Annotated in this window: 49 protein-coding genes (2 of these 49 cut by a window edge); 32 read left to right on the forward strand and 17 right to left on the reverse strand. The window is 71.8% G+C overall.

The window, feature by feature from the left end:
* The 7 genes in view from ABZ342_RS17945 to ABZ342_RS17975 are tightly spaced (at most 57 nt apart) and all read left to right on the forward strand, a layout consistent with a single transcriptional unit that may run on beyond the window.
* On the forward strand, positions 1-719 hold the 3' portion of the coding sequence (locus ABZ342_RS17945) for a helix-turn-helix domain-containing protein (RefSeq protein ID WP_360474074.1). 220 nt of this gene lie to the left of the window's left edge; only the last 719 of its 939 coding nucleotides appear in the window; its start codon lies beyond the left edge, outside the window; the stop codon is at positions 717-719.
* A 57-nt stretch (positions 720-776) separates the two neighbouring features.
* Complete coding sequence (locus ABZ342_RS17950; protein WP_360474076.1) at positions 777-1,544, forward strand: MoaF C-terminal domain-containing protein; 768 nt, start codon at positions 777-779, stop codon at positions 1,542-1,544.
* 11 nt (positions 1,545-1,555) lie between these two features.
* A complete protein-coding gene (locus ABZ342_RS17955) occupies positions 1,556-1,951 on the forward strand; it encodes a nuclear transport factor 2 family protein (protein ID WP_360474078.1) in 396 nt (131 codons plus the stop codon).
* Positions 1,948-3,117, forward strand: coding sequence for an ABC transporter substrate-binding protein (locus ABZ342_RS17960; protein WP_360474080.1), 1,170 nt, complete (start codon positions 1,948-1,950; stop codon positions 3,115-3,117). The genes ABZ342_RS17955 and ABZ342_RS17960 overlap by 4 nt, the downstream gene beginning before the upstream one ends.
* A gap of 10 nt (positions 3,118-3,127) precedes the next feature.
* A complete protein-coding gene (locus ABZ342_RS17965) occupies positions 3,128-3,988 on the forward strand; it encodes a branched-chain amino acid ABC transporter permease (protein ID WP_360474082.1) in 861 nt (286 codons plus the stop codon).
* Positions 3,975-5,669: an ATP-binding cassette domain-containing protein gene (locus ABZ342_RS17970; RefSeq protein WP_360474084.1), complete on the forward strand. Its 1,695-nt coding sequence runs from the start codon at positions 3,975-3,977 to the stop codon at positions 5,667-5,669. Before ABZ342_RS17965 ends, ABZ342_RS17970 begins: the two co-directional genes overlap by 14 nt.
* Positions 5,666-6,358, forward strand: coding sequence for an ATP-binding cassette domain-containing protein (locus ABZ342_RS17975; protein WP_360474086.1), 693 nt, complete (start codon positions 5,666-5,668; stop codon positions 6,356-6,358). Before ABZ342_RS17970 ends, ABZ342_RS17975 begins: the two co-directional genes overlap by 4 nt.
* A 21-nt stretch (positions 6,359-6,379) precedes the next feature.
* Here ABZ342_RS17975 and ABZ342_RS17980 read toward each other — a convergent pair whose 3' ends face one another.
* A complete protein-coding gene (locus ABZ342_RS17980; RefSeq protein WP_360474088.1) occupies positions 6,380-7,180 on the reverse strand; it encodes an SDR family oxidoreductase in 801 nt (266 codons plus the stop codon).
* A gap of 220 nt (positions 7,181-7,400) precedes the next feature.
* Here ABZ342_RS17980 and ABZ342_RS17985 point away from each other — a divergent pair, with 220 nt between their 5' ends.
* Complete coding sequence (locus tag ABZ342_RS17985) at positions 7,401-8,147, forward strand: MoaF C-terminal domain-containing protein (RefSeq protein ID WP_360474090.1); 747 nt, start codon at positions 7,401-7,403, stop codon at positions 8,145-8,147.
* A gap of 2 nt (positions 8,148-8,149) precedes the next feature.
* Positions 8,150-9,754, forward strand: a complete 1,605-nt coding sequence (locus ABZ342_RS17990; protein ID WP_360474092.1) for an amidohydrolase — start codon at positions 8,150-8,152, stop codon at positions 9,752-9,754.
* Positions 9,755-9,790: 36 nt separating this feature from the next.
* Here the strand turns inward: ABZ342_RS17990 and ABZ342_RS17995 are convergent, their stop codons facing one another.
* Positions 9,791-11,203, reverse strand: coding sequence for a GMC family oxidoreductase (locus tag ABZ342_RS17995; RefSeq protein WP_360474094.1), 1,413 nt, complete (start codon positions 11,201-11,203; stop codon positions 9,791-9,793).
* A 138-nt stretch (positions 11,204-11,341) separates the two neighbouring features.
* Here ABZ342_RS17995 and ABZ342_RS18000 point away from each other — a divergent pair, with 138 nt between their 5' ends.
* The 6 genes from ABZ342_RS18000 to hpaD all read left to right on the forward strand — a co-directional run bounded on the left by ABZ342_RS18000 (position 11,342) and on the right by hpaD (position 18,440).
* Positions 11,342-12,775: an aldehyde dehydrogenase family protein gene (locus tag ABZ342_RS18000; protein WP_360474096.1), complete on the forward strand. Its 1,434-nt coding sequence runs from the start codon at positions 11,342-11,344 to the stop codon at positions 12,773-12,775.
* 90 nt (positions 12,776-12,865) lie between these two features.
* Positions 12,866-14,284, forward strand: a complete 1,419-nt coding sequence (locus tag ABZ342_RS18005; RefSeq protein WP_360474098.1) for a fumarylacetoacetate hydrolase family protein — start codon at positions 12,866-12,868, stop codon at positions 14,282-14,284.
* Positions 14,266-14,934, forward strand: coding sequence for a GntR family transcriptional regulator (locus ABZ342_RS18010; protein ID WP_360474100.1), 669 nt, complete (start codon positions 14,266-14,268; stop codon positions 14,932-14,934). The genes ABZ342_RS18005 and ABZ342_RS18010 overlap by 19 nt, the downstream gene beginning before the upstream one ends.
* A 16-nt stretch (positions 14,935-14,950) precedes the next feature.
* On the forward strand, positions 14,951-15,898 hold the full coding sequence (dapA, locus tag ABZ342_RS18015; RefSeq protein ID WP_360474102.1) for a 4-hydroxy-tetrahydrodipicolinate synthase: 948 nt from the start codon (positions 14,951-14,953) through the stop codon (positions 15,896-15,898).
* On the forward strand, positions 15,895-17,400 hold the full coding sequence (gene hpaE, locus ABZ342_RS18020; protein ID WP_360474104.1) for a 5-carboxymethyl-2-hydroxymuconate semialdehyde dehydrogenase: 1,506 nt from the start codon (positions 15,895-15,897) through the stop codon (positions 17,398-17,400). The genes dapA and hpaE overlap by 4 nt, the downstream gene beginning before the upstream one ends.
* Positions 17,397-18,440 carry a 3,4-dihydroxyphenylacetate 2,3-dioxygenase gene (gene hpaD / locus ABZ342_RS18025; protein WP_360474106.1) on the forward strand — a complete coding sequence of 348 codons (1,044 nt, stop codon included), beginning with the start codon at positions 17,397-17,399 and terminating at the stop codon, positions 18,438-18,440. Before hpaE ends, hpaD begins: the two co-directional genes overlap by 4 nt.
* Here the strand turns inward: hpaD and ABZ342_RS18030 are convergent.
* Complete coding sequence (locus tag ABZ342_RS18030; protein ID WP_360474108.1) at positions 18,423-20,330, reverse strand: prolyl oligopeptidase family serine peptidase; 1,908 nt, start codon at positions 20,328-20,330, stop codon at positions 18,423-18,425. The two genes, hpaD and ABZ342_RS18030, sit on opposite strands and share 18 nt — an antisense overlap.
* Before the next feature lie 15 nt (positions 20,331-20,345).
* Complete coding sequence (locus ABZ342_RS18035) at positions 20,346-20,759, reverse strand: DUF6292 family protein (protein ID WP_360474110.1); 414 nt, start codon at positions 20,757-20,759, stop codon at positions 20,346-20,348.
* 145 nt (positions 20,760-20,904) lie between these two features.
* Between ABZ342_RS18035 and ABZ342_RS18040 the strand changes: the two genes are divergently transcribed.
* The 5 genes from ABZ342_RS18040 (at position 20,905) to ABZ342_RS18060 (ending at position 25,702) form a co-directional block, all read left to right on the forward strand.
* Positions 20,905-22,296 (forward strand): FAD-binding oxidoreductase, encoded by a 1,392-nt coding sequence (locus tag ABZ342_RS18040; RefSeq protein WP_360474112.1) that lies wholly within the window; start codon positions 20,905-20,907, stop codon positions 22,294-22,296.
* Positions 22,278-23,573, forward strand: coding sequence for a cyclopropane-fatty-acyl-phospholipid synthase family protein (locus tag ABZ342_RS18045; protein ID WP_196425374.1), 1,296 nt, complete (start codon positions 22,278-22,280; stop codon positions 23,571-23,573). Before ABZ342_RS18040 ends, ABZ342_RS18045 begins: the two co-directional genes overlap by 19 nt.
* A 101-nt stretch (positions 23,574-23,674) precedes the next feature.
* A complete protein-coding gene (locus ABZ342_RS18050; RefSeq protein ID WP_004558414.1) occupies positions 23,675-23,878 on the forward strand; it encodes a cold-shock protein in 204 nt (67 codons plus the stop codon).
* A 292-nt stretch (positions 23,879-24,170) separates the two neighbouring features.
* Entirely contained in the window at positions 24,171-25,103 is a 933-nt protein-coding gene (locus tag ABZ342_RS18055; protein WP_360474114.1) for an acyl-CoA desaturase, read from the forward strand.
* Between the two features lie 56 nt (positions 25,104-25,159).
* Positions 25,160-25,702: a polysaccharide deacetylase family protein gene (locus ABZ342_RS18060; RefSeq protein ID WP_360474116.1), complete on the forward strand. Its 543-nt coding sequence runs from the start codon at positions 25,160-25,162 to the stop codon at positions 25,700-25,702.
* On the opposite strand, the gene ABZ342_RS18065 is transcribed toward ABZ342_RS18060, so the two are convergent.
* Positions 25,692-26,708: an endo-1,4-beta-xylanase gene (locus tag ABZ342_RS18065; protein ID WP_360474118.1), complete on the reverse strand. Its 1,017-nt coding sequence runs from the start codon at positions 26,706-26,708 to the stop codon at positions 25,692-25,694. The genes ABZ342_RS18060 and ABZ342_RS18065 overlap by 11 nt on opposite strands.
* Positions 26,709-26,777: 69 nt before the next feature.
* Between ABZ342_RS18065 and ABZ342_RS18070 the strand changes: the two genes are divergently transcribed.
* On the forward strand, positions 26,778-27,848 hold the full coding sequence (locus ABZ342_RS18070) for a LacI family DNA-binding transcriptional regulator (protein WP_155543832.1): 1,071 nt from the start codon (positions 26,778-26,780) through the stop codon (positions 27,846-27,848).
* A gap of 15 nt (positions 27,849-27,863) precedes the next feature.
* Here the strand turns inward: ABZ342_RS18070 and ABZ342_RS18075 are convergent, their stop codons facing one another.
* The 4 genes from ABZ342_RS18075 to ABZ342_RS18090 are packed head-to-tail and all read right to left on the reverse strand — an operon-like array spanning position 27,864 to position 33,978.
* Positions 27,864-30,878: a glycosyl hydrolase 115 family protein gene (locus ABZ342_RS18075; protein ID WP_360474120.1), complete on the reverse strand. Its 3,015-nt coding sequence runs from the start codon at positions 30,876-30,878 to the stop codon at positions 27,864-27,866.
* Between the two features lie 15 nt (positions 30,879-30,893).
* Complete coding sequence (locus ABZ342_RS18080) at positions 30,894-31,718, reverse strand: carbohydrate ABC transporter permease (RefSeq protein WP_360474122.1); 825 nt, start codon at positions 31,716-31,718, stop codon at positions 30,894-30,896.
* Positions 31,718-32,686 (reverse strand): sugar ABC transporter permease, encoded by a 969-nt coding sequence (locus tag ABZ342_RS18085; RefSeq protein WP_155543829.1) that lies wholly within the window; start codon positions 32,684-32,686, stop codon positions 31,718-31,720. The genes ABZ342_RS18080 and ABZ342_RS18085 overlap by 1 nt, the downstream gene beginning before the upstream one ends.
* On the reverse strand, positions 32,683-33,978 hold the full coding sequence (locus tag ABZ342_RS18090; RefSeq protein WP_360474124.1) for an extracellular solute-binding protein: 1,296 nt from the start codon (positions 33,976-33,978) through the stop codon (positions 32,683-32,685). Before ABZ342_RS18090 ends, ABZ342_RS18085 begins: the two co-directional genes overlap by 4 nt.
* Before the next feature lie 134 nt (positions 33,979-34,112).
* On the opposite strand from ABZ342_RS18090, the gene ABZ342_RS18095 reads away from it, so the two are divergent.
* The 4 genes from ABZ342_RS18095 (at position 34,113) to ABZ342_RS18110 (ending at position 39,693) form a co-directional block, all read left to right on the forward strand.
* Positions 34,113-35,123: a LacI family DNA-binding transcriptional regulator gene (locus ABZ342_RS18095; protein ID WP_360474126.1), complete on the forward strand. Its 1,011-nt coding sequence runs from the start codon at positions 34,113-34,115 to the stop codon at positions 35,121-35,123.
* Positions 35,124-35,185: 62 nt separating this feature from the next.
* Complete coding sequence (locus tag ABZ342_RS18100) at positions 35,186-37,483, forward strand: glycoside hydrolase family 3 N-terminal domain-containing protein (RefSeq protein ID WP_155543827.1); 2,298 nt, start codon at positions 35,186-35,188, stop codon at positions 37,481-37,483.
* Positions 37,480-38,697 (forward strand): SGNH/GDSL hydrolase family protein, encoded by a 1,218-nt coding sequence (locus tag ABZ342_RS18105; protein WP_360474128.1) that lies wholly within the window; start codon positions 37,480-37,482, stop codon positions 38,695-38,697. Before ABZ342_RS18100 ends, ABZ342_RS18105 begins: the two co-directional genes overlap by 4 nt.
* Before the next feature lie 261 nt (positions 38,698-38,958).
* Positions 38,959-39,693: an Asp23/Gls24 family envelope stress response protein gene (locus ABZ342_RS18110; RefSeq protein WP_360474130.1), complete on the forward strand. Its 735-nt coding sequence runs from the start codon at positions 38,959-38,961 to the stop codon at positions 39,691-39,693.
* Between the two features lie 45 nt (positions 39,694-39,738).
* On the opposite strand, the gene ABZ342_RS18115 is transcribed toward ABZ342_RS18110, so the two are convergent.
* Positions 39,739-40,302: a dihydrofolate reductase family protein gene (locus ABZ342_RS18115; RefSeq protein ID WP_360474132.1), complete on the reverse strand. Its 564-nt coding sequence runs from the start codon at positions 40,300-40,302 to the stop codon at positions 39,739-39,741.
* 387 nt (positions 40,303-40,689) lie between these two features.
* Between ABZ342_RS18115 and ABZ342_RS18120 the strand changes: the two genes are divergently transcribed.
* Both ABZ342_RS18120 and ABZ342_RS18125 read left to right on the forward strand, forming a co-directional pair.
* A complete protein-coding gene (locus ABZ342_RS18120; protein ID WP_360474134.1) occupies positions 40,690-42,501 on the forward strand; it encodes a ThiF family adenylyltransferase in 1,812 nt (603 codons plus the stop codon).
* Entirely contained in the window at positions 42,498-43,451 is a 954-nt protein-coding gene (locus ABZ342_RS18125; RefSeq protein ID WP_360474136.1) for a ketoacyl-ACP synthase III, read from the forward strand. Before ABZ342_RS18120 ends, ABZ342_RS18125 begins: the two co-directional genes overlap by 4 nt.
* Positions 43,452-43,488: 37 nt before the next feature.
* Here ABZ342_RS18125 and ABZ342_RS18130 read toward each other — a convergent pair whose 3' ends face one another.
* From ABZ342_RS18130 to ABZ342_RS18145, 4 genes are read right to left on the reverse strand one after another with little or no spacing between them, the layout of a single operon-like run.
* A complete protein-coding gene (locus ABZ342_RS18130; protein ID WP_360474138.1) occupies positions 43,489-46,605 on the reverse strand; it encodes a DUF87 domain-containing protein in 3,117 nt (1,038 codons plus the stop codon).
* A complete protein-coding gene (locus ABZ342_RS18135; protein WP_360474140.1) occupies positions 46,605-47,270 on the reverse strand; it encodes a hypothetical protein in 666 nt (221 codons plus the stop codon). The genes ABZ342_RS18130 and ABZ342_RS18135 overlap by 1 nt, the downstream gene beginning before the upstream one ends.
* On the reverse strand, positions 47,267-48,904 hold the full coding sequence (locus ABZ342_RS18140) for a hypothetical protein (RefSeq protein WP_360474142.1): 1,638 nt from the start codon (positions 48,902-48,904) through the stop codon (positions 47,267-47,269). Before ABZ342_RS18140 ends, ABZ342_RS18135 begins: the two co-directional genes overlap by 4 nt.
* Positions 48,905-48,908: 4 nt before the next feature.
* The gene (locus ABZ342_RS18145; RefSeq protein ID WP_360474144.1) at positions 48,909-49,499 is read right to left on the reverse strand and encodes a TIR domain-containing protein; all 591 of its coding nucleotides are present in this window, start codon (positions 49,497-49,499) and stop codon (positions 48,909-48,911) included.
* Between the two features lie 250 nt (positions 49,500-49,749).
* Between ABZ342_RS18145 and ABZ342_RS18150 the strand changes: the two genes are divergently transcribed.
* Positions 49,750-50,727 (forward strand): SEFIR domain-containing protein, encoded by a 978-nt coding sequence (locus ABZ342_RS18150; protein WP_360474146.1) that lies wholly within the window; start codon positions 49,750-49,752, stop codon positions 50,725-50,727.
* Here ABZ342_RS18150 and ABZ342_RS18155 read toward each other — a convergent pair.
* From ABZ342_RS18155 to ptsP, 3 genes are all read right to left on the reverse strand, one after another.
* Positions 50,724-51,767 carry an alcohol dehydrogenase catalytic domain-containing protein gene (locus tag ABZ342_RS18155; protein WP_360474148.1) on the reverse strand — a complete coding sequence of 348 codons (1,044 nt, stop codon included), beginning with the start codon at positions 51,765-51,767 and terminating at the stop codon, positions 50,724-50,726. The two genes, ABZ342_RS18150 and ABZ342_RS18155, sit on opposite strands and share 4 nt — an antisense overlap.
* Positions 51,768-51,861: 94 nt before the next feature.
* Entirely contained in the window at positions 51,862-52,272 is a 411-nt protein-coding gene (locus ABZ342_RS18160; RefSeq protein WP_360474150.1) for a cupin domain-containing protein, read from the reverse strand.
* Between the two features lie 4 nt (positions 52,273-52,276).
* Entirely contained in the window at positions 52,277-53,839 is a 1,563-nt protein-coding gene (ptsP, locus tag ABZ342_RS18165; protein ID WP_360474152.1) for a phosphoenolpyruvate--protein phosphotransferase, read from the reverse strand.
* A 102-nt stretch (positions 53,840-53,941) separates the two neighbouring features.
* Between ptsP and ABZ342_RS18170 the strand changes: the two genes are divergently transcribed.
* The 4 genes in view from ABZ342_RS18170 to ABZ342_RS18185 are tightly spaced (at most 2 nt apart) and all read left to right on the forward strand, a layout consistent with a single transcriptional unit that may run on beyond the window.
* Positions 53,942-54,703 (forward strand): DeoR/GlpR family DNA-binding transcription regulator, encoded by a 762-nt coding sequence (locus tag ABZ342_RS18170; protein WP_360474154.1) that lies wholly within the window; start codon positions 53,942-53,944, stop codon positions 54,701-54,703.
* Positions 54,700-55,644, forward strand: a complete 945-nt coding sequence (gene pfkB, locus ABZ342_RS18175) for a 1-phosphofructokinase (RefSeq protein ID WP_360474156.1) — start codon at positions 54,700-54,702, stop codon at positions 55,642-55,644. The genes ABZ342_RS18170 and pfkB overlap by 4 nt, the downstream gene beginning before the upstream one ends.
* The gene (locus ABZ342_RS18180; protein WP_360474158.1) at positions 55,641-56,093 is read left to right on the forward strand and encodes a fructose PTS transporter subunit IIA; all 453 of its coding nucleotides are present in this window, start codon (positions 55,641-55,643) and stop codon (positions 56,091-56,093) included. The genes pfkB and ABZ342_RS18180 overlap by 4 nt, the downstream gene beginning before the upstream one ends.
* A 2-nt stretch (positions 56,094-56,095) precedes the next feature.
* Positions 56,096-56,972, forward strand: the 5' portion of a protein-coding gene (locus tag ABZ342_RS18185) for a fructose-specific PTS transporter subunit EIIC (RefSeq protein ID WP_360474160.1). It continues 572 nt past the right edge of the window; the window shows 877 of its 1,449 coding nt (coding positions 1-877); the start codon lies at positions 56,096-56,098; its stop codon lies off the right edge, out of view.

Genomic DNA, 56,972 nt, shown 5'->3' on the forward strand with positions numbered 1-56,972 from the left:
ACAAGCTGAGCCTCGTCCTCGCCGGCACCAGCCTCCTCGTGCAGGACGGCCGCCAAGCCGTCCTGCGCCCCGGGGACGTCGCCCTCTACGACACCCACCGGCCCTACTCGCTGGTGTTCGAAGAGGACTTCCGGACCCTCGTCGTGATGTTCCCGCAGCGCCTGATCGACCTGCCCGCCGAGCTCGTCGGCCGGCTCACCGCGGTGCGCATGTCGGGCAAGGAAGGCGTCGGCAACGTCGTCGTCCCCTTCCTCGCCCAGCTCGGCGGCAACCTCGAGCAGCTGGCCGGCCCGGCTGGCGCGCGGCTCGCGCACAGCGCCGTCGACCTGCTGTCCACGCTCGTCGCCACCGAGCTGGACCTGGCGAACGAAGACCCGCACCACGAGCTGATGCGCCGGATCCGCGCCCACATCGACGCGAACCTGCCCTCGGCCGACCTCGGCCCGGCGCGGATCGCCGCCGAGCACTTCATCTCGACGCGGCACCTGCACGGGCTCTTCCAGGAGCAGGGCACCACCGTCGCCGGCTGGATCCGCACGCGCCGGCTCGAGCACTGCCGCCGCGACCTGCTCGACCCCGTGCACGCCGGCCGCCCGGTCGCGGCGATCGCCGCGCGCTGGGGGTTCGTCGACGCCGCGCACTTCAGCCGGGTGTTCAAGAGCGCGTTCGGCCGGGCGCCGAGCGAGCTGCGCCGCGAGTTGACCGTCAGCGACCGGTAGTTGCCCCGCAGCGCGTGACCGCTCGCCCGGACGGGGTGCCCGCCCGACGATGAGGCCATGCCCGAAGCCCCCACCGACGGCTGGCGCACCTACGACGAGTTCGCCGCCGGGATCGCCACCTACCGCCTGCCCGACGCCGACCTCACCGGCCGGGACGTCACGATCACCCTCGACGACGGCGAAGTCCTCAACCTGAGCTTCAAGGACGCCGAGCACGTCGTGTGCAACGGCGTCGAGGACCCGTACGACGCGGTCGCCGTGCGCGACGACGTCCTCTTCGTGAACCTGCCGCTCACCAGCGTCGACGGCGAAGCGCTGACCGTCGTGTACTCGACGACGTCCCATCGCGCGCTCGCCGTCCGCTCGGTGATCGGCGCGGAAGACGTCGAAGGAGTTCCCCGGGTCTCCCAGAGCTTCCAGTCCGGGGTCACCGACGGTGGCCCGCCCACCGGCGCCGCGCCCGGCCCGTCGCGCGACCTCATCGGCAAGCGCAACCTGTACCGCTACAGCCCCGAGCACCTCTACGAGCACGTCTACGTCTCGTCGGAGCGCTACGCGTGGCAGTGCCTGGAAGGCGTCCAGCGCGGCCACGGCGACATGGACCTCTCGACGGTGTGGAAGTTCGCCGACGGCCTCTACCTGTTCTGCTTCCGGGAGTTCCGGATCGCCGTGGCCAGCGTGTGGCTGCACGACCTCGGCTACGCGCTGCGCACCACCGGCGTCTTCCTCGGCCTCACCGGCGACGGCCGGTCCGAGCACTCCCGCGCCGGCGGGCACATCTACCCGCTGGGCTCGGTCGGCTACCCCGACGCCCAGCCCGTCTGAAGGAGCCACCTGTGTCCACTGTGGACGTGATCCGCGCGCACTACGCCGCCGGCGACCGGGGCGACCTGCCCGGCATGCTCGCCCCGCTCGGCCCGGAGACGACTTGGACGGAGGCCGCGGGCTTCCCCTACGCCGGCACGTACACCGGCCCGGACGAAGTCCGCGAGCGCGTCTTCGAAGCGATCGGACGGGACTGGGACGGCTACCGCTTCACCCTCGCCGACCTCCTCGACGCCGGGGACACCGTCGTCGGCGTCGGCACCTACACCGGCACCCACCGCCGGACCGGCCGATCCTTCATCGCCCGCGTCGCGCACCTGTGGCGGTTCGACGGCGGCGCGGTCACCTCCTTCGAGCAGATCGTCGACTCCGCGCCCGTCGTGGCCGCGGCCCGGGAGCAGTCATGAGAAAGATCTTCCCCGCCCTCGCGGCCGCCGTCCTCCTCACCGCGGGCTGCGCCGGGTCCGGAACCGGCGCGGACGGCCCGATCGTCGTCGGCTCGGTCAACGCGCTCAGCGGCGCGGCCACCTTCCCGGAGGCCTCGCAGGCGGCCAAGGCCGTGTTCGACGCGGCCAACGCGGCCGGCGGCGTCAACGGGCGCAAGATCGAGTACAAGGCGATCGACGACAAGGGCGACCCGGCGGCGGCCGCGGCGGCCGCGCGTGAAGTGGTCGGCGGCGACGACGCCGTCGCGCTCGTCGGGTCGTCGAGCCTGATCGAGTGCGAGATCAACGCGAAGTACTACGAGCAGCAGAAGATCCTGTCCGTGCAGGGCATCGGCGTCGACCCGGCGTGCTTCTCGAGCCCGAACATCGCGCCGGTCAACGTCGGGCCGTTCCACGACATGACGCTCACCCTGCTGTACGGCTCGGAGACGTTGAAGCTCGACAACATCTGCGCGCTGCTGGAGATCGCGGGCAACACGCTCCCGGCGTACCGGGCCGCGATCGACGAGTGGACGAAGATCACCGGCAAGAAGCTGAAGTACGTCGACTCCACCGTCCCCTACGGCAGCTCCGACTACACCTCCTACATCGTCAAGGCGCGAGCCGCGGGCTGCAAGGCGATCACCGTCAACCCGGTCGAGCCCGACTCGATCGGCCAGCTCAAGGCCGCGCAGGCGCAGGGCTGGAACGACGTCACCTGGCTGCTGCTGACCAGCGTCTACAGCGAGAACTACGCGAAGGCGATCTCGAACGCCGGCGCCGGGGTGTACGTGCCGGCCGAGTTCTACCCCTTCACCGACGCCGGCAGCCCGCAGACCAAGGAGTGGCGCGACCTGATGACGAAGAACAAGATCCCGCTGACGTCGTTCAGCCAAGGCGGCTACCTGGCGGCCAAGTACTTCTTGGACGTGGTGAAGGGGATCAAGGGTGACGTCACGCGCGAGACCGTGACCCAGGCGCTGCGCGAGATGCGGCCGGTCAGCGACCCGATGGTCGGGACGCCGTACGTGTTCGGGCCGGCGCAGGCGCACCACGACAACACCGCCGGCTGGCCGATCAAGCTGGCCTCCGGCACGAACAAGTGGGAGCTGGCCGGGCAGGACTGGCTCCGGATCCCGAAGCCGTAGGAGGACGTCGATGCTGCAGGGCGCTCTGGCCGGTCTCGCCGCCGGCGGCCTCTACGCGGTGCTCGCGGTGTGCCTGACGCTGATGTCGCGACTGGTCCGCGTGGTCAACTTCGCGCAGTCCGCCACCGGGATGTTCGGCTGTTACGTCGCGGTGTTCCTCGCCGTCCACTCAGGACTGCCCGAGTGGACGGCGACGGTGGCGGGGATCGTGCTCGGCGGTGCGCTGAGCGCGGTCCTCGGCTGGATCGTGTCGACGTGGCTCGCCGAGGCGGACACCGGGACGCGCTCGGCGGTGACCGTCGCGGTGCTCCTGCTGCTGATCTCGCTGGCGTTCATCCTGTTCGGGAACAAGCCGCAGCCGTTCCACCCGCTGCTGGCCGGGCCCGCGTTCACCGTCGGCGGCGTCGTGATCAGCCAGGTCACGGTGGTCACCGTCGCGCTGGCCGTGCTGGTGGCGCTCGGCTGCCGGGTGGTGCTGGCCCGCACGACGCTCGGTGTCCGGCTGCGCGCGCTGTCCGAGCGCCCGACCACGGCGGAGCTGCTGGGCATCCCGGCCCGGCCGCTGTCGGTCGGCGTCTGGACGGCGACCGGGGTGATCGCCACGCTGGCCGTCTCGATCGTCGCGCCGTCGCAGTCGAACGACCCGACGTCGCTGGCGATGCTCGTGGTCCCGGCGGCCGCGGCCGCTCTGCTCGGCGGCTTCCGGCGGCTCGACCTGGCCGTGGCCGGCGGGCTGGTGCTCGGCATGGCGCAGGGCGCGGTCGCCCAGTCCGACCGGCTGTCGGTGCTGCGGTACTTCCTCCCGTTCCTGGTCATCGTCGCGGTGCTGCTCTGGACGCAGCGCAAGGAGGTGTGGGATGCGGCTCGCTGAGCGGTTCCTGCCGCCGCTCGTCGCGGCCGCGGCGGTCGGCATCGGCTACGCGCTGAGTACCGGGCTCGCCGGGTACTTCGTCTACCTCGGCGTCAGCGCCGTCGTCGCGGCGATCGCCCTGCTCGGGCTCGGCGTCGTCACCGGCACCGCCGGGATGGTTTCCCTGTGCCAGCTCACCTTCGGCGCGGTGGGCGCGTTCGTCGTCTCGGCGTGCAACGTCGCGGGCGTGCCCGGCGGGTTCGTCGTCTGGCTGGTCCTGGGCGGGCTGGCCGCCGCCGCGGCCGGGGTGCTCGTCGGGCTGCCGGCGTTGCGGCTGCGCGGGATCACCCTGGCCGTCGTCACGCTCGGGCTCGCCGCGGCCGCCGACCTGACACTGGTGCAGATCCAGTTCCCCGGCGCCACGGAAGGGCTCTCGGTCGAGCGTCCGGAAGCGTTCTCCGACGACCGGTCGTACTTCCTCTTCGCGGTGCTGGTCCTGGTCGCCTGCGGGCTGCTCGTGCACTACCTGCGCCGCGGCCGCTGGGGCAGCAGCTGGCACTTCGTCGCGTTCTCCGAGCGCGGTACCGCCGCGGTCGGCGCCGGCGTGCGGACGTCGAAGCTGACGGCGTTCGCGGTCAGCGCCGCGCTCGGCGGGATCAGCGGCGGCCTGCTCACCGGCCAGGTCGGCCTCGCCTTCCCGGCCAGCTTCACCGCGATCCAGTCCCTCGCGCTGTACGTGCTGGCCGTCATGTCCGGCGCACACCTCATCGACATGGCGGTGTTCGGCGCGCTGCTCTGGGTCGCCGTGCCGGAGCTGCTGAAGCGCTGGGGCGTGCCGCAGGACTGGGGGTTCGTGATCTTCGGTGTCCTGGGCATCCAGGCGCTCGCCGGGCGCGGCAACCTCGGCACCGCCGTCCGCGCCCTGCGGCACCGGTCTCGCGGGCCGGCCGGGCTCGGCCTCACCGACGTCGACGAGGTCGCGCCGCTGCCGCCGGGCGACCCGGTGCTGGAGGTCCGCGGCCTGACCGTCTCCTTCGGACACGTCAAGGCACTGTCCGATGTGGACATTTTGGTGCCGGAGCACGGGATCCTCGGCGTGATCGGGCCCAACGGCGCCGGGAAGTCCACCTTGGTCGACGTGATCAGTGGGTTCCTGCCGCGCGCGGCCGGCACGGTCACGCTCGACGGCCACCCGCTCACAGGTTCGCCGACCCGGCGGGCCCGCGCCGGGCTGCGGCGGACGTTCCAGCAGGACCGCGTCCCCCCTGGCCTCGCTGTGGGGGCGTACGTGCGGTTCGTCGCCCGCCGGCGGCTCTCCGACGCCGAGGTCGCCGACGCGCTGGAGTTCTTCGGCTGCCCGGCGGCGCGGACGCCGCTGTCCCGGGTGGACGCCGGCGCGCGGCGCCTCGTCGAGGTCGTCGGCCACCTCCTGGCCCGGCCGCGGGTGCTGCTGCTCGACGAGCCGGCGGCCGGGCTGCCGCACGAGGAGCACGTGGCGTTCGGGCGGCGGCTGCGGCAGGTGCCGGCCCGGTTCGGGGTGTCGGTGCTGCTCATCGAACACGACCTCGACCTCGTCCGGTCGGTGTGCGACCGGCTGACGGTGCTCGACTTCGGCGAAGTGCTGGCGAGCGGGCCGCAGGCCGACGTGCTGGCCGACCCGGCGGTCCTGAAGGCGTACATGGGCGAAACGGAGCTGCTGTGAACGCGTTGCGCGTCGACGGGCTGACGGTGAAGCGCGGCGCGGGCCCGGTGATCCGCGACGTCGGGTTCACGCTGGAGCCCGGCCGGATCACGGCACTGGTCGGGCCCAACGGGGCCGGGAAGACCAGTCTTCTGGAGGCGGTGTCGGGGGTCGTGGCGCCGTCGGCGGGCCGCGTCCACCTCGGCGACGCCGACATCACCCGGCATTCGCGGGTGGCGCGGGCGCGGCTCGGGCTCGCGCACATCGAGCAGGGCCGGGCGGTGTTCCCCGGGCTCACGGTGCTGGAGAACCTCCGCCTGACCGCCCGCACGGCGTCCCGGCTCGACGCCGTGCTCGAGCTGTTCCCCGAGCTGGCCAAGCGCCGCGACTCGCCCGCGGCCCTGCTGTCGGGTGGCGAACAGCAGATGCTGGTGCTGGCGCGGGCGTTCGCGGCGCGTCCGGCGTTCCTGCTCATCGACGAGATGTCGCTGGGCCTGGCGCCGGTGGTGTTCACGCGCCTGCTGCCGGTGGTGACGCGGTTCGCCGCCGAGGGGGCGGCGATCCTGCTGGTGGAGCAGTTCACGCACCTGGCACTGGGCGTCGCGCAAGAGGCGCTGGTGGTGTCGTCGGGCCGGGTGACGTACGCGGGCGACGCGCAGGCGTTGCTGGACTCCCCCGCGACCTTGCACGCGGCCTACCTGGGGGCGTGACCCGCACGCCCCCAGGCGTCGTCACATGCCGGCGCGCTCGAAGGCCAGGGTGGGGAGGTCCACCGCGTGGGCGCCGCCGTCGGCGACCAGGACCGCGCCCGTGATGTATGACGACTCCGGCGAGCCCAGGAACCGGACCACCGCCGCGATCTCTTCGGGCTCGGCCGGGCGGCGCAACGGGACCTCCGCCGTCACGCGCCGGTAGCCCTCGTCGTGGCCACCTTCGAAACCGGCCGCCGCCGCGAACTGGTCCATCTCGCCGTCGGCCATCGGGGTGCGGACCCAGCCCGGGCAGACGGCGTTCGCGCGGACGCCCTTCGGTCCGAAGTCGCGGGCGATCGAGCGGGTCAGGCCGATCAGCGCGTGCTTGGCCACCGTGTACCCGGCGACGTTCGGCCCGGCGAACAACCCGGCCAGCGACGACACGACGACGATCTGCCCGCCGGTCCCGACCAGCGACGGCAGCGCGGCCCGGCAGAGGACGAACGCGCTCGACAGGTTCGAGCGCAGCGCCAGTTCCCACTCGTCGTCACCGGTGTCGGCGACCGACCGGAACCCGTGGCCACCCGCGTTGGCGACGACGACGTCCAGCCGCCCGTACCGGCCGTCGATCTCGGCGACCGCGTTCTCCGCGTCCTCACGCACACTCGCGTCGCAAGCGATCACGTGCGCGCCGGTCTCGGCGGCGACCTTCTCCAGTGGCTCGCGACGCCGTCCCAGCACGACGACCCGCGCGCCCTCGGCCGAGTAGCGCCGCGCGACCGCCGCGCCGATGCCGGTGCCGCCGCCGGTGATGGCGACGACCCTCTCCTTGGTGTCCACTGTGGATCCTTTCCGGGCGGGGGAACGCCGAGCGGGCCGGCATCCCGAAGTCGGGGCACACGCAGGTGACGCGGATGCCCGGCACCTCTTCCAGGTGCGGTGGCGCGTGCGCTCATCCTCACCGCGGGCGCCGCCGCGCGGTTGGCGTCGAGCGCACCGTTGTTGTCCACGCCCGCACGGGCGGTTCCGCGGGGGCGGGCACCGGCCGAGACTGACCAGGGTGACGACGCTTTCCGACACCTCGACCTGGCTGCCGCTCGACGGACTGGCCCCCGGCTTCGACGCGAACAAGGCCCCGGCGACCGGCGACCTCGACGGCCGCGAGTTCGTCCTGCGCGACGCCGGCGGGCCGGTCTTCACCCGGACCGGGGCGGACCCCGGCGAAACCTTCCTCGTCGACGACGGCCTTCACTACGTCCAGCCCGACCCGGGCGACGCGCGCGAAGCGGTGTCGCTGTTCCTGGACCTGCGCGACGGCCGGGCGCTCGTCGTCACCACGACGATCGGCGACGCCGGCACCCCACGCGTCTCGCAGGAGTTCCGGCCCGCCACGATCGACGGCATCGAGGTCCGCGGGGAGGCGATGGCGCCGAGCACGGCGCTGATCGGCCGGCGCGTGCTCTGGGTCTACAGCGAGCAGCACGCCTACGAGCACGTCTACCTCAGCCCGCACTGGTACACGTGGCAGTGCCTGGCCGGGCCCGAGCGCGGGCTCGCCGACACCGACGAGAACACCGTCTACACGGTCCGGCCCGGCATCCACGTCTTCACCTGGCGGGAGAAGGTCATCCCGTGCGCGTCGGTGACGATCGCCGACCACCGCGACGCCCGCCGCCTGCGTTCGCACGGTGTCCTCTTCGGACTGGACGCCACCGGCGAGCGGCCGACGCACTTCACCTTCGGCGCGCACGGCCGCCTGCTGAGCACCACCGTCCACCCCGGACACCTCGACCCGGCGGAGAGCTGACCGTGGCCGCCGACCTCGTCCTCACCAACGCCGTGGTGTACACCGTGGACGCCGCCCGGCCGTGGGCGTCTTCGCTGGCCGTCACCGACGGGAAGATCGTCGCGCACGAAGAAGTCGGGCCGGACACCGAGGTCCTCGACCTCGCCGGCGCGTTCGTCATGCCGGGCCTGGTCGACGTCCACAACCACCACGCGATGGCCGGCCGCGCCGACCTGTTCGAGCTGACTTTCGGCTCGGACGCGGGCCTCGGCGACATCCTCGACGCGGTCCGCGCGCGGACCGCCGGGCTCGGCCCGGACGAGTGGCTGACCGGCGGGGCGTGGGCGTCCACCCTGGTCGAGACCCTGTCGTCCACGTCCGCCCGGCACGCGCTGGACGAGGCCGCGGGCGGGCGCCCGGTGTCGCTCACCGACGACAGCCGGCACAACCGCTGGGTGAGCAGCCGCGCCCTGGAACTGGCCGGCATCACCGCGGCCACGCCGGACCCGGCCGGCGGCGTGATCGTCCGCGACGGCGGTTCGCCCAGCGGGCTCCTCCTGGAGGCCGCCGGCGTGCTGGTCGAGCGGGTGACCGGCGAACTGACACCCGACCGGCATCGCCGCGCGTCCCGGCGGGCGATCGAGATCCTGCACAGCTTCGGCGTCACGGCGTTCCAGGACGCCGGGGTCTCGACCGACATCCTCGGCGCGCTCCGCTCGCTGGACCTCGCGGGCGAGCTGGACGCGTGGGTGGTGTCGTCGCTGCTGGTCAACGACCCGATCTTCGGCTTCGACCCGATCGGCGCGCCGCTGCTGGCGGTCGCCGATCGCTACCGCACGGAACACCACCGCCCGGACTTCGTGAAGATCTTCCTCGACGGCGTCCCGCCGACGCGCACGGCCGCGTTCCTCGAGCCGTACCTGCCCGACGACACCCACGGCGGCTGCTTCCACGGCTCGACGACGATGCCGCCCGAGGAGCTGACGGACTGGCTGCGCACGGCGGCTTCGGCCGGATTCTCGGCGAAGGTGCACTGCACCGGGGACGCGTCGGTGCGGCAGTTCCTGGACGCGGTTTCGCGGCTGCGCGCCGAGGGGTTCGCCGAGACGCGGTTCCAGGTGGCGCACGGCCAGTTCGTGCACCCGGACGACCTCCCGCGGTTCGCGGCGCTGGGCGTGGCGGCCGACATCTCGCCGTTCCTCTGGGTGCCCGGCGTGATCCCGGACGCGATCGCGGAGGTGCTGCCCGCCTCCCGCGCGGCCCGCATGCAGCCGAACCGCACGCTCCTGGACACCGGCGCCCTCGTCGCCGGCGGGTCGGACTGGCCGGTCAGCGAGTCGCCGAACGCGTGGGAGGGCATCGCGGGGCTCGTGACGCGGGAGGATCCGCACGGCAGGCGGCCGGGCGCGCTGTGGCCGGAGCAGGCGATCACCCTGGCCGAGGCGATCGAGGTGTTCACCCTCGGCGGGGCGCGGGCCGCCGGCCTCGACGACGTCACGGGTTCGCTGACGCCGGGCCGGTCCGCGGACTTCGTGGTGCTGGACCGGGATCCGTTCACGACGGCCGAGGTGGCCGAGACGCGGGTGACCGAGACGTGGTTCGCGGGACGGCGCGTGTTCCGGCGCTGACCCCGCGCGGAGCGGTCCTCCTCGCTCCGCGCGGGGTCAGCGCCCAAGGACGAACGTCGCCGCCCGCTCTCCCACCAACACCGTCGGTGCGTTCGTGTTGCCCGTCGTCACGCGCGGCAGTACCGACGCGTCCGCCACGACCAGCCCCTCGAGTCCGTGCACCGTCAGCTCCGGGCTCACCACCGACGAGACGTCCGTGCCCATCCGGCACGTGCCGACCTGGTGGTGGTAGGTGATCGCCGTCCGCCGCACGTACTCCCGGACTTCATCCTCCGGGGCCGGGTACAACTGCCGGGCGCCCCATTCCGTCGCCAACGCCGGCGCGCGGCCGACCGTCATGCACTGCTCCACCGACGCCACCAGGCTCTCGAAGTCGGACCGCTCCGCGAGCGCCGCCAGGTCGATCCGTACCGCGCCGTCCGGGCCCAGCCGCAAGCTCCCCCGGCTCTTCGGCGTCACCATGCCCGCCATCAGCGAAAATCCCGTCGGCGGCCCGGACATCCACGGCTCGTACATCGGGACGCTGAAACAGATCGGCTGCGTGTCCGGCACCTCGAGACCCGGGCGGCTGCGCCAGAACCAGTGCACCTGCGTCACCGGCCGGCCCGGCCACGGCGAGACCTCCCGGTCCGTCGCGAAGATCACCGGCGCCAGCAGGTGATCGTGCAGGTTGCGCCCCACCCCGGGCAGGTCCGCGACAACGTCGGTGCCGAGCGCGGTCAGCTCGTCCGCCGGGCCGACGCCGCTGCGGAGCAGGATCTCCGGCGATCCCAGCGCGCCCGCCGCGAGGACCACCAGATCGGCCGGCAGCTCGCGCACTGAACCTCCGAGAGAAGCGACCACCCCGGTGACGCGCGAGCCGGAGAACCGGAGCCGGTGCACCGAAGCTCCCGTGTGGACAGTCATCCGCGAAGCCACCGGCGAACCGTAAGCGTGCCAAGTGTCGAAGCGCCGGCCGTCCCGGAGGGTGATCTGCTGCACGGACACCCCCTCCGAGGCGTTCGGAGGCAGGCCAACGGAAAGACAAGCGTCCATGACGGACTGCTGGATCGGGTGCACCGGGACGTTCGGGACGACCTCGAGGAGGTCCTTCTCGATCCGCTCGAACACCGGCGCGACGTCGGACCAAGTCCAGCCGGGCAGGCCCCAGCCGTCGTAGTCGGCGGGCGCGCCGCGGACCCAGATCATCGCGTTGAGCGCGTGCGACCCGCCGAGCACCTTGCCCCGCGGCAGGTGCAGCCGCCGGCCCGCCGCGTGGGGTTGCGGAACCGTGTGGTGGTCCCAGTCCTCCGGCCCGTGCCACAGCTCCCCCGCCCGCGCCGGGTCGTGGATGGCGGGGTTGACGTCCGGGCCGCCCGCCTCCAGGAGCGTCACCGCCGCGCCCGCGTCCACCAGCCGCCGCGCCACCACCGAGCCGGCCGAGCCGGCGCCCACCACGATCACGTCCATGCGTTTCAGCCTGCCGCGCGTGCCATCGGACGGAACGCATCCCTTCGCCGTCGGTCAACGGGCATGCGTGAGCGGACAAGACCCGCCGCGCCCCGGCGCCCGATACTCGGCTCATCCGAGGCCGAGGAGGAATCCGGGATGGCGACACGCCTGTGCATCGACGGACGGTGGACCGAGGCCGGCGGCGGGACGATCCCGACGCTCGACCCGGCCACCGGCCGCGTGCTCGAAGAGGTCGGCACGGCGTCGAAGGCCGACGTCGACGCCGCCGTCGCGGCTGCCCGGCGCGCGTTGACCGCAGCGGAGTGGGCCGGGCTGCTCCCGGTACAGCGGGCCGCGCCGCTGTTCCGCCTCGCCGATCTCGTCGAGCGGCACCACGAAGAGCTGGCCCGGCTGGAAACGCTCGACCAGGGCCAGCCGATCGGCGTCTCCCGGCAGGTGAGCGTCACCGGCGCGGCCGAGCACTTCCGCTACTTCGCGGGCTGGGTGACGAAGCTGCAGGGCACGACGAACCCGGTCTCCTTCCCGGACACCCTGCACTACACCCGCCGCGAGCCGGTCGGGGTGAACGCGCTGATCACGCCGTGGAACTTCCCGCTGATGATCCTCGCGTGGAAGCTCGCGCCGGCGCTGGCGACCGGCAACACCGTGGTGATCAAGCCCAGCGAGGTGACGCCGCTGACCAGCATCCGCCTGGTCGAGCTGGCCCACGAAGCCGGTTTCCCGGCGGGCGTGGTCAACCTCGTCACCGGTGACGGCGCGGTCGGCGCCCTGCTGACCGGGCACGCGGACGTCGACCACGTCTCCTACACCGGCTCCACGGCCGTCGGGAAGCTGATCACCGCGGCCAGCGCGGCAACCAACCTCAAGCGGCTCACCCTGGAGCTCGGCGGGAAGGCCCCGAGCATCATCGCCGCCGACGCCGACCTCGACGCCGCCGTGGCGGGCAACCTCGCCGGGGCGACGCTCAACACCGGCCAGGTCTGCGCCGCGTACACCCGCTTCTACGTCGACCGCAAGCGCGAGCAGGAGTTCGTCGAGAAGCTGGCCCGCGGCCTCGACGGCCTGCGGATCGGGCCGGGCGCGGACGAGACCACCCAGCTCGGCCCGCTGGTGTCGGCGAAACACCTCGAGCACGTCGACTTCCTGGTCGGCACCGGCCGCGAGCAGGGCGCCGACCTGGTCACCGGCGGGAACCCGGTCGAGCGCGACGGCTACTTCTACGCCCCGACGCTGTTCGCCGGCGTCCGCGACGACATGGCGATCATGCGCGAGGAGATCTTCGGCCCGGTCCTCGCCGTGACCGCCTACGACGACGCCGACGAGCTCCTCGGCCGCGCCAACGACACCGAGTACGGCCTCGCCGCGACGGTGTGGACCCGCGACCTCCGTACCGCCCAGCGCTTCGCCGACGGCATCCGGGCGGGCGCGGTGTTCGTCAACATGCCGCCGGTCCCGGACATGGCCGCGCCGTGGGGCGGCTACAAGGCGTCCGGCTGGGGCCGCGAAATGGGCCCGTGGGCCCTGGACGCCTACACGGAGACGAAGGCGGTGTGGCTCCACTACGGCTGAGCGGAACGGGAACCCGATCGGGGGTTCCCGCACGCCACAGATCGTATATTATTTGGAATATCTTTTCGTACCGGCAGGCAGGAACCCCGGATGACCAGCATCGCCCGGCCCGGCAAGATCATCGCGCTGCACCTCAACCACCGGTCGCGCGCCGTCCAGCGCGGCCGGGTTCCGCAGCAGCCGTCGTACTTCCTCAAGCCGCCGACGTCGGTGGCGGCGAGCGGTGCCGCGCTCGAACGCCCGGCCGGCACCGAGCTGCTGGGCTTCGAAGGCGAGATCGCGCTGGTCATCGGCCGCACCGCCCGCCGCGTCAGCCCCGAAGACGGCTGGTCCTATGTCAGTGGCGTCACCGCGGCCAACGACTTCGGCGTCTACGACCTCCGCTACGCCGACAAGGGCAGCAACCTGCGGTCGAAGGGCGGCGATGGCTTCACCCCGCTCGGCCCCGCGGTGCTGCCCGCCGCGGACGTCGACCCGGCCGCACTGCGGCTGCGCACCTGGCTCAACGGCGAGCTGGTCCAGGAGGACACCACCGGCGACCTGCTGTTCGGCTTCGGCCGGCTGGTCGCCGACCTCTCCCAGCTGATCACCCTCGACCCCGGCGACGTCGTCCTCACCGGCACGCCCGCGGGCGCGTCGGTCGCCATCCCCGGCGACGTCGTCGAGGTCGAGGTCGACACCGCCGGGCACACCACCGGCCGGCTGGTCACGCCGATCACCGAAGGGACCGTCCCGTTCGGACCGTACGGTGCCCTCCCCCGCGCCGACGACCAGCAGCGCGCGGACGCGTACGGAACGTCCACCGGGGACTTCCAGCTGACCGCCGGGCTGAAGGAACGCATCGAGTCCGTCGGCACCGCGACGTTGTCGGTCCAGCTCCGCAAGCGCGGGCTCGACGACGTCTTCATCGAAGGGCTGACGTCGACGCGGCCCGGCGCCCGGCTGACCGGCCGCGCCCGGACGCTGCGCTACCTGCCCTACCGCGAAGACCTGTTCAAGAAGCGCGGCGGCGGCTACAACGCCCAGAAGCGGGCGATCGACGCCCTCGGCCCCGGTGACGTCCTGGTGATGGAGGCCCGCGGGGAACGCGGCACGGGCACGGTCGGCGACATCCTCGCGCTGCGGGCGCAGGTCCGCGGCGCCGCCGGGATCGTCACCGACGGCGGGGTCCGCGACCTCGCCGCGGTGTCCGCTTTGGACGTTCCCACCTACCACGCCGGGCCGCACCCGGCGGTGCTCGGCCGCCGGCACGTGCCGTGGGACGTCGACGTCGCGATCGCCTGCGGCGGCGCGGCCGTGTGCCCCGGCGATGTCATCGTGGGCGACGGCGACGGCGTCCTGGTCATCCCGCCGGACCTCGTCGAGGAGGTGGTCGACGCGGCGATCGAGCAGGAGCTGCAGGAGACGTTCATCGCCGAGCAGGTCGCCGCGGGCGAGCGCGTCGAAGGCCTCTACCCGATGGACGAGCACTGGCGCGGGAGGTACGCCGCATGGCTCGCGAAACGGTGAACGGCACCGCGATGAGCAAGTCGCGGATCGCGTACGAGTGGATCAAGGCCCGGATCGCCGACGGCACCTTCTCCCCCGGCTACCGCCTCGTCCTCGGCCAGCTCGCCCAGGAACAGGGCGTCAGCGTGGTCCCCGTCCGCGAAGCGATCCGGCTGCTGGAAGCCGAAGGCCTGGTGACGTTCGAACGCCACGTCGGCGCGCAGGTCGCCATGGTCGACGAAAGCGAGTACCAGCACACGATGCAGACCCTCGCGCTGGTCGAGGGCTACGCCGCCGCGCTGGCCGCGCCCCACCTGGCGCCCGGGTCGCTCGACCGGGCGCGCGCCCTCAACGCCGACCTGGCCGGCTGCCTCGGCCACTTCGAGCCGGCCCGGTTCACCGCGCTCAACCGGGATTTCCACGCCGTGCTGTTCGACGCCTGCCCGAACCCGCAGGTCCTCGACCTGGTCCGGCGCGGCTGGGACCGGCTCGGCGGGCTGCGCACCTCGACGTTCAGCTTCGTGCCCGGCCGGGCGCGACAGTCCGTGGCCGAGCACGAGCAGATCCTCGGCCTGCTCGACGCGGGCGCCCCCGCTTCCGACGTCGAACGAGCCGTCCGTGCCCACCGGCTGGCGACGCTCGACGCGTTCCTCGCCCACCGCCATCCCTGACGCAGAAAGGGAACCCATGCGCTTCCGCTCCGATCCCCAGGCCATCCGCGGGTCGATCGCGCCGCTCATGACGCCGTTCACCGCCGAGGGCGCCGTGGACCACGACGGCCTGAAGAACCTGGTGCGCTGGCAGCTCGCCTCGGGCACCCACGGCATCTCGATCGGCGGCTCCACCGGCGAACCGGGGTCGCAGACGATCGCCGAGCGCGCCGAAGCGATCCGCACGGTGGCCGCGGAGGTCGGCGACCGCGTCCCGTTCGTCCCGGGCACCGGATCGGCGAAGCTCGACGAGACCCTCGAACTCACCGCCGCCGCGCGCGACGCCGGGATCGACGCGGCCCTAGTCATCACGCCGTACTACGCGCGCCCGACGCAGGACGCGCTGTTCGTCTGGTACCGCACGGCCTGCCGCGAGTTCCCCGACCTGCCGATCGTCGCCTACAACGTGCCGAGCCGGACGGCGGTCGACCTCGCGCCGCAGACGGTCGCGCGCCTGTTCCGCTCGTGCGACAACTTCGTCGGCATCAAGGAGACGACGAAGGACTTCGAGCACTTCTCCCGGGTGCTGCACCTGTGCGGACGGGAGCTGCTGGTGTGGTCCGGGATCGAGCTGCTCTGCCTGCCGCTGCTGGCCCTCGGCGGCGCGGGGTTCGTCAGCGCGACGGCCAACATCGCCCCGGCGGCCTGCGCGGAGATGTACACCGCCTGGCAGTCCGGCGACCACGAGCGCGCCCGGGAAATCCACTACGGCCTGCACCCGCTGGTGGACCTGCTGTTCGTCGAGACCAACCCGGCGCCGGGCAAGTGGGTCCTCGAACAGCGCGGGCTGATCGCGTCCGGGCACGTACGGCCGCCGCTGATCACGCCGAGCGAAGCCGGTCTCGCCCGGATCAAGGACCTCATGGGGGAAGGCGAGAAGTACCTCTCGCCGGTCGAAGGTTTCACCGTGAAGGGGAAAGCATGACTCACCACGTCCCGGAAGGACTGCCGGGCGAGCTGAAGCACTACATCGGCGGGGAGCTCGTCGACAGCGTCTCGGGCAAGACGTTCGACGTGCTCGACCCCGTGTCGAACACGCCGTACGCGACCGCGGCGGCGGGCCGGGCCGAGGACGTCGACCGGGCGGTCGCCGCGGCGCGCCGGGCCTTCGCCGACGGACCGTGGCCGCGCATGCTGCCGCGCGCCCGCGCGCGGGTGCTGAACAAGATCGCCGACGCCGTCGAGGCGCAGGACGCCCGGCTGGCCGAGCTGGAGACGTTCGACACCGGCCTGCCGATCACCCAGGCGCTCGGCCAGGCCCAGCGCGCGGCCGAGAACTTCCGGTTCTTCGCCGACCTCGTCGTCGCGCAGGCCGACGACACCTACCAGGTGCCCGGGCGGCAGGTGAACTACGTGCACCGCAAGCCGGTCGGTGTCGCCGGGCTGATCACGCCGTGGAACACGCCGTTCATGCTGGAGAGCTGGAAGCTCGCGCCGGCGCTGGCTTCGGGCTGCACGGTGGTGCTGAAGCCGGCCGAGTTCACGCCGCTGTCGGCGAGCCTGTGGGCCGGGATCTTCGCCGGCGCGGGACTGCCCGACGGCGTGTTCAACCTGGTCAACGGCTTCGGCGAGGAAGCGGGCGACGCGCTGGTCAAGCACCCGGACGTCCCGCTGATCTCGTTCACCGGCGAGACCACGACCGGGCAGACGATCTACCGCAACTGCGCGGCCGGGCTCAAGGGCATGTCGATGGAGCTGGGCGGCAAGTCCCCGGCGATCGTCTTCGCCGACGCGGACCTCGACGCCGCCCTCGACTCGACGCTGTTCGGCGTCTTCTCCCTCAACGGCGAGCGCTGCACCGCGGGCAGCCGCATCCTCGTCGAGCGGCCGATCTACGACGAGTTCTGCGCGCGGTACGCGGCGCGGGCGCGGGACATCGTCGTCGGGGATCCGCACGACCCGGCCACCGAGGTCGGCGCGCTGGTCCACCCGGAGCACTACGAGAAGGTGATGCGGTACGTCGAGCTGGGCAAGTCCGAGGGCCGGCTGCTCGCCGGCGGCGGGCGTCCGTCCGGGGTGGACAGTGGCAACTACGTGGCGCCGACGGTGTTCGCCGACGTCGCGCCGGACGCCCGGATCTTCCAGGAGGAGATCTTCGGGCCGGTCGTCGCGCTGACGCCGTTCGACACCGAGACCGAAGCGCTGGCGCTGGCCAACGACGTCAAGTACGGGCTGGCCGCCTACCTCTGGACGTCGGACCTGCGGCGCGCGCACACTTTCGCGCAGTCGGTCGAGGCCGGGATGGTCTGGCTGAACTCGCACAACGTCCGCGACCTGCGGACGCCGTTCGGCGGGGTCAAGGCGTCCGGCCTCGGCCACGAAGGCGGCTACCGCTCGCTCGACTTCTACACACACCAGCAGGCGATCCACGTCTCGCTCGGCCCGGTGCACACCGCCCGGTTCGGCGTCCGGAAGGGACAGTCATGACCACCACCCCGCCGGACGTCCTCCGCTGCGCGTACGCCGAACTCGTCGTCACCGACCTGGCGGCGTCGCGGGCGTTCTACGTCGACGTGCTCGGGCTCGTGGTCACGCACGAGGACGCCGAAGCGTTGTACCTGCGGGCGTTCGAGGAGTACCTGCACCATTCCCTGGTGCTGCGCAAGGGATCCACGCCCGCGCTGGCCGTCCTGGCCTACCGCGTCCGCAGCTCCCTCGATCTCGACCTGGCCGAGACCTACTACCGCGAACTCGGTGTCCGGGTGGACCGCCGTCCGGCGGGCGCGACCCGCGGCATCGGCGAAGCGGTGCGCGTCGTCGACCCGCTCGGGTTCCCGGTGGAGTTCTTCCACGAGGCCGAACACGTCGAGCGGTTCACGCAGCGCTACGACGTCCACGGCGCCGGCGCGCTGTCGCGGCTGGACCACTTCAACCTGGCCACCCCGGACGTCCCGGCGGCCCGGAAGTACTACGAGGGCCTGGGTTTCCGCGTGTCCGAGGACATCCAGGACGACGAAGGCACGGTGTACGCGGCCTGGATGTTCCGCAAGCCGACGGTCCACGACGTCGCCCTGACCGGCGGCGACGGCCCGCGGCTGCACCACATCGCGTTCGCGTCGCACGAACGGCACCAGATCCTGCACATCTGCGACCACCTGGGCGCGCTGCGCAGGCCGGGCATGATCGAGCGCGGCCCGGGCCGGCACGGCGTCTCGAACGCGTTCTACCTCTACCTCCGGGATCCCGACGGGCACCGCGTCGAGATCTACACCCACGACTACTACACCGGCGACCCGGACAACCCGGTGATCACCTGGGACGTGCACGACAACCAGCGCCGCGACTGGTGGGGCAACCCGGTGGTGCCGAGCTGGTACACCGACGCGTCCGTGGTGCTGGACCTCGACGGCGTGGTCCGGCCGGTCGTCGCCCGGGCCGAGCCGCGCGAAGCCGACGTCACCATCGGCGCCGACGGGTTCTCCTTCAGCACCGGGGAGGCGGAGTTCAAGCTAGGCGAGCAGGTGTGAGAACCACGCGCGCGAGCGGTTGAGGACGTCGATCTGGTGGTCGCGTTCGCGGATCGAATGGTTCTCCCGCGGGTAGACGACGAACTCGTGGTGCTTGCCTCGGAGCGCGTGGTGCAGGAGTTCCGCCTGGGAGAGCGGGACGTTGGTGTCGCCTTCGCCGTGCAGGATGAGGACGGGCGTGCGGATCTTCGCGGCGTGGGTGATCGGGCTGTTGCCCACGCCGCCCAGCGCGGCCTCGAACCGGGAGTGCTCGCCGGTGGCGGCGAGCAGTGGCCAGTCGATGACGCCGGCGCCGACCAGGGCGGCGGCGAAGCGGTCGGTCCGGGTGACGGCCCAGGCGGCGAAGAACCCGCCGTGGCTCCAGCCGCCGATCCCGAGCCGGGTTTCGTCGGCGACGCCGCCTTCCACGAGGAGATCGATCCCGGTGAGGACGTCGGTGAACTCGGCGCCGCCGACGTCCCCGGCGACGCGGTGCGCGAAGGCGTGGCCGTGGCCCCGGCCGCCGCGTGCGTTGGGGAGGAAGACCGCGAAGCCGGCGGCGGCCAGCCACTGGCCCGAGGGGTACCACCCGAGGTGGAAGCGGTCGGCGTACCGGTCGTAGGGGCCGCCGTGGACGAGCGTGACGAGCGGGAACGGGCCGTCGGTCCGGGACTTTCCCGGCGGGAGGATCAGCAGCCCGTCGAGGTCCAGGCCGTCGGCGGCTCGGTAGGACAGCCGGTGCTGGGCTCCCCAGGTCCGGGGCGGGGCGGGCGCGCCGATCCGGACGAGGTCGTGCGGCGGGCCGGCGAAGAGCTGTTCGGGCTCGGTCCCGGTGCTCCGCACGACCGCGACCGTCCGGCCGTCACGGCTCGCGGTCAGCGAGGTGCCCTGGACCTGGGCGACCTCGGTGAAGCCGGGGTCGAGGCGGCGGATGGTCGTGTCCAGGCCCTCGGCGAACAACGCGAGCGGCGGGCCGTCGTCGACCTGGACGAGTTCGAAGGGGCAGGTGGTCATGCCCTCGGTGAGGTTTTCGCCGCCCTCGAAGACGGCGGTGCCGCCGATCAGGTCCGGCGGGGTCAGGCCGAGGTGGGCGAGGTGCCAGCCGGCGCCGTCGTGCCACCAGGCCGGGTCGGACGCTTCCAGCGCCGGGGTGCCCTCGTCGCGGGTGTCGCCGGTGGCGAGATCGACGAGGTGGAGGCCGGGTTCGAAGACCCCGGGCTCACGATCGGCGCACGACCAGGTGAAGACGGCGAGCACTTCCCCGTCCGGCCGCGCCGCCACCTGGTCGACGTGCCGGTCGCCGAGCGCGCCGAGCGGACGGATGGACGAGGTCAGCAGTTCGAGCAGCCAGAGCCGGTCGGGACGGGCTTTCGTGTCCCAGACGCGGGCCTGTCCCGCTGATGACGCGCCCGCCTGTTCGAGGCCGCCGTCGGGGTCCTCCGCCGAAGGGCGGCGGGCCGGCACCTCGTCCGCCGGAGGGGTGGTCCGGACCAGCGGATCGCCCGCGTGGTCCGCCGCGTCCGGCGCGATCAGCACCACCGATCCCGGCAGCGGGACGTGGCCGCTGATTCCCCCGGCCCACTCCGTCAGCCGCTCGGGAGCGCCACCGGCCAAGCCGATCCGGTACAGCTGCGTGGTCCCACGCTCGTCGCGGTCCGACAAGAAGAACACCGAGCCGGAGTCCGCCGCCCAGCGCGGCGCCCGGTAGTCGGCCTCGCCACCCGCGATCTCCCGGGCGGGCGCGCTCGCGTCCGCCGGCGCCAGCCACAAGCCCGTGACCGGGTACTTCCCCACCCGTCCCAGCGGCGCCGTCACGTACACGACCCAGCGGCCGTCCGGGGACACCCGCGGTTCGCGCGGTACCAGCCGGTCCACCACGGCTTCCGCCGTCAACTCCCCCACGCCGTCCATGGGGCCAGTCTGCCGTCACCGGACCAGCGCGCGCAGCAGCTCCTCGTGATCACCCGGCTCGCGCAGCGCCGGCGCGTCGAGCGTCCCGGCGTCCGGGTCGCCGGCGCGGACCGCCGAGAGGAACCGGCCCACCGCGCGGGGTTCGGGGAGCACGGCACCGCCGAGGTGGGTCAGGACCGTCGGCCCGTCGCGGTCCTCGATCGCCGCCGCCCAGCCGTGGACCTCGTCCCAGACCAGCGCCAGGTCGTGCCCGGGGAACCGGTTCAGGCGCCAGTCGAGCGCGATGTACGCCGCCGCGGGCGTTCCCGCGTCCAGGGTGCAGGACTCCAGCCCGACCCCCACCGCGCGGGCCACCGCGGCGATGTACCCGCGCAGCCCCCGCTCGAACGAGAACTCCGTGTCGCGCTCGAAATCGATCAGAATGCTCAACGCCGCCTCGCTTTCCCCAGGTCGCCGCGGGATCCCCGCGGTCCGAGCCTCGAATACCCGCCCGCGCCCCGATCAATCGCGAAGATCCGATGTTCATGCCCCACGGCACAGTGCGCCCGCCCCTGCCGTGAGGCAGGATCGAGACGTGACCATCGATCAGGCCGGGGTGCCGGAAGCCCGTCCGGGCCCGGCGTTCCCCGAGCACGAAGCCCGCGTCGACGATCTGCGGCGGCAGCTCACCGCGATCAGCGGTGAAGCCACCGTCCGGCTCGCGAAGCGGACATCCAACCTCTTCCGTTCCCGGGCCGCGGCGAAACACCCGGGACTGGACGTTTCGGGCTTCACCCACGTACTGCGCGTCGACCCGGGAACGCGCACCGCCGACGTCGAGGGGATGGTCACCTACGAGCAGCTCGTCGACGCCACGCTGCCGCACGGCCTGATGCCCCTGGTCGTCCCGCAGCTCAAGACCATCACGCTCGGCGGGGCGGTCACCGGCCTCGGCATCGAGTCCTCGTCCTTCCGCAACGGCATGCCGCACGAATCCGTGCTCGAGCTGGAGATCCTCACCGGGGACGGCCGGATCGTCGTCGCCACCCCGGACAACGAGCACGCGGCCCTCTTCCGCGGCTTCCCCAACTCCTACGGCACCCTCGGCTACGCGCTGCGGCTGAAGATCGTCCTCGAGCCGATCAAGCCGTTCGTCGAGCTGCGCCACGTCCGCTACCACGACCGGGACACCTACTTCCGCGCCCTCACCGAGGCCTGCGACAGCGGCGAGCACGACTTCGTCGACGGCACGGTGTTCGGTCCCGGCGAGCTGTACCTGACCCTGGCCACGTTCACCGACACGGCGCCCGCGACCAGCGACTACACCTGGCTCGACATCTACTACCGCTCGATCCAGGCCCGGGAGACCGACCACCTCACCGTCCGCGACTACCTCTGGCGCTGGGACACCGACTGGTTCTGGTGCTCCCGCGCGTTCGGCGTCCAGCACCGGCTCCCGCGGCTGCTGCTCGGCCGCCGGTTCCTGCGGTCCTCCGTCTACTGGAAGGCCGTGGCGCTCGACCGCCGGTTCAAGATCGCGCAGCGGCTGCTCAAGCTCCGGCGGATGCCGCCGGAAGAGACGATCGTGCAGGACATCGAGGTACCGGTCAGCCGCGCCGCGGAGTTCCTCGAGTTCTTCGAACGCGAGATCCCGATCAGCCCGGTCTGGGTCTGCCCGCTGCGGCAGCGTCCCGGTGGCGTGCGGTGGCCGCTCTACGAGCTGGACCCCGAAGCGCTCTACGTCAACTTCGGGTTCTGGTCGGCCGTGCCGCTCGACCCGGGTGAGCGCGACGGCGTGCACAACCGGATGATCGAAGCCGAGGTCACCCGGCTGGGTGGGCACAAGTCGCTCTATTCGGACAGCTTCTACTCCGAAGACGAGTTCTGGCGGCTCTACAACGGCGACGCCTACCGGGAGCTCAAGCGGACCTACGACCCGGGCGAGCGCCTGCTCGGCCTCTACGAGAAATGTGTCCGCCGCCGGTGAAAGGAACGAACGTGACCCAGGCAAGCACCCCGGTCGGCGAGGTCTTCGAGCGCCTGCTCGGCCCCCGCGCGACCGTGTCGATCACCGCCTACGACGGCAGCAGCAGCGGCCCGGCCGACGCGCCGGTCTCGATCCAGGTGCGCTCTCCGCTGGCCCTGGACTACCTGATGTCGTCCCCCGGCGACCTCGGTCTCGCCCGCGCGTACGTCGCCGGCGCGCTCGACGTCACCGGCGACCTCTACACCGCGCTGCACGCGCTGTCGGCCCAGGTCGACCAGCTCACCCCGGCCGACCGGCTGTGGCTGCTGCGCAAGCTCGGTGCCCGCCACCTGCGGGTCGTCAAGCCGCCGGCCGAGGAGCACCCCAGCCGGATCCGGCGCGGGATGACCGCGCTACGGCACTCGAAGGGCCGCGACAGCGAGGCCATCGCCAGCCACTACGACGTGTCCAACCGGTTCTACGAGCTGGTCCTCGGCCCGTCGATGGCCTACACGTGCGCGGTGTTCCCCCAGGCCGGCGCCTCGCTGGAGGAGGCGCAGGAGCACAAGTTCGACCTGGTCTGCCGCAAGCTCGGCCTCCAGCCGGGGATGAAGCTGCTCGACGTCGGCTGCGGCTGGGGCGGGATGGTCGCGCACGCCGTCCGGCACTACGGCGTCGAGGCGCTGGGCGTCACGCTCTCGCGCGAGCAGGCCCAGTGGGCGCAGAAGAACATCGTCTCCCTCGGCTTGGCCGACCGCGCCGAGATCCGCCATCTCGACTACCGGGACGTCACCGAAACGGGGTTCGACGCGATTTCGTCGATCGGCCTGACCGAGCACATCGGCGCCCGCAACGTGCCCGGCTACTTCCGGTTCCTCGCGGAGAAGCTCAAGCCGCACGGGCGCCTGCTCAACCACTGCATCACCAACCCCGACACCAGCGTCGCCCACCGGTCGCGCGGGTTCATCGACCGCTACGTCTTCCCGGACGGCGAGCTCGAGGCGCCCGGTGAGCTCGTCACGGCCATGCACGACGCCGGCCTGGAGGTTCGTCACTCGGAGAACCTCCGCGAGCACTACGCGCTGACGCTGGCCGGGTGGTGCGCGAACCTCGACGAGCACTGGGACGAGGCGGTCTCCGAGGCCGGTGCCGGGCGCAGCCGGGTGTGGGCGCTCTACCTCGCGGCCTGCCGGCTGGCGTTCGAACGCCGCGAGATCGAACTGCACCAGATCCTCGGGGTGCGGACCGACCGCGAGGGCGGGATGGGGATGCCGCTGCGCCCCGATTGGGGAATTTGACCACCGGGGCTGGCCAGTCGGGACCGGCAATGGGAGGATGGTCCCGAGACCGGGCGTCCGAACGGGACGTCCAGGCTCACTAAAAAAGAGTAGGTATGGGTATGGCTCAGGGCAGTGTCAAGTGGTTCAACGGCGAAAAGGGCTTCGGCTTCATCGCGCAGGACGGCGGGGGTCCGGACGTGTTCGTCCACTACTCCGAGATCCAGGGCAGCGGCTTCAAGTCGCTCGACGAGGGTCAGCGCGTGGAGTTCGAAATCGGCCAGGGCCAGAAGGGCCCGCAGGCCCAGCGCGTCAGCGTCATCTGAGCCACGAGGCATCCTGAAGGCCCTCGCCCCCACCGGGGCGGGGGCCTTTCTCGTGCGCGGCCACACTGCGGATTCACAACGGTCCGGTAACGTAGGCGGGGTCGAGAGCTTTTTCGAGTGCCGGTGTCCCGCCGGTCCCACTCCCGACCCAGGCCACCCGAGGCCGATCGCCGACAGGAGCGGCGACGTGCCGGCCCCCACCGCAGACCGCAGACCGCCGGGTGTTTCCCGCTCCCCGGCCCCCCGTGCGTGAGCCCCGCTCCGCGCGCGATGACTTCGAAACGAGTAGTGCATGACAGCCTCCGTGAAGGCTCGACCTTCCGTCCCCAAACCCGTGCTCTCCGGCCGCCAGACCGTGGCCGAGCTGATCACCATCCGCACGTTCCTGCTGGTCCCGTTCCTCGCGCTCGCCGCGGCCGTCCCGGTGTTCTGGGGCTGGGGCGTCAGCTGGCTCGACCTCACCATCGGCGGCGCGTTCTTCGTGGTGTCGACGCTCGGCATCACCGTCGGCTACCACCGCTACTTCACCCACGGCGCGTTCCGCGCGAAGCGGGCGCTGCGGATCGCCCTGGCCATCGCCGGCGGCCTCGCGGCGCAGGGCCCGGTGATCGGCTGGGTCGCCGACCACCGCCGTCACCACGCGTTCTCCGACCGCGAGGGCGACCCGCACTCGCCGTGGCTGTTCGGTACGTCACCGGTCGCGCTCGCCCGCGGCTTCTGGCACGCCCACATGGGCTGGCTCTTCGGACGTGACAAGACCAACGTCGACCGCTTCGCCCCCGACCTGGAGCGCGACCGCGACATGCGTGTCGTCGACCGCCTCTTCCCGCTGTGGGTCGTGCTGAGCCTGCTGCTGCCGCCCCTGCTCGGCGGGCTGATCACCCTGTCCTGGTGGGGTGCGCTCACCGCGTTCCTCTGGGCCGGCCTGGCCCGCATCTCGTTCCAGCACCACGTCACGTGGTCGGTGAACTCGATCTGCCACATGATCGGCGAGCGCCCGTTCGCCAGCCGCGACCGTTCGGCGAACTTCTGGCCGCTGGCGATCCTGTCGATGGGCGAGTCCTGGCACAACACCCACCACGCGGACCCGACGTCGGCCCGCCACGGCGCGATGCGGGGGCAGATCGACATCTCGGCCCGGGTGATCTGGGCGTTCGAGAAGCTCGGCTGGGCGTGGAACGTCCGGTGGCCGACCGCCAAGCGGCTGGCCGCGCTGGCCCGCTGACGAAAGCACGCCGAAAGTCCTTGCCCCTCGCGGCCGTACCGGGTGACCGTCGCCGGATGGACACCGTGGCGCTGACCTTCGACGACGGCCCGTACCCCGCGACGACGCCGGCCCTGCTGGCCGCGCTCGGCGGGGTGCGGGCCACGTTCTTCCTGTGGGGCGAGCACGCCGCGGCGCACCCGGACCTGGTCCGGGCGATCGCCGCGGCGGGGCACACGATCGGCAACCACACCTGGACGCACCCACACCTCACCGGGCTGGCCGCCGAGGCCCGTGACCAGGAGATCCGGCGGACGCAGGACCTCCTGGTCACGCTGACCGGACTGCGCCCGGCGCTGTTCCGGCCGCCCTACGGCGACACGGACGACGCCGTCCGGACGACCGCCGCCGAGCACGAGCTCACCGAGGTGCTGTGGACCGTCGACACCCGCGACTGGGCGGGGGCCCCGGCGGACGAGGTCGAGGCCGCGGCGTCGCGAGCCGAGCCGGGCGGCGTCGTCCTGATGCACGAAGGCCGCCCGGCGACGGTCGAAGCGGTACCCCGGATCCTCGCGGCCCTCGCCGCCCGCGGCCTGCGCCCGGTCCCGATCAGGGGTTGATGCGCAGGTACGCCGGCTTCGGCCGGAGGTTCTCGTCGAACAGGCAGGCCGCGCCCTCGCCCGGGAAGACGTCCGGGACCCACGAGTGCCGGTCCGTGAAGCCCCACGTCGTGAACTCGACGCAGCGCCGGACCGCCTGGCAGCCGTCCCACAAGCGGTCGAAGTAGCTCGCCTGCGTGTCGAGCTTCGCCGCGTCGGGCGGGGTCGGGATCCGGACGTCGGCTTCGGTGATCGCGACGTCCACGCCGAGCTTCGTCAGCCGGGCCAGGTTCTCGCGGTACTCCCCCGGGAAGCCGTACTGGATCGACAGGTGCGCCTGGACCCCGACGCCTCCGATCGGGACGCCCTGCCGCTTGAGGGTCTTCACCAGGTCGTACACCGCGTCGCTCTTCGGGTTGCGGCCTTCGATGTTGTAGTCGTTGATGTACAGCGTCGCGGACGGGTCGGCCGCGTGCGCCCAGCGGAAGACGTCGGCGACGAAGCCGTCGCCGAGCTTCTGCCGGAAGACGGTGTCGCGGCGCGTTCCGTCCTCGTTGAACAGCTCGTTGACGACGTCCCAGGCGCGGATCTTTCCCTTGTACCGCTTGACTTCCGTGGTGATGTGGTCGCGCAGGACGCGCCGCAGCTCGGCGGCGGGCAGCGCGGCCACCCAGTCCGGCAGCTGGGAGTGCCAGACGAGCGTGTGACCGCGGACGGTCTTGTGGTGCGTTTGCGCGTACCGGACGATCGCGTCGGCGCCCGACCAGTCGTACTGGCCGCGAACGGCTTCGACCGTGCCCCATTTCATCTCGTTCTCGGGCGTCACGTTGTCGAATTCCCGGGTGAGGACGGCCCGGTAATCGGCTTCGTCCGCCAAGTAGGACGCCGCCACCGCACTGCCGACGTAGCGATGGGTGATGTCTTTCAGCGGAACGGCCGCGGAAGCCGCGGGCGCCTGCCACACGGCAATGCCCGTGACGACCGCGACCGCCAGCAGGGCGCGTTTAATAGGAATACTTCGCAGCATCTCTTTCCTCCGTTTTCCGAAAGTTTCGAGGTGTGTCAAACCGGGTTTCGATGACCTAGAATCTCCTTCATGACAACGACGTCCGATGATCCCGAGCCCCTCACGTCCCGGATCACCATCGCCCGGATCGCCGCCGAGACCGGGGTTTCCGTTCCGACTGTTTCGAAAGTGCTCAACGGCCGCCCCGACGTCGCGGAAAGCACCCGCGCCCGAGTGGAAGCGGTCATCGGGAAATACGGTTACCGCCGTCGCGCCGACGAACGTTCCCGCCGTTCGCGACTGCTGGAACTGATGTTCCACGAACTCGAAAGCACGTGGGCGCTCGAAATCATCCGCGGGGTCGAGTGCGTCGCCCGCGAAAACGGAATGGCGGTCGTGCTCGCGGAATCGTCCGGCCGGCACACGCCCGGGCAGAGCTGGCTGGAAAGCGTGCTGGCGCGACGGCCGGTCGGCATCGTTTCGGTGTGTTCGGACTTCACCGGCGGGCAGCTGGCGAAGCTGCGGGCCCGCGACATCCCGCTCGTCGTGGTCGACCCGGCCGGCGCGCCGGGTCCGGAGACGCCCTCGATCGGGGCCACGAACTGGCAGGGCGGGCTGACCGCCACCCGGCACCTGGTGGAGCTGGGGCACCGCCGGATCGCGATGATCGGCGGGCCGGACGGGGTGCTGTGCAGCCGAGCCCGGATCGACGGCTACCGCACGGCGCTGGAGACGGCCGGCCTGGCCTTCGACCCGGCACTGGTCCGCCGCGGCGACTTCCACGTCCGGTCGGGTTATCGCGAGCTGGCGTCATTGCTGACCCTCCCGGACCGCCCGACGGCGGTGTTCGCGGGCAGCGACCTGCAGGCACTGGGGGTGTACGAGGCCGCGCGCGACGCGGGGCTGCGCATCCCGGACGACCTGAGCGTGATCGGCTTCGACGACCTGCCGGTGGCCCGCTGGCTGACCCCGGAGCTGACCACGATCCGGCAGCCCCTGCAGGAGATGGCGGCCGCGGGGGCGCGGCTGGCGATTTCGCTGGCCCGGGGGACGCACCCGGAGAGCCACCGGCTGGAGCTGGCGACGAGCCTGGTGGTCCGCCACAGCACGGCCGCCCCGGCGCACCGGGGGAACGGCGCGCTGGCCGGCGGACGGAGGTAGCGAAGAGCGGCCCGCTCATCCCGGCCACCGCAGGCTCTCCGGCGGCCCCAGGTAGCTCGGCCGCAGGCCACCCGTGTCGACCACCAGCTTCCGGAGCACCACCACCGGGTCGACCATCCACACCTTGAGCACGTGGGGGCCCGCCTCCTCGACCACGTGCCGGGTCGAAGTCAGGTTCACGTTGTCCGACGTCGTCCGCTCCCACTGGCGGTTCATCGTCATGTCGTCGGCGCCCGTGGCCTTCGTGATGTTCACGACCTGCGGTGCGGCGTCGTCGAACGACATCGCGTACCGCAGCCCGTCCCCCGGCAGCACGTTCGAACGCGGCGAAAGGTACGCCCACACCGTCACCGAGCCGGCCGTGAACAGCGCCATCCGGTACTCCAGCCGCGGCCCCGCACCCGCCGCCCGGCTCGCCGCCGTCACCGGGAACGGGGTCATGCCCAGGTCCGGGACCGCCCGCCAGGATGCGTCCGGGGATCCGACGTTCGCCGAAAAGTGCGCAGCCTCCATCGACACGTAGCCGCCGGCCTCGACGAACCCGCGCCGCCACGACGGCGGCGCCGAGCGGTGCGCCACCACCGCGTCCACCACCACCGACTCCCCCGCCCCCGACACCGTGATCGGCACGGTCGTCACGCCCTTCGGCGCCCGGCTCCAGTCGATCCGCACGGTCATCCGCAGCTCCTCCCCCACCCGGCCGCCACGCGGCTCGACCAGCACCCACGGCGCGTCGACGGAAACCTGGCAGCGGAACGGCGTCCGGCCCCGGTTGACCACGTCGATGTACTGGGCCGGCGCGGTCTGGAACGGGCTGAACTCCGGCAGCACCGGACGTCCCGCCGCGCCCGGCCACACCTGCGCGGACCCGTCCACCGCGACACCCAGCGAAGCCTCGACCGGCAGCGAAAGCCGCCGCACCGCGGGAAAGATGACGTCCGGCAGCGCGACGTTGTTCAGTTCCGGCTGCTGCCAGGGCGCGTTCGGGCCGTAGCGGGCGACGTCGCCGTAGTCGATGTGCGGCTGGGTCTGGAATCCCTTCCACTTGCCGCCCGCGATGCCGGTGTTGTACTTCTCGGCCAGCGCGAGGTCGTCGGCGAACCGCGCCTCGGTGACGGCGGCGAGCCCGTTCGCCGACGCGCGTCCCTGTGCCGCGTACAGCAGGTTCGTGAACTCGGCGCGCCGCAGGGCGTAGAGGTTCGCCGACGCCGTCACCTCGTACAGCACCAGTTCGTAGAACGCGTCACGATGATCGGCGGGCACCCGCGCCGAGATCCGCGTCGCCCGTGCGGCCAGCTCCCGCCATTCGTCGGTCACCCGGTCCAGTTCCCGGTAGTCGACCAGGCTGAACGGCGTCGCCTGGTCGTCGTAGACGATCGTGCCGTCAGGCTGGAGGGTGATCCGCCGGTTGAGCAGCTCCGGCTTCCGGCGGGACTGCAGCCGCCCGTAGTCGTGCAGCACCCCGGCGATGTCCGACGCCAGAGCCGGACCGAAGTTCGTCGCGGCGAACTGGCGTTCCCAGGTGGACAGCCGCTCGACCGGGAGCACCGAAGGGTCCCACGCGTAGTCGAGGAAGAACTGCAGCGGCAGCTCGTTGCCCTTCATGTCCCCGACGTTGGCCACCCACAGCCGGTCGTTCCCGTAGGAGATCGCCTGGTGCAGCTGCTCCCAGGTGTTCGCGAGCAGGGCCGTGTCGACCCACTTGTAGTTGCGGCCGCCGCCGACGTAGTCGAAGTGGTAGTACAGCCCGTACCCGCCGGGGTGCGGCGGCAGCGAGAGGTCCGGGTGCTTGCGGATGTTGCCCCAGTTGTCGTCGGTGAACACCACGATGACGTCGTCGGGCGGGCGCAGGCCCTGCGCCCAGTAGCGCAGGACCTCCTTGTACAGCGTCCACACCTGCGGGACGTCCGTGCTCAGCTCGCGCGCGAGGATCTCGCGTTCCGCCGCGATGATCTCCCGCATCAGCTCGATGCCGTCGCCGTCGGGCAGGCTGACGTCGCCGTTGCCGCGCATGCCGAGCGTGACGACGCCCTCGAAGCCTTCGCGGGCCATCCGGCGGATGCCGTCGGTCCAGTACGCCTTGATCGCCTCGCCGTTGCGGCGGAAGCTCCACTCGCCCGTGCCGCCGTACGGGTCGTGGCCGGGTGTCGTGATGGTCCCCGCGGAGTCGCGGACCGCGGGGACGGCGTGCCGGTTCCACTCCTCGATCCCGCGCATCATCGGCGCCTCGTGCGAGGTGCCCATCACGATGCCGTACTCCCGGGCCGTCGCGTGGTTGAGCGGGTCGTCCTCGGCGAACGCGCGCCCCCACACCGCCGGCCACAGGTAGTTGGCCCGCAGCCGGAGCATCGTCTCGAAGACCTTGGCGAAGAACAGGTGGTTGAAGCCGTTCGGGAAGCCGGGCGCGAGACCGGGCCCGAAGTACGCGGGCGCCCAGGTGCCGAGGGCCGGGTTCTCGTCGTTGATGAAGAACCCGCGGTACTTCACGTGCGGGGTCCCGAGGCTGAACCGTTCCCGCGGGAGGTGCAGTTCCGCGCTCCGGGCGGGCGGGACGTCGGCCCACCAGTACCACGGCGAGACGCCGATCCGCCGCGAGACCTCGTAGACGCCGTAGATCACGCCGCGCTGGTCGCTCCCGGTGAGGACCAGCCGTCCGTCGACGACCTGGCTGAGCGACGTCTCCCACTTCCCGGTGATGTCACGGACATCCAGGCGGCCCGCGGTGACCAGCGAGTCGACCGACGGGCTGTGGCCGAGGGTCCCGACCACGACGACCGGCCCGCCGGCGGGAGCCACGTCGGTCACGACCGGCCGGACGCCGGTGACGCGTTCGACGTCGGCGGCCAGGTCTCCGGCGACCCGGCGGACCCCCGGCAGATCGCCGGGATCCACCACGATCGTCGCGGCCTTTCCCTTTGACACCAACGGGAACCCGGTCCCGGCTTCGGCGAGGCCCGGCCGGGCGACGGACCCCGCCCCGGCTGCGGCGAGCAACTGCAAGAAGGCACGACGGTGTACCTCGGACGGCACGGCAGACCTCCTGAGTCAGCCCTTCACGGATCCGGTCAGCCCGCCGACGATGCGCCGTTCGGCGAGCACGAAGAACGCGAGTGCCGGGATCATCGACAGCGCGGTGAACGCGAGCACGCGGGCGGTGTCCTGGGAGTACTGGGACTGGAACGTGGCGACGCCGAGCGGGAGCGTGAAGTGCGCGGAGTCGTTGAACACGAGCAGCGGCAGCAGGTAGGCGTTCCAGCTCGTCACGAAGGCGAGAACGGCGACCGTGGTGAGCGCCGGTGTCGAGAGCGGCAGCAGGATGCGCCAGAAGAACCCCAGCCGGCTCGCGCCGTCGAGCACGGCCGCGTCCTCGATCTCGCCGGGGATGGCGTGCATGAACGGCCGCAGGATCACGATCGTCACCGGCAGTGAGAACGCCGCCTCCGGGATCGCCACGCCCCAGAAGCTCTCGAGCATGCCCAGCTGGCGCAGCCACAGGTACAGCGGCAGCGTCGCCACGGTCAGCGGGAACAGCAGGCCGAGCGTGAACAGGGTGTACAGGCCTTCCCGGCCCTTGAACTGGTACCGCGACAGCGCGTACCCGGCCATCGAGCCCAGCCCGACGGCGACCGCGGTCGCGATCACGGCGATCAGCGCGCTGTTGCCGAGGAACCCCCAGAACGCGCTCGTACCGAGGACCGACGCGTAGTTGTCCGTGATCCACGGTCCGGGCAGCCCGGCCGGGTCGTTGTTGAGCTGGGCGTTGCTGCGGAACCCGCCGAGCACGACGAACAGCAGCGGGACGACGGTCACCCCGAGCACGACGATCGCCGCGAGGTAGCCCACCGACAGGCCGAACCGGCGTGAACGCATCAGCCCACCATCCTCGTCAGGGCGCCCTGGGTGTCGCGGCGGAGCGCGAACCGCTGGTACAGCAGGGCGAACACGAAGCAGATGACGAACAGGATCACCGCCACCGCGGAGCCGAACCCGAATTCGTAGCGCTTGAAGCCGTGGTCGACCAGGTAGGTCGCCATCGTCGTCGACGCGTTCGCCGGGCCGCCCGTCGTCATGATCCAGACGACGTCGAACAGCTGGAGCGATCCGATCACCGAGAGGAAGATCCAGATCCGGATGGTCGGCCCGAGCAGCGGCAGCACGACGTGGCGGGTGGTCTGCCAGGCCGACGCGCCGTCGAGCGCGGCGGCTTCGCGCAGCTCCGCGGGCACGCCTTGCAGACCGGCCAGCAGCAGGATGATGCCGAAGCCGATGTACTTCCAGGTGATCACCGCGAACATCGTGTAGAGCACGATGCCCGGGTCGGCCAGCCAGTTGTGGATCAGGCCGCCGAGCCCGGCGCCCTTGAGCACCTGGTCGGCGAACCCGTTGGGCTGCAGCATCAGCACCCAGATCACCGCGGTGATCGCCTCGGAAAGCACGTACGGCGCGAACACCAGCGCGCGCAGCACCGCGCGGCCGCGCAGCTTTCGGTTGAGCAGCATCGCCAGCCCGATCGACAGCGGCAGCTGCACCACGATCGAAAGTCCCGCGATGATCAGGTTGTGCACGATGGCGCTTTGGAACACCGACCCGCTGAAGGCGTCGGCGTAGTTGTCGAAGCCGATGAACTTGTCGAGCGGGCCGAAGCCGTTCCACTTGAACAGGCTGTAGAAGGCGGCGATCCCGATCGGCACCAGGACGAACCCGGCGAACAGCAGCAGGGCCGGCCCGAGCAGCAGCGCCAGCTCGAGCCGTTTGCGCAGGCTCGGACGTTTCTTCCGGGCGGGGACCGCCGGTGCGGACGGCCGTGCCGTCCGCACCGGGGTCGTCGCCGTGGTCACTTGTTGCCCGCCGCGGCCTGGTTGACGGCGGCCACGATGCCTTCGGGGGTGCCCTGGCCGGCGAACATGTTGGCCACCGCGTCGTTCAGCGCGGCGCCGACCGCGGTCGGGAACGCCCGGTCGAAGTACATCTGCAGGTACGGCGCCTTCGTGCCGTAGTCGTAGACGGCCCGCAGCGTGTCGGTCTTCAGCGACTTGGCCGCGACGGTGTTGACGGGCAGTCCGGCCCCCTGGGCCGCGAGCTGCGTCTGCACCGGTTCACTGCCCAGGTACTGCAGGAAGTCCGCGCACGCCTTCGACGCGCGAGTGGTGCAGGCGAAGCCGTCACCGCCGCCGAGCACGGCCGCCGGGTCGCCCTGGCCACCCGCCACCGACGGGAACGGGAACCAGCCGACCTTCGAGTCCAGCTGCTTGTCGTCGGTCAACGACGACATGGTGCCGGGTTCCCAGTCGCCCTGCAGCTCCATCGCGGCCTTGCCGTTGGCGACGAGGCCGGCGGAGCTGCCCGCGCCCTGCTGGGCCGGGGTGCCGGCGAATCCGGTCTGGAAGGGCTGCGTGGCCAGGAACGTCTTCAGGTCCTGCCCGGCCTTCGTCCAGCACGGGTCTTCGAGCTTGACCGCCTTCACCGACTGCTTGAGCACGTCGATCGAGCATTCGCGGATGGCGAAGTAGTTGTAGTAGAAGGCGTCGGGCCAGCGGTCCTTGCCGCCGACGGAGATCGGCGCGATGCTCTTGGCCTTCAGCTGCGTGACGGCGGCGTTCAGCTCGTCCATCGTCTTCGGCGGGGTGGTGATCCCCGCCTGCTGGAACAGGTCCTTGCGGTACCAGAACCCGACGAAGTGCTGCTCGAACGGCACCCCGTACTGCTTGCCGTCGACCTGCCAGTTCTCGCCGAACTTGCCGGTGGTCTGGGTGATCCACGGCTTCGTGGCGTCGGTGATGTCGGCGACCTTGCCCGAGGTGATCTGCGAGGCGAGGTCACCGGCGCCCCAGGACTGGTAGACGTCCGGCGGCTCGGCTCCCTGCAGCGCGAGCGGGACCTTGGTGGGGAAGTCCTCGTTCTGCAGCGGCTGGGCCTTGATCGTGACGTCGGGGTGCGCCTGGTGGTAGTCGGCGACGACCTTCTCCCAGATCGACTTGATCGGGTCGGTGGTTCCGTTGTGCCACCAGGTGAGGGTGACCGGACCGCTCGGCTGCGCGGGTGCGTCGCTCCCCCCGCTGCACGCGGAGAGCGCGAGCGGCACGACGGCCGCCAGGGCGGCGAGAACGGGGATCCGGCGTTTGACAGACATCGTGGGTCCACTCCTGACGACTTCGGCCGAGTAGGACGGGGCGCGACGGCACCCGGGTTGGCGAAGAGTTTGCTCCCGGGCAAATCGGATGTCAATCGTTGTCGATAACGTTTTACATGGCTAGTCTGAGCCCCATGCAGCCCAGTTCGAGGGTGACCATCCGTGACGTCGCGGCCCACGCCGGCGTCTCGGTGGCCACAGTTTCCAAGGTGATCAACGAGCGCTACGGCGTCTCCGCCGCGACGCTCGCGAAGGTCCGCGCGGTGATCGAAGAGCTCGGGTACGAAGCGAGTCTCGTGGCGCAGAGCCTGAGAAACCACCGGACCAACGTGATCGGGATCCTGGTCGCCGACCTCGAACCGTTCTCCACCGAGCTGCTCAAAGGCGCCGCGGACGCCATCCGCGGCAGCGGGTTCGAGCTCGTCGTCTACTCCGCCGGTGGGCGCACCGGTGACCCGAAGGGCTGGGAAAAGCGTTACCTGTCCAGGCTTTCCGGCACTCTCGTCGACGGCGCCGTCCTCGTCACGCCCGCCGTCTCGCTCGAAGCCGTGCCCGGCACGCCGGTCGTCGCGGTCGACCCGCACACCGGGCCGTCGCACCTGCCGACCATCGACTCGGACAACCTCCGCGGCGCGCAGCTGGCCACCGAGCACCTCCTCGACCTGGGGCACCGGCGGATCGCCTTCCTCGCCGGCCGCCCCGACCTCGAATCGGCGTCGCTGCGCAAGGCGGGCTACCTGCGGGCCCTCGACGCCGCGGGCGTGCCGGCCGACGAGAACCTGATCCGGATCGGCGCCTACGACCCGGAGGTTTCCGCGGCGTCGGCGCACGACCTGCTGACCGGCCCGGACCGCCCCACCGCGGTGTTCGCCGCGAACGACATCTCGGCCATCGCGACCGTCGGCGCGGCCCGCGAGCTGGGGCTTTCCGTGCCCGACGACCTTTCCGTGGTCGGCTTCGACAACGTCCCCGAATCCGCGCTCTGCAGCCCGCCACTGACCACAGTGGACCAGCCGATCCGCGAGATGGGCCACCGGGCGATCCGCATGCTCATCGCGCTGATCAACGGCGACGAGGTCGAGCGCACCCACATCACCCTCGACACCGGCCTGGTGGTGCGCAGCTCGACCCGGGCCCTCTCCTGATCCTGTGACATCCGGAAGCTTCGCGTCCCGGAAGCTCACCTCCTGACGAAGGGCGGAAAGCCTTGACCACGCAGCCTGCCGCGGCCCCCGAGCCGTGGCGAGACCCCGCGGCCGACCCGGGCGAACGCGTCCGCGCCCTGATGGCGCGCATGACGCTGCGCGAAAAGCTCGCCCAGCTCTACGGCGTCTGGGTCGGCATCGACGCCGGCGGGGAGATGGCGCCGCACCAGCACGACTTCGTCGACGCCGCGGTCGACCTCGACGACCTGGTCCGCCACGGCATCGGGCAGCTGACCCGCGTCTTCGGCACCCGGCCGGTCGACCCGCTGATCGGGGCGCACAGCCTCGCGCGCAGGCAGCGCCAGATCGTCTCCAGCAACCGGTTCGGCATCCCCGCCCTCGTCCACGAGGAATGCCTGACCGGGCTGGCCGCGTGGCAGGCGACGATCTACCCCGCGCCGCTGTCCTGGGGTGCGACGTTCGACCCGGACCTCGTGCGCCGGATGGCCGCGCGGATCGGGCAGACCATGCGGGGACTGGGCGTGCACCAGGGCCTCGCGCCGGTCCTCGACGTCGCGCGGGACCTGCGGTGGGGCCGCGTCGAAGAGACCATCGGCGAAGATCCGTACCTGGTCGGCACGATCGGCAGCGCGTACGTCGCCGGGCTCGAGTCGGCCGGCGTGATCTCGACGTTGAAGCACTTCGTCGGGTACTCCGCCTCGCGTGCCGGGCGCAACCTGGCCCCGGTTTCGGCCGGGCCGCGGGAGGTCGCGGACGTCCTGCTCCCGCCGTTCGAGCTCGCGCTGCGCGCCGGCGCACGGTCGGTGATGAGCGCCTACAACGACACCGACGGCGTGCCGGCCGCCGCCGATACGACACTGCTGACGGGCCTGCTGCGCGACACCTACGGCTTCACCGGCACGGTCGTCGCCGACTACTTCGGCGTGGCGTTCCTGCACCGGCTGCACGGCGTCGCGGCCGACCGGGCCGACGCGGCCGGGCAGGCGCTGACCGCGGGCGTCGACGTGGAGCTGCCCACGATGGACTGCTACGGCGAGCCGCTGCTCGCCGCGGTGGAAGGGGGCGCGGTCGACGCCGCCGCTGTCGACCGCGCCCTCGAGCGCGTGCTGCGCCAGAAGTGCGAACTGGGCCTGCTCGACGCGGACTGGGCACCCGAGGTGCCCGAGGAGGTCGACCTCGACGACGCCGCGTCGCGCTCGCTCGCCCGCGAGGTGGCCGAGAAGTCGATCGTGCTGGCGCACAACGACGGGACACTGCCGCTGGCTCCCGGCGCCCGGGTCGCCGTCGTCGGGCCGCGCGCCGACACGGCGGGTGCGATGCTCGGCTGCTACTCGTTCCCGCTGCACGTCGGCGTCCACCACCCGGACGTCCCGTTCGGCGTCACGGTGCCGACGGTGGCGGAGGCGCTGCGGTCGTCCTTCGACGTCACGTACGCGCTGGGCTGCCCGGTCGTCGGCGGGGACGACGCCGGGATCGAGGAAGCGGTGGCGGCGTGCGCCGACGCGTCCGTCTGCGTGGCCGTCCTGGGTGACCGGGCGGGCCTGTTCGGCGGCGGGACGTCCGGGGAAGGCTGCGACGCGCCCGACCTGCGGCTGCCGGGCCGGCAGGAGGAGTTGCTGGAAGCTCTGCTGGCCACCGGCAAGCCGGTCGTGCTGGTCCTGCTCTCCGGGCGCCCGTACGAGCTTTCGCGGCAGATCGACCGGCTGGCCGCGGTGATCTGCGGTTTCTACCCCGGCGAAGAGGGCGCTCCGGCGCTCGAAGGTGTCCTCAGTGGACGGATCGACCCGTCGGGCCGGCTGCCGGTGAGCTTCCCGGCGGCCGGCGCGAGCCAGCCCTCGACGTACCTCGCCGCGCCGCTCGGCCGCCGCAGCGAGGTGAGCACGGTCGACCCGACGGCACTGTTCCCGTTCGGCCACGGGCTGTCGTACGCGCCGGTGACCTGGGTCGACGTGAGCGCGACGGGGTCCCTGTGGCCGACCGACGGCGTGTGCCGGGTCCGGGTGACCCTGCGCAACGACCACTCCCGGCCCGCATCGGAGGTCGTCCAGGTGTACCTGCACGACCCGGTGGCGGAGGTCGCGCGCCCCGAGCGCCAGCTGATCGCGGCCCGCCGGGTCTCGCTGGAGCCGGGCGCGACGGTCGTCGTCGACATCGGCCTGCACGCGGACCTGACGTCGTACACGGGCCGGGACGGACGGCGCCTGGTCGACCCCGGCGACGTCGAACTGCGCGTCGGGACTTCGAGCGAGCAGTTCGTCGCGACCCTGCACTGCACGCTCACCGGGTCACGCCGTCACGTCGGCTTCGACCGCGTCCTGGCGCCGGAGTTCGGGTCGTGAGACGGACTTCGCTGGTCGTCGTCCTGGCCGTCCTGACCGCGTTGTTCGTGGGTGCGTCCGGGCGCCCGCCCGCGTCGCACTGGGTCGCGACGTGGACGTCGATGCCGCAGCTGACCGAGCCGTCGAACCTGCCGCCGGCGCCATACACGGGCGCCGACCGGGTGCTGGACAACGCTTCCCTGCGGCAGACGGCGCACGTGTCGGCCGGCGGGCCCCGGATCCGCCTGCGGTTCTCGAACGCCTTCGGCGGGGCACCGCTGCCCCTTTCGGCCGTCACGGTCGCGCGGCCGCTCGACGGGCGCGCCGGGGTTTCGGCGGTGGTGCCCGGCAGCGTGCTGCCGGTGACGTTCCACGGCAAGCCGTCGACGACGGTGCCGATGGGCGCGCAGGTGGTGTCGGACCCGCTGCCGTTCCCGGTGCGTCCCTTCGAGAACATCACGGTGACGGCGTACCTGGCGCACGGCCAGGGATCGCTGTCGATCACGTCCCACCCGGGCTCCCGCACGACGTCGTACCTGGTGCCGGGCGACCAGGTGGCCGCCGCGGACCTGACCGGCGCGACGCCGGTGGACCACTGGTACTTCCTGAGCGGCATCGAGGTCCTGTCCCCCGCGCCGGCGGTGGCGGTGATCGGCGATTCGCTGTCCGACGGCCGCGGTTCGACGACCAACGGCAACGACCGCTGGCCCGACGTCCTGGCGTCGCGGCTGTCGTCCGCGGTGGTCAACCAGGCCGCGGGCGGCAACCGGGTGCTGCAGGACGGTCTCGGCCCGAACGTCCTGGCCCGCTTGGACCGCGATCTGCTGGCCCAGAGCGGGGTTTCGCGGGCGATCGTGTTCGAGGGGATCAACGACCTCGGCACGGCGGCCCCCGAGGCGGCGGCGTCCACGGCGGCCGACCTGATCGACGCGTACGACCAGATCCTGACCCGCGCCCACGCGGCCGGCATCCAGGTGTACGGCGCGACACTGACCCCGTTCGGCGGCAACTCCGCTTACGACTCCCCGGAACGCGAGGCGGCTCGGACAGTGGTGAACACGTGGATCCGCGGTCACTTCGACGCGGTCCTGGACTTCGACCGCGTGGTCCGCGACCCGGCAGCCCCGGCCCGCCTGCTGCCGGCCTACGACGTCGGCGACCACCTGCACCTGAACCCGGCGGGGTATCGCGCTTTGGGCACGAGCGTTCCCGCCGGGCTATTCCGGAATGACTGACGGAATGCCCACTGGCCGGAAAGTGGACAATTCCTGGACGTCATTTCCGCGTCGGCATCACTGATCGCTCACCCCGGTCTGACGGACCGTGATCACAGGTCCAGTCAACCCGGAGAGCGTTGTCACGCGCCGGATATCTGTTGGGACACAAGCGAGTCTCGAACCCGGGGGTCTGTGACGGGGATCATGCTCCGTACCCCTATAGTGTCGCCGTCTCCGCTCGTCCCCATCCGCAGTCGTCGCTCCCGAAAAGGGGAAAACATGTCCGACGTCATCAACAGCATCTTCGGTCGCGCCCAGAACGAAACGCCCAGTTCAGAAGGTTACGGCTACGGCACCGCCGCCACGGAGACCGTGGCCGCCGACACCACCGAGACCGTCGAGCCGGCCGAGGACACCACCACCGAGACCGAAGACGCCGTCGACGAGACGACCGACGTGGACGAAGCCGACGACTCCGCTGACGACGACGCCACCGAGGACACCGACTCCGCCGAGGCCGAGACCGAGACCGAAGAGGACGTCACCGACGAGGCTTCCGACGAAGCGGTCGCGGACGAAGAGTCCGACGAGGACACCGATTCCGCCGAGACCGCAGATGAAGCTGTCGCGGAGGAGACCGAGGTCGCCGAGGAGGCGCCGGTGGCGGTCGCCACCGAGGAGGCCCCCGTGGCCGAAGAAACCGGTTCCCGGCCCGCCGCGGGCAACCGCGGCAGCACCACCGTCGCCGACGGCGTCGTGTCCAAGATCGTCATCCGCGTCGCCCGCAAGGCCGAAGGCGTGTACGAGCTCGACGAGGCCGGCACCTCCGTCGAGGTCGAAGGCGAGGTCGCCACGATCGCCGTCACGCTGGTGGTCGAGTTCGGGCGCGCGGTCAAGGCGCTGGCCGAGCAGATCCGCGTCCAGCTGGTCGAAGCCGTCGAAGACTACCTGGGCCTGGAGGTCGCCTCCGTGGACGTCCACGTCGCCGACATCCACTTCCCGGACGCCGACTGACCGCCCGCTCGGTCCCGGGGCGGCACCCCCGGGACCGAGCACCCGTCACCGGCGCACGGCGTACCGCAGGTGGAGTACGCCGCGATCCGCCAGCTGCCGCACCAGGTCCAGCTCGACCTGGTCCCCGTCGCCGAACAACCGGCGCCCGCCACCGAGCAGCACCGGCACCAGGTGGATTTCCAGCTCGTCCAGCAGTCCCGCTTTCAGCAACGCCTGCGCGGCCCCCGCGCCGTGGACCATGACCCCGCGGTCGCCCGCCGCCTCGCGCGCTTCTTCCGCGCACGCCACCACATCCGTGTAGAACCGCGCGCTCCCGGGCGGCACGTCGGACGGGTCGACGTGGTGGGTCAGCACGTGGATCGGGACGCCGTCGTGGTGATCGCCGCCCCAGCGGCCGGCCAGCTCGAACGTCCGCCGGCCGGAGATCAGCGCGCCGGTCGCCGTCGCTTCGGCGTACACCTGCCCGCTCGGCCCGTCGCCGTCGCGGTCGTCGAGCCAGTCGAACAGCCGGAAGCCGCCGCGTCCCATCTCCTGGCCCGGCCGGTCGTCCGGCCCCGCCACGAAGCCGTCGAGCGACATCGTCATGTACAGCCTGATCGGTCCGGTCATCGGTTCCTCCGTGTCGTCGTCACCAGTGCGTCGAACGGGAGACGTCCGAATCGACCGCCCGGCGAGATGATCTCTCCCCCGCCGGGGTGAAGACTCGTCGTGAGCCGCCCGGCCTCGGTCGGCGCGCTCATCGCCGTCCGGAACGGTCCGCCACCCCATCGAGTGGAAAACCGTTGTCGATCTTCATCATTCGCGGGCACGCGAAATCACCGCGCGTCAATTTCGTTCCCGGTAAAGGATTTCCCGGCCGTGCGCAGGCGCTGTCGCATCATCGAGCCGGGGCCGGCAGCCGCTGCTACTGTTCGCCCGCCCTGGTCCGGACCACGTCGTCCGGCCCGGCCTCTTCCGGGCGACCTCCGCCCACACCTCCTGGAGAAAAGGCTCGACTTGACCCACCTGAACCACCCCGGCGCGGAGTCGGCCACGCCGGACTGGCACGTCACCGCCTTCCGCGGCGACCGTGCGCTGCTCGACGCCGTCCGTGAGCTCCGCGCGCGGATCCTGTTCGACCACGGCCGCCGGCCGGACTTCCGCCGCGCCGACGGCACCCACGTCGACGACCAGGCCCTCGACTTCGGCGCGTGGCACTTCATCGCCCGCCGGAGCCCCGCCGGGCCGCCGCTCGGGTACATCCGGCTGTCCACGCCGGACGCCGGCGTGCCGTACCAGTCGCGCGAGTTCCTCGGCGACGAACGCTACGAGGAACTGCTGGCCGCCGAAGGGCTCCCGGAGGCGGACGTGTTCGAGCACAGCAGGCTGGTGGTCGAGCACCGCGCGCGGAAACTGGGACTGGGCCAGTACCTCAACGCGCTCGCCGTCGGCGCCGCCCACCACCTCGGCGCCCGGGCGATGGTCGGCACGTCCGGCACGAAGGACGGCCAGGACCGCTTCCACGAGCGGTTCGGCTTCCGGCCCGTGCCCGGGACGCGCCGCTATGTCCCGCAGTACACCGAAGACGTCGTGATCATGCTGCACCGCGTGGCCGACGGAGCCGGGCGCCACCACGACCTCGTCACCCGGCTGCGGGACGAGTTCCCCGTCATCGCCGCCGCCAGCGCGACGCCCGTGGCCGCCGCGCCGCAGGCCGTCCGCGCCGCGCCGGTCACCCTGGCCGACGCGCCGGCGCCGGACCGCGACGTCTGGCAGCCGGTACTCCACAGCGCGGACACGCTGACCGCGTTGCTGGCCTCCGGCGACGTCCGCGAGGTCCACGACACGATCGACGACCAGCTGATCGAGCTGGTCCGCAGCCGCGAACCCGCGTGCCGCGACGCGGCCGAGATCGACCGCATCAAAGCCGACCAGCTCGCCGGCGTTCCGCCGTGGGCGTACGGAACCTGGGCCTGGTACCCGTGGTCCGGCCGGCTCGTGCACGTGCTGCCCCGCGAAGAGTTCCGCCTGGTGCGCACGGACCGCAACCGCGGCCGGATCGAGCGGCCCGAGCAGCGCCGGCTGTTCGGCAAGCGGATCGGGATCATCGGCCTGTCCGTCGGCAACAGCGCGGCGCTGACGTTCGCGCTGGAAGGCATCGGCGGCGCCTACCGGCTGGCCGACTTCGACGACTTCGGGCTGTCGAACCTGAACCGGCTGCGCGGCGGGGTGCACGACCTCGGCGTCAACAAGGCGGTGCTGTCGGCGCGCCAGATGGCCGAGATCGACCCGTACCTCGACATCGAGATCCAGCGCGACGGCCTGAACCCGGACACCATCGACGAGTTCTTCCGCGGCGGGATCGACCTGCTCGTCGAGGAGTGCGACACGCCGTGGGTGAAGATCGCGGCCCGCGAGTACGCGCGCGACCTCGGCATCCCGGTCGTGATGGACTGCAACGACCGCGGCATGCTCGACGTCGAGCGGTTCGACGCCGAGCCCGACCGGCCGCTGCTGCACGGGCTGCTCGGCGACGTGAAGTCCGTCGACCTGCTGGAACTCGGCCACCAGGAGAAGGTGGACCTGATCCTCGCGATGGTGGACGCCGGACGGATCAGCCCGGAACTGGCCGCGTCGTTCGGCGAGCTGGGCCGCACGCTCAGCAGCTGGCCGCAGCTCGCGTCCGGCGTCGCGCTCGGCGGGGCACTGTGCGGCGAGGCGGCGCGCCGCATCCTGCTCGGCAAGCCGTGCGAGTCCGGCCGGTTCTACACCGACCTCGAGCAGCAGCTGCACCCGTCGCGGAACGTCTACGCCGGAGGTGCGCGGTGACCGCCCTCTCCGTTCCGGTCGCGATCACGGGCACCGGCGTCCACCTGCCACCGGAGGTCGTCACCAACGCCGAGCTCGCGTCGACATTGGACACCTCCGACGAGTGGATCGTCAGCCGCACCGGCATCCACGTCCGCCGCCGCCTCGCGCCGGACCGGGCGACGTCGGACATGTGCGCGGCGGCCGCCCGCCCGGCGCTGGCCGCGGCCGGCGTCACGGCCCGCGACCTCGACGCGATCATCGTCGGGACCTACACCGCCGACCAGCCGCTGCCGTCGACGGCGCTGATCGTCAAGGAACTGCTGGGCGCGGACCGCGCGCTGACCCTGGACGTCACGCAGGCGGCGTGCGCCAACGGCGTCCAGGCGCTGTTCCTGGCGGCGCACCTGCTCCAGACGTCGGCGGCCCGGACCGTCCTGGTGGTGGCGGCGGACTGCGCGTCCCGCGTGACGGACCCGCGGGACCGCACGACCAGGGTGTTCTTCGGCGACGCGGCGGGCGCGGCGGTCCTCACGCGCGCGTCGTCACCCCAGGGCGGCCTCCTGGGCTGGGACTTCGGCTCGGAACTGTCGTACGACGTCGAAATCCCGGCGGCGGGCGAGTACCTGAAGATGAACGGCCGATCGGTCTGGAACACGGCGACGCGCTGCCTCCCGGACAGCATCCTGCGCGCGACGGACAACGCGGGGGTGCCGGTGGAGGAGATCACGCACGTGTTCCTCCACCAGGCCAACCTGAACATCATCACGGCGGCCCTGGACAAGCTCGGCATCCCCCGCTCCCGGGCGCCCATCACGGTGGAGAGCCTGGGCAACACGGGTTCGGCGGGCGTGTTCACGGCCCTGCACGAGCGGTTCAGCACGGACGCGGTCCGTCCCGGGGACACGTACGTGGTGTCGTCGATCGGAGCGGGTTTCCAGTGGGGCACCTTGTGTTTCCGCCACGCGTGAAGTGAGGCGACGCCGCGGCCCCCCGTCGCGGCGTCGCCTACGTCTCCTCACCGCGGGCCCGGGTGATCACCTCCTCCAGCCGCAACGGGCTGGCCGGGTGGTGGGACAGGCACAGCGGCGTCGCCACCTGGCGGAACCCGAACGCCTCCCCCGCCACGTAGAACTGCGCCCGCTCCAACCGCGAGATGTCCGCGACCGGGCTTCCCTTGGCGCGCGCCAGCTCGTTGGCCGCCGCGATCTGGGCCGGGCTGTTCAGGCGGCCGAAGAACTGCGTCATCGCGTTGCCGACCACCTGGTTGTGCAATCCCTTCGGCGCCTGGGTGGCGAACAGCAGGCCCAATCCGTACTTGCGGGCCTGCGAGGCGAGCACGATCGTGCTGCGCGTACTCGCCGTCAAGCTCCCCGACGACGCCATCGTCTGGGCTTCGTCCATCACGAACAGCGCACCCAGCGGCCGGTCGCCCGCAGGGTTGCGCTTGATCCAGGCGAACAGCTCCATCTGCAGCTGGTTGACGAAGTTCTGCCGCTGCTCGTCGGCCTGCAGGCCGACGAAGCTGATCACCGAAACCCGCGCGCGCTTCCCGGCGGCGGGAGTGAGCAGGACGCCCGGATCGACCGGCTCGCCGCCGCCCGCGAACAGCGGGTCGTTGACCATCGCCGCCTTCAGCACCTCGGCCAGGCCGGCCGCGATGCGCGGGGCGTCGTTGAGGTTGCTGACATCCTCGGGCAGATCGGTCAGCAGGTCGATCAGCCCGGGCAGGCTGCGCGAGCCGGTCCGCGCGTGCCGGACGACCGCCTGGCGCAGCACCGCGAGGCCGATGTTCGTCTTCGCCGTGGTCCCGGTGAGCCGGGCCTGCGGCGCCAGTGTCGCCACGGCCACCTCCACGGCCGCGGCGAACTCGTCGGAGTCGTCGAGGACGCCGGCGAAGTCCGGCAGCGGCTGGAAGGCCAGTGGCCGCCCGGTCGCCCGGCCGGGCGTCCAGACGACGACGTCGGTTTCGGCCAGGTACCGCTTCGCGAGCTGGGCGTCGTCGGGCCCCCAGCCGTCGGGCGGGGTGGGCCAGGCGTCCCCGAGCCGTGCGAGGTCGTTGTTCGGGTCCAGGACGATCGCGGAGACCCCCAGCAGAGCGCACTCCTCCACGATCCGCCGGAGCAGCACGGTCTTCCCCGAACCGGACCCGGCGAAGACGGCGGCGTGCTTGCGCAGCGCGGAAAGCGCGACCCGCACGGGCTCCCCCGAACCGACGACGGCACCGAGCGTGATCTCCCCTTCGGCCGGCGGTGCGGGCACGGCCACCGGCGGCGTCACCAGGGTCGCCGGCGGCGGATGGGTCCCTTCGGTGGGCTGCCCCGACGGCTTCTCCGGCAGGACGGCGGACAACAGGTCCGACCGGCTCGCCGGTCGCCGGTCGATCAGCCACTCGTGCAGCTCGCGACCGCCGGTCCCGAGCATCTTCTGCAACGCCCAGAAGGTCCGCGCATCCGTTTCGGTGAGCCGGATCGTCTTGCCGCCGGCGGCCTTGAACTTCGCGACCTCTTCGCGGGTCTTGGCCCCGCGCCCCCAGGCGTCCCGGAGGATCACGAGGTGGCGGTTGGCGGCCCCCTGCAGCTGCCCCGCCGCGGAACGGGCCTTGCGGAACCGGCTCAGCGCGGCCCGCGGATCCCGGGCCGCGATCACCCGGAACGCCCAGTGTTCCTGCAGGTCCGCGGCCTCGTCGAGGGTACGGGTCAGCCAGGCGTGCACTTCGCTGCGCCCGTTCTGACGCTCGCAGGACCACTCCATGTCGTCGTCGCCGACTTCGGTGACCCAGCAGCGCAAGGCTGCGGAGAGAAGATCGGGCATCGCCTTGTCCACGGCCTTCTCGGCGAGCAGCTTCTCGGGCTCCGCTTCCGCCTGCAGCTTCTCGAATTCGGTGTCGAGGTCGGCGAACCGGTCGGTCTCCGCCGTCGTCCGCACCGGGGCCACCGGCACGACGACCTTCTCGTCGAAGGAGGTGAGCTCCTGGGCGTGACCGGCACGCAGGCAGAGTTCGATGTGCGCGCCGATGCGCTTGAGCAGCTGCCGCGGAGTCCACTGCTCCCACGGAGCCGCGAACGCCACCGGCGCGACGGGCCAGGTCGGGTGCGGTGGAGTGAATCCCATGGCCTCGTAAGCCACGCCCAGCCGTTTCGCCACCAGCGCCCGGCCGACCTCGGCGTCGAGGATCCGGCCGAGCGTGACCGACTCCCGGAAGCGGTCGGGCACGGTCCCGGCCGCCTTGCTCTTGATCTGCTCCCACGTGGGTGGGAGGCAGGCCAGCACGGTCAACGTCTTGTGAGTGACCTCGCGCAGCCCCATCAACCCGTCGGCGATCTGCGCCACGAGCAGGCTTTCTTCCGTGCTGTCCCCGATTTCCTGGGTGCGCTGGGCGGACCTCGCCACGAGGGTGTCGAGCTGGTCGACCGCGATCACGACCGGTCCGGTCAGGGCGAGTAGCCGGGTGATCTCCCGCACGAGAACGCGAGCGGGCTTCGGCCGCGAGTAGATGTTCCACTGCCGGGCTTCGGGCGTGAGCTGCTCGTCGCCGTCGAGGAAGTCTTCGCCGATGTACCTCGCGCCGCGATCTTTGCTGGCGATGAGGACAAGGGCGCGCGCGGTGTCGCCGCATTCGTCCGCGACCGCCTCGTCGAGGGACTCCACTCCCTCGATGAACGCCTCGACATCGCCCGTGGTCAGGCCCTGCCCGCGCCGGATCCGCGCCTCGACCTCGGCATCGACGTGGGCGCGCAAGCACACGCGCAACAAGAACCGCTTGAGCTGCGAGTCGCCGGAATCGTCCGGGCGGGCCAACCCGCGGCGCAGCGCCTCGGCCGTGTTCTCCCAGAAGGCTTCGGCCGCCGTGACGTCGTCGAGGAAGAAGTAGCCCCGCGCGCGGTGCACCCGGCGCCGGACGAGCCCCAGCAGGTGGGTCTTGCCGACACCCTTCGTCCCGCGCAGGACGAGCCCGATCGGGCTGGGTCCGTCGCTGGTCACGGCGTCCCGGATGCCGGTGTCGAGCGCGGCGAGCGCGTCGGCGTGCAGCCCGTCGACGTGGTAGGGCGAGTCCTTCCAGACATGGTTGGGGGTATCAGCCCAGTCGAAGCTCAATGCCGCCAGTGCCGCGAGCTCGTCCATCACAACGCCTCGATCGAGAGCAGGTGGTTGTCCTCACCGCCGATGCGGATCGCCGCCTCGTGGTCGGCCGCGGTGAGCGCCTTGCGGTTGTCCTCCGGGACGAGGTGCACCTTGCCGGCGCGGCTCAGCTCCTTGAGCACAGCGTCGACTTCCTCGGCGGGCGCGCCGAGCTTCGGGCGCAGGTCCACCAGCCCGACCCAGCCACGCGGTTCCCGCACCAGTTCGCGGTAAGCGGCGCGGATACGCTCCTCGAGAGTGCCGTGCGGGATCTGTTCGACGATCGGTTCGGCACCGGACGGCTCCGCGGCCGGGCCGAAGACGTGGAACAGCCGCTTGTTCTCGCGCTGGAGGAAGTCGTTCAAGCCGCGGAGCAGGACGTACAACGCCGACGCCAGGGTGCTCTGCCCCCGGGGAGGCGGCGGACCGTCGGCCGCCAGCTCCTTCTCGCACCAGCCCCAGCCGCTGTCGGTCAGCACGTGCACGAAGCTCTTCCGCGGCCCGGACGGTTCGCTGTCGACGTACCCGAGCCCGTTCAGGGTCGTGCGGTCCTTGCCGGTGAGCGTGAACCCCACGACTTCCTGCAGTTCCTGGTTGGGCACCTCCCGGCCCAGCACCATCAGCGTGAACATCGCGGCGGTCTGCTTGTGTCCCAAGCGGTCGGTCATCCGAGATCCTTCCGGTGGTTCGGGTGCTGCGTCGGGGTTTGCGCGCGGGTTTCGAGGACGCGCAGGAGCCAGTCGACGGTCCTCCGGGTCTGCTCCGGGACCGCCTGCTGCCCGGTGCCGTTCGGGGGACGGGGCTTGATCGCCACCGCCAGGTCGACAGCGAGCTCGTTCGTCCGCACGTCGTCGCCGGCCCCGACGGTCACGCTCAAGGCGTCGACCAGCTCGTCGACGAGGTCCCACCGCGCGGGGCGCAGCCGGGCCGTGAGCGCCTGCCGCAGCAGGACCGGGAGCTTGGGCTCTTCCTCCGGTTCGACCAGCGGTGCGAAGCCCCTCAGCTGGTCGACCAGGTCGCGGGCCACCTCCGCCGGACCGTGGGACGAGCTCAGCCGGAGGTACCGCAGCGTCCCGACGTGGGCGGGGAACGTGTTCGGGTGCGTGCCCGGCGTCAGCACCGGGATGACGCGCCGGTCCTGGCCGAGGGTCTGGTGGAAGAACAGCTCGACTTCGGCCGACTGCCAGCGGCTCACCTTGCCGTCGACGATCAGGCACAGGTGCTTCGCCTCGTCCTCGGGTCGCTCGAGCAGCGAACGATCGCCCGAGAGCGACCTCACCACTTTCACGCCGCGCCGTTCCAGCTCGACGACCAGTTCGTTCGCCACCGTCTGCGCGCCCCGGGGAATGCTGACCCGCAGATCCCGGCCGAACTCCCGGCGGCTGTCCCGCACCGCGCCGACGTACGCGTCGCGGTTGCGCGCCAGCAGATCCGTGCGATCCAGCCGGTGCGCGACCACCGCCGCGACCGTCTCCAGCGCGAACCCGATCTGGTCGGCGCTGGGCGTCTCTTCGGCGAGAACCGGCAGCTGCTCTCCGAACGTCCAGTACGAGACGTACGGCATGGTCAGGTGCCGGGACATCGCGTCGACCGTGACCGCCTGGTCGAGCCAGTTGCGGTAGAGGTGCGCCGTCTCGTCGACGCACATCTTCCGCCAGGTCTCCGAGCGGTCGTACTCCTCGCGGTTGTCGAACCGCGACAGCACCGGCACCACACTGAGCCTCGGCCGGTCGAACGGGAGCCGGTTGCGCGCGACGTCCGCCCGCCGGGCGACGTCGACCGCGCCGCGGACGCTCTGGAAGTTCGCCGTGTAGACCGCGACCAGGTGGTCCGGCAGGTGGGCGGTGCAGATCCCGCCGATGTCGGAGATCCCGGTCCGGCTGTCGATGAGCACGAAGTCGTAGTGGGCCGTCCAGTGCTCGCGGCACCGCTCGAGGTAGTCCCCGAAGCCGTCGACGTACAGCTCTTCCCAGTCGATCTTCTGCAGCTGCCCGACGTAGTCCGGGTCGTCGCGGCCCGCGGCGACGAAGTCGAGCTCGCCGAGGCCGGTCAGCCGGACGGCGTGCGCCGAGGGTTCGAAGCGGCCCTCGCGGAAGTCGTCGACGAGGTCCACGACGCCGCTGGTGGGCGCGGCCGCCAGGCGCGGCCGGAAGTAGTCGCCGAGCCCGGGGGCCTCCAGGTCCCAGTCGAGGCACAGCACGCGGTTCCCCCAGCGCGCCAGCAGCACCGCGATGTTCGCCAGGGTGAAGCTGCGCCCGACGCCGCCCTTGAACGAGTAGAAGGTGAAGACCGAACCGGGCATCCCGTCAGAACCTCGGTATCCGCACCGGGGACGGCGGGTCCGGGACCGGGGTGCGCACCGGCCAGTCGTCCCGCCACTCCGGTGCACGCTCGATGAGCTCTTCCAGCTCCTTCGCGACCTGGCCGATCTCCTGGTGGAACTCGAGGTAGGCCTGGGCGGCCTGGAAGTGCTCGTAGGGGAAGTTCCACTCCTGCAGGTCCTTCATGCGCCGCTCGTGGGCCCAGGCGGGGAAGTTCCACGAGTCGCAGAAGATCACCGGGTAGATCAGCGTCGGGCGGTCGCCGGACGTCCGGCCGGCCAGGGTCTCGCGTGCCGCCATCGAATGCCACTCGGCCAGGCACCATTCGTCCTTGAAGTACTTCGGGGAGCAAACCGGCACCAGTACCCGGGCGCGCTGCAAAGCCGCCCGCGCCGTGGCGGGCCAGTTTCCCCCGGTCCGGACGTGGTCGTCGAAGAAAATTTTCACGTCCCGGTAGAGAGTGTTGTCGAGCGCTTCGGACAACCGCCGGTGAAAATGGTTCTTGACCCATGCCGACAGATCCCCCGCGGTGCGCCGGTAGCTGATGAACACGTCGTACTCGTACACCCGTGCCATCGCTCCTTCACCGCTCCCCACCAGGCGGATCCGATCCTAGATCGCCATCGCACCGGCAAAGAAGGCGGTAAACCTGACAGATCCAGGACAATAACTGGCCACCCCTCAAGTGCCACCCGTAAATGCATCTTGACAACTGTTCCCGACCCGGATAGATGACAGACCTGAGCGGAGAACCAGGCCGCGAAGTGTTTCCTGAATACCGATCTCCCGGATCGGTGAATCACCGACCGATCCCGAGGGGAACCCGATGTCCGAGCGTGCCGCACCGAGGGTGTTCTTCAGTTATTCGCACGACACCCAGGAGCACAAGGACCAGGTCCGGAGGTTCGCGACGTTCCTGCGCGGCCGGATCGGGCTCGAAGTCGTGCTCGACCAGTGGGACGACAACCACCGCATCGACTGGTCGCTGTGGGCCACCCGGAACATCACGGCCGCGGACTTCATCGTGGCCGTGGCGTCTCCCCTCTACCGGGCGCGCGCCGACGGCGACGCGCCGCCGGACGAGGGGCGCGGCGCCCAGTACGAGACCGCCATGCTCCGCAACAAGGTGACCAAGGACATCGAGGACGGCACCCGGCGGATTCTGCCCGTCGTCCTGCCCGGCGGGTCGATCGACGACATCCCCGCCTTCCTCAACCCGTACTCGACGACGCGGTACGAGATCGAGGACTTCACCGACGAGGGCGTCGCCGACCTGCTCGCCGCGATCACCGGACGGGGCCGGTACCCGGTGCCCCCGCGCGGCCGGTGGCTCGGCGGATCCTCGGAGCCGCAGCCGATCCTCGCGAGCGACCTGCCGTGGATGTGCGCCAGCCAGGGCGTGCGGCGCGGTGCGGCGTCGATCGACGAGGTGCGGTACGAGAACAGCATCGTGCTCCGGCCCACCACGTCGGCGACCACCGGGCCGGGGTTCGTCGAGCTGGACCTCGGCGGCCAGTACCAGCGGTTCTCGACCGTGGCCGGGGTGCTCGACGACGCGGCCGACCGCTTCCAGGTCGGCCACGTCCGCGTACTCCTCGACGGCAAGCCCCGCTCCGAGCACGACGTCGCGGTCGGGAAGCCGGCCGAGATCGACCTCGATGTCACCGGCGGCCTGAAGCTCCGGCTCGAGATGTCGCGCCCGGGCGTACCGTCGTCACCGGTCGGCTCCAGCGCCTACTTCGTCACCCGGCCGGGCCGAGGGCGGCCACCGGAGCTCGCCCTCGGCGATCCGACCGTGGTTTAGGGAGTGATGACCACCTTCAGCGCCGAGTTGGCGGCGGCGTTGCCGAACACCTCGTAGGCCTCGTCCATCCGGTCGAAGGTGAACCGGTGGGTGCCCATCCGCTCGGCCGGGATGCGGCCCGATGCCACCATCTTCAGCAGTGTCGGGATCGAGGCCGTGTCGACCAGGCCCATCGTCAGCGTCAGGTTCTGGATCCACATGTCCTGCATCGGCAGCTCGACCGGGACGCCGTGCACGCCGATGTTCGCGATGCGGCCGCCCGGGCGGACCAGGGATGCCGCCGTCAGCAGCGTCTCCGGGTAGCCGACCGCCTCGATCGCCACGTCCACGCCGAGCCCGTCGGTCAGGGACCGGACGTCCTCGAGAACACCGGGGCCCGCCTCGAACGCGTCCGTTGCCCCGAACTCCAGGGCCTTCTCCAGGCGGAACTTGTCGGAGTCCACCGCGATCACCTTCGACGCGCCCCACAGGCCCGTCGTCAGGATCGCCGCCAGCCCGACCGCGCCGGCGCCGACCACCGCCACCGTGTCGCCCGGGCGGACGCGACCGGCCAGGACGCCGACCTCGTACCCCGTGGGCAAGGAGTCGGCCAGGAAGATCGCCTGCTCGTTGGTGACGCTGTCGGGGACCGCGTACAGCGACGTGTCCGCGAAGGGCACGCGCACCAGCTCGGCCTGCGTTCCGTCGATGAGGTGCCCGAAGATCCAGCCGATGCCGCCGACCGTCTGGCAGTGCGAGGGCATCCCGCGCCCGCAGTACTCGCAGCGCCCGCACTGCGTGATGGCCGGGATCAGCACCCGGTCGCCGACCGCGAACGCGCGGACCGCGTCGCCGACCGCGGTCACCGTGCCGACCGCTTCGTGGCCGAGGACCCGGCCGTCGGTGACCGCGGCGACGTCGCCCTGCAGGATGTGCAGGTCGGTGCCGCAGATCGTGGTCGTGTCGACGCGCACGACCACGTCGGTCGGCTCCTGGACGGTGGCGTCCGGGACGTCTTCCCAAGCCTTCGCACCCGGACCGTGGTAGACCAGCGCCTTCATCGTCGCCTCCGTCGGCCGCCCGGCTCCCGTGGCCGGGCACGGCCGTCCCCGACGCTAGGACCGCGGCGGGCGCCCGGCTGTCGCAATTTGAGATTCAGGCATTGCGGGCCATGAACGTCCGGGCGTCACCTTCGGCGGGGTCGACGAAGACGATGTCGTCCGGACGCCGCCGCGGGACGTCGATCGCCAGCACGACGAGGGGTTCGGCGGTGATCCGGGGGAAACCGTGGACCTTCCGCCGTTCGAAGCAGAGGAACATCCCCGGCCGCGCCTCGAACTCCTCGCCGTCGAGGTGGAACGTGCCGCCGCCGCTGAGCAGGTAGAGGTGTTCGTCGCACTCCTCGTGGTAGTGGAGCGGTACTTCGCGGTAGATCCGGAAGATCCGCGCGCTGGCCGTGGGCTTGTCGACGAAGTACTTGTCCACCAGCATCGTCGTGGCGGTCGAGGGCAGGGCCGCGGCCTCGGCGAGGACGTCGAACACGCTCCGGCTGTTGTCGCTTTCCATGCCCTCAAGCTAACGCGCGGCACGCGGCGAGGTCGACCGCGCGCAGCGCCGCGCCCACTCCCGCCAAGGCCACGGCGTTCATCGACAGCGACGTGACACCCAGCCCGGCCAGCACGGGCGCCAGCGCCGGGTCCGCCGCCGCCTCGCCGCACACCCCGACCGGCTTCCCCGCCGCCACACCGGCTTCCGCCACCATGCCGACCAGCCGCAGCAACGCCGGCTGGTGCGGGTCATTCAACGCGGCCACCGCGCCGAGCTGGCGGTCCGCCGCGAACACGTACTGCGCCAGGTCGTTCGTGCCCAAGGAGACGAAGTCGACCTCGGCGAGGATCTCCGCGGCGCACAACGCCGCCGCCGGGATCTCGATCATCACGCCCACGCGGCCGATTCCCGCCGCGCGCGCCCGCTCAGCGAACCAAGCCGCTTCCGCCGCCGTCGCCACCATCGGGGCCATCACGGACAGCTCGACGCCGGTGTCGGCCGCGGCCGCCGCGATCGCGGTCAGCTGGCGGTCCAGCAGATCCGGCCGGTCGAACGCGACCCGCAAGCCGCGGACCCCCAGCGCGGGGTTCGGTTCCGCACCCATGTCCAGGAACGCGAGGGGCTTGTCCGAACCGGCGTCCAGGGTCCGGACGACGACGGGCTTCCCGCCGAACGGCTCCAGCACCGCCGCGTAGGCCGCCCGCTGCGAGGACTCCGTCGGCTCGGAAGTCGCCGACAGGTAACAGAACTCCGTGCGGAAGAGCCCGATGCCTTCAGCGCCGGCCGCGGCGGCGGCGCGGGCGTCCGACGCCGAGCCGACGTTGGCGAGCAGCTTCACGCGGTGGCCGTCGGCGAGCCGGCCGACCCCGTCCCATTCGGGGCGGGACGTCCGCGCCGGGGCCACCACCCGGCCGTCGGACGGCGAAACCGTGCCCGCCGAACCGTCCACGACCAGCCCGGGCCCGGCGAGGCCGAGCACGCCGGCGCACGCGACGACGGCGGGAATTCCCAGTGCCCGCGCGAGGATCGCGGTGTGGCTCGTCGGGCCGCCCTCCTCCGTCACGAGCGCGAGCACGAGGTCCGGGTCGAGCCCGGCGGTGTCGGCCGGGGCGAGGTCTCGCGCCACGAGGACGCTCGGCGACGTCAGCTCCGGGACGCCGGGCGGAGCCAGTCCCAGCAGGACAGCGACGATCCGGTCGCGCACGTCGGCGACGTCCGCGGCGCGTTCGGCCAGGTATCCGCCGGCCGCCCGCAGCGCCGTCATGAACTCCCCCGCCGCCTCCCACACCGCGCGCGGTGCGGGCAGCGAACCGTCGAGAACGCGCTTTTCCGCGGACGCGAGCAAAGCGGGATCCGACGCCATCGCCGCCGTCGTCTCCAGGACCGATCGGGCATCGCCGGACACGGAACGGGCACGATCGGACAGCGACGCCGCGACCGACTCAGCTGCGGGCCCGATCTTGCCCGCTTCCGCCCGAAGATCGTCCGGCACGGGCAAAGAAGCGGGTTCCCGCAGGTCAGCGACCACGACGACGCGCGGGCCGGCGACCCGGCCGGGGCTGACTCCGACTCCGGACAACTGCATGGCGAGACCTCCGGGAGAAAAGATCTAGTAACCAGGGATTGACACTACGGTAACAATGGGCACAATCAAACGGCAACGGGCAAACATCGGAGAGGAACGGGCATGTACGCCGCCGAACGGCATCAGCTCCTGGCACAGCGCGCACGGCGCGACGGCCGGCTCGACGTCAACGACGTCGCCACCGAACTCGGTGTCGCCCCCGAGACCATCCGCCGGGACCTCGGCGTCCTCGAACGCCAGGGCGTCGTCCGCCGCGTCTACGGCGGCGCGGTCGCGGTCGACCGGCTCGACTTCGAACCCGAAGTCGCGCAACGGGACCAGACGAACGCCGCCGAGAAGGACGCGATCGCCCGGGCCGCGCTGGACTTGGTCCCCGAGCGCGGCTCGATCCTGCTCGACGCGGGCACCACGACCAGCAGGCTCGCGACGCTCCTGCCCGCCGATCGCGAGCTGACGGTGATCACCAACTCGATCCCGGTCGCGTCGATCCTGGCCACCCGCCCGGGCATCACGCTCCACATCCTCGGCGGCCGCGTCCGCGGGACGACGCTCGCCGCCGTCGAAGCCTGGACGCTGCACGCCCTCGACGGCCTGCTCGTGGACGTCGCGTTCCTCGGCGCCAACGGCTTTTCCGCCGAACACGGCTGCACCACACCGGACATGGCCGAGTCCGCGGTGAAGGCCGCGGTGGTCGCCGCCGCGCGCAAGCGGGTGCTGCTGGCCGACCACAGCAAGTACGGCACCGACCAGCTCAGCCGGTTCGCGCGGCTGGCCGAGATCGACGTCCTGGTCACCGACAGCGGCCTCGACGCGGGCGCCGTGGCCGAACTCGAAGAGGCGGGCCCGGAGGTGGTGCTGGCGTGATCGTCACCGTGACCCCGAACCCGAGCCTCGACCGCACCGCGCGGCTGGCCGACCTGCGCCGCGGCGAGGTCAACCGGGCCGAAGCCGTCCGGCTCGACCCCGGCGGCAAGGGCGTCAACGTCGCCCGCGCGCTGGCCGCCGCCGGGACGCCGACCGTCGCGCTCCTGCCCGCGGGCGGCCTGGTCGGCGAACGGCTGGCCGACCTGCTCGCCCCCGAAGGTGTCCCGGTCGTCGCCGTGCCGATCGCCGGGACGACCCGCAGCAACATCACGCTCGTCGAAGCCGACGGCACGACGACGAAGATCAACGAACCGGGCCCGGAGATCTCCCCCGCCGAGCTCGCCACCCTCGAACGCCGCGCCGTCGAACTGGCGGCGCGCGCGGAATGGCTGGTGTGCTGCGGAAGTCTCCCGGCCGGCGTGCCCGCCGACTTCTACGCGCGCCTGACGAAACTCGCCCACGACGCCGGCGCGAAGGTCGCCGTCGACTCCTCCGGCGCACCGTTCGCGGCCGCCTGCGAAGGCGGGCCGGACCTGCTCAAGCCGAACCTCGACGAGCTGATCGAGCTCGCCGGGCACCCGCTGCCGCTGCTCGGCGATGTCGTCGCCTTCTGCCGCAAGCTGATCTCGGGCGGCGTCGGCCGCGTGCTGGTCAGCCTCGGCGCCCGCGGCGCGGTGCTCGTCGAGGACACGGAAACCTGCCACGCGCTCGGCCCGCTGGTCGCCGTGCGCAGCACCGTCGGCGCCGGAGACGCCGCGCTCGCCGGGTTCCTCCACGCGGGAGGAACCGGCCCCACAGCCCTGCGGACCGCGGTCGCCTACGGCACCGCCGCGGTCACGCAGGAGGGCAGCCGCATGCCCACCCCCCACGACGTGCACCCCGATCAGGTGCGCGTGCTCGACGCCGACCCCACCCTCACCCTCAGCGGAGCCGCCGCATGACCACCCCAGACCTGATCACCGCCGACCTGGTCGACCTCGAACTCGACGCCGCCGACAAGCGATCCGTCGTCCGCTCGCTCGCCGAGCGGCTCGTCTCCGCCGGGCGGGTGACCGACCTCGACCTCTTCCTCAAGGACGTCGCCGCGCGCGAAGAGCAGATGGCCACCGGGCTCGAAGGCGGCATCGGCATCCCGCACTGCCGCTCGGCCGCGGTGACCGCGCCGACGCTGGCGTTCGGCCGCAGCCGCGCGGGCGTCGACTTCGGCGCGCCGGACGGCCCGGCGACGCTGATCTTCCTCATCGCCGCGCCCGAAGGCGGCGGCAGCGACCACCTCAAGGTCCTGGCCGCCCTCGCCCGCCGGCTCGTCCGGGCGGAGTTCAAGCAGTACCTCCTCGACGCCACCGACGCCGGGGCCGTCGCCGACTACATCCGCCAGGAGGTGTCCTGACCATGAAGTTCGTCGCCATCACCGCCTGTCCCACCGGGATCGCGCACACGTACATGGCCGCCGAGTCGCTGGAGCAGACCGCGAAGGCCAACGGCGACACGATCGTCGTCGAGACGCAGGGTTCGGCCGGGTCCGACCCGCTGTCCGCCGAAGACATCGCGAGCGCGGACGCCGTCATCTTCGCCGCGGACCTCGCCGTGCAGGGCCGGGAACGCTTCGCCGGCAAGCCGATCGTCGAGGCGCCGGTCAAGGCCGCGATCAACGACGCCGCCGGGTTGTTCGAACGCGCGAAGGCCGCGGCCCAGGAGCCCGTCGCCCCCGCTGCCGCCCCGGAGCTGACGTCGAAGGTCGGCGCCAACGACAAGCCCGGTACCAAGGTCCGCCAATGGCTGATGACCGGGGTCAGCTACCTGATCCCGTTCGTCGCCGCGGGCGGGCTGCTGATCGCGCTGAGCTTCGCCCTGGGCGGCTACAAGATCGTCGACGCGCCGAAGGTCACCGAGCACTTCGACGCGGGGTCGGTCGCCGGCTGGGCCGCGCTGATGTTCCAGATCGGCAGTGCCGCCTTCGACTTCCTGGTGCCGGTACTGGCCGGGTTCATCGCGTTCGCGATGGCCGACCGCCCGGCGATCGCCCCCGGCTTCGTGGGTGGCGCGATCGCCGTGACCGTGGGCGCCGGGTTCCTCGGCGGCCTCGTCGCGGGTCTCCTGGCCGGTGGCGTCGTGATGGCGTTGAAGAAGATCCAGGTGCCGAAGGCGGTGCGCGGCATCATGCCGGTGGTCGTCTACCCGCTGCTCGGGTCCATTGTGGTCGGTGTGCTGATGTACGTCGTGGTCGGCAAGCCGGTCGCGGCGGCGACCTCGGGCCTGACGAGCTGGC

The sequence above is a fragment of the Amycolatopsis sp. NPDC005961 genome, assembly GCF_040629235.1.
Taxonomy (GTDB): Bacteria; Actinomycetota; Actinomycetes; order Mycobacteriales; family Pseudonocardiaceae; genus Amycolatopsis; species Amycolatopsis camponoti.

What these genes read in the sequence shown, in the direction of transcription:
- ABZ342_RS18010 (WP_360474100.1), top strand. Translation starts at nt 14,266, where the DNA reads ATGGCTCGCGAAACGGTGAACGGCACCGCGATGAGCAAGTCGCGGATC.
- ABZ342_RS18095 (WP_360474126.1), top strand. Translation starts at nt 34,113, where the DNA reads ATGCAGCCCAGTTCGAGGGTGACCATCCGTGACGTCGCGGCCCACGCC.
- ABZ342_RS18080 (WP_360474122.1), bottom strand. Translation starts at nt 31,718, where the DNA reads ATGCGTTCACGCCGGTTCGGCCTGTCGGTGGGCTACCTCGCGGCGATC.
- ABZ342_RS18170 (WP_360474154.1), top strand. Translation starts at nt 53,942, where the DNA reads ATGTACGCCGCCGAACGGCATCAGCTCCTGGCACAGCGCGCACGGCGC.
- ABZ342_RS18045 (WP_196425374.1), top strand. Translation starts at nt 22,278, where the DNA reads ATGTGTCCGCCGCCGGTGAAAGGAACGAACGTGACCCAGGCAAGCACC.
- ABZ342_RS18000 (WP_360474096.1), top strand. Translation starts at nt 11,342, where the DNA reads ATGGCGACACGCCTGTGCATCGACGGACGGTGGACCGAGGCCGGCGGC.
- ABZ342_RS17995 (WP_360474094.1), bottom strand. Translation starts at nt 11,203, where the DNA reads ATGGACGTGATCGTGGTGGGCGCCGGCTCGGCCGGCTCGGTGGTGGCG.
- ABZ342_RS18050 (WP_004558414.1), top strand. Translation starts at nt 23,675, where the DNA reads ATGGCTCAGGGCAGTGTCAAGTGGTTCAACGGCGAAAAGGGCTTCGGC.
- ABZ342_RS18005 (WP_360474098.1), top strand. Translation starts at nt 12,866, where the DNA reads ATGACCAGCATCGCCCGGCCCGGCAAGATCATCGCGCTGCACCTCAAC.
- hpaE (WP_360474104.1), top strand. Translation starts at nt 15,895, where the DNA reads ATGACTCACCACGTCCCGGAAGGACTGCCGGGCGAGCTGAAGCACTAC.
- ABZ342_RS17960 (WP_360474080.1), top strand. Translation starts at nt 1,948, where the DNA reads ATGAGAAAGATCTTCCCCGCCCTCGCGGCCGCCGTCCTCCTCACCGCG.
- ABZ342_RS18090 (WP_360474124.1), bottom strand. Translation starts at nt 33,978, where the DNA reads ATGTCTGTCAAACGCCGGATCCCCGTTCTCGCCGCCCTGGCGGCCGTC.
- ABZ342_RS18065 (WP_360474118.1), bottom strand. Translation starts at nt 26,708, where the DNA reads ATGCTGCGAAGTATTCCTATTAAACGCGCCCTGCTGGCGGTCGCGGTC.
- ABZ342_RS17965 (WP_360474082.1), top strand. Translation starts at nt 3,128, where the DNA reads ATGCTGCAGGGCGCTCTGGCCGGTCTCGCCGCCGGCGGCCTCTACGCG.
- ABZ342_RS18145 (WP_360474144.1), bottom strand. Translation starts at nt 49,499, where the DNA reads ATGGCACGGGTGTACGAGTACGACGTGTTCATCAGCTACCGGCGCACC.
- ABZ342_RS18155 (WP_360474148.1), bottom strand. Translation starts at nt 51,767, where the DNA reads ATGAAGGCGCTGGTCTACCACGGTCCGGGTGCGAAGGCTTGGGAAGAC.
- dapA (WP_360474102.1), top strand. Translation starts at nt 14,951, where the DNA reads ATGCGCTTCCGCTCCGATCCCCAGGCCATCCGCGGGTCGATCGCGCCG.
- ptsP (WP_360474152.1), bottom strand. Translation starts at nt 53,839, where the DNA reads ATGCAGTTGTCCGGAGTCGGAGTCAGCCCCGGCCGGGTCGCCGGCCCG.
- ABZ342_RS18150 (WP_360474146.1), top strand. Translation starts at nt 49,750, where the DNA reads ATGTCCGAGCGTGCCGCACCGAGGGTGTTCTTCAGTTATTCGCACGAC.
- ABZ342_RS18060 (WP_360474116.1), top strand. Translation starts at nt 25,160, where the DNA reads ATGGACACCGTGGCGCTGACCTTCGACGACGGCCCGTACCCCGCGACG.
- ABZ342_RS17950 (WP_360474076.1), top strand. Translation starts at nt 777, where the DNA reads ATGCCCGAAGCCCCCACCGACGGCTGGCGCACCTACGACGAGTTCGCC.
- ABZ342_RS18030 (WP_360474108.1), bottom strand. Translation starts at nt 20,330, where the DNA reads ATGGACGGCGTGGGGGAGTTGACGGCGGAAGCCGTGGTGGACCGGCTG.
- ABZ342_RS18070 (WP_155543832.1), top strand. Translation starts at nt 26,778, where the DNA reads ATGACAACGACGTCCGATGATCCCGAGCCCCTCACGTCCCGGATCACC.
- ABZ342_RS18160 (WP_360474150.1), bottom strand. Translation starts at nt 52,272, where the DNA reads ATGGAAAGCGACAACAGCCGGAGCGTGTTCGACGTCCTCGCCGAGGCC.
- ABZ342_RS18135 (WP_360474140.1), bottom strand. Translation starts at nt 47,270, where the DNA reads ATGACCGACCGCTTGGGACACAAGCAGACCGCCGCGATGTTCACGCTG.
- ABZ342_RS17970 (WP_360474084.1), top strand. Translation starts at nt 3,975, where the DNA reads ATGCGGCTCGCTGAGCGGTTCCTGCCGCCGCTCGTCGCGGCCGCGGCG.
- ABZ342_RS18110 (WP_360474130.1), top strand. Translation starts at nt 38,959, where the DNA reads ATGTCCGACGTCATCAACAGCATCTTCGGTCGCGCCCAGAACGAAACG.
- ABZ342_RS18130 (WP_360474138.1), bottom strand. Translation starts at nt 46,605, where the DNA reads ATGGACGAGCTCGCGGCACTGGCGGCATTGAGCTTCGACTGGGCTGAT.
- ABZ342_RS18140 (WP_360474142.1), bottom strand. Translation starts at nt 48,904, where the DNA reads ATGCCCGGTTCGGTCTTCACCTTCTACTCGTTCAAGGGCGGCGTCGGG.
- hpaD (WP_360474106.1), top strand. Translation starts at nt 17,397, where the DNA reads ATGACCACCACCCCGCCGGACGTCCTCCGCTGCGCGTACGCCGAACTC.
- ABZ342_RS18115 (WP_360474132.1), bottom strand. Translation starts at nt 40,302, where the DNA reads ATGACCGGACCGATCAGGCTGTACATGACGATGTCGCTCGACGGCTTC.
- ABZ342_RS18055 (WP_360474114.1), top strand. Translation starts at nt 24,171, where the DNA reads ATGACAGCCTCCGTGAAGGCTCGACCTTCCGTCCCCAAACCCGTGCTC.
- ABZ342_RS18180 (WP_360474158.1), top strand. Translation starts at nt 55,641, where the DNA reads ATGACCACCCCAGACCTGATCACCGCCGACCTGGTCGACCTCGAACTC.